Raw genomic sequence first — 57,128 nt, 5'->3', positions numbered from 1 at the left:
TCGACCGGGGTAGGTTTGCTACTCTACGGTATGAAAGACGCCAAGCACTCTCGCGCAGTATCAGCCCAGCCTCAACGGGAAGACTCACTTCCCCGGCGCGGAACCAGGGAAGAGGTTTCGGCGCTGGAGCGACTCAAAGGCTGGTTTAAAGGAAATTTCTGACAGGCCGCAAGCGCGGTCTTGGAGACGGGGCAATGTTCGAACTAGTAGATAATGCACCTTCTAGTAGTGCAGTCATCAAGGTCATCGGTGTCGGCGGCGGCGGCGGTAATGCCGTCAACCACATGGTCGAGAGTAACATCGAAGGCGTCGAGTTCATCTGCGCCAACACCGATGCCCAGGCGCTCAAGCGTGTAGCGGCCAAGACCGTTCTCCAACTGGGTGGCGAGATCACCAAGGGACTGGGAGCGGGGGCGAATCCGGATGTCGGACGTCAGGCGGCGATGGAAGATCGCGATCGCATCGCGGATATGCTCCAAGGTGCGGACATGGTTTTCATCACTGCCGGCATGGGCGGCGGCACCGGCACGGGCGGGGCGCCTGTCGTCGCTCAGGTCGCCAAGGAACTGGGTATTCTGACCGTTGCTGTCGTGACACGTCCTTTCCCGTTCGAGGGGCCGAAGCGCATGCGCGCGGCGGAAGAGGGCATGAAGGAGCTGTCCGAGTACGTCGACTCCCTGATCACCATCCCCAACGAGAAACTGCTGTCCGTACTGGGCAAGAATGCCAGCCTGCTGACGGCGTTCAGTGCCGCCAATGACGTCCTGTTGGGTGCCGTTCAGGGTATCGCCGAGCTGATCACCAGCCCGGGCATCATCAACGTCGACTTTGCCGACGTGCGCACGGTGATGTCGGAAATGGGCATGGCGATGATGGGCACCGGCGCCGCGACTGGCGAAAACCGCGCCCGCGAAGCCGCCGAGAAGGCCATTCGCAGCCCGCTGCTCGAAGACATCGATCTGCACGGTGCACGCGGTATCCTGGTCAACATCACGGCGGGGCCGGATCTGTCCATCGGTGAGTTCAACGACGTCGGCGCCACGGTTCAGGAGTTCGCCTCCCAGGATGCGACCATCGTGGTCGGCACTTCCATCGACATGGAAATGTCCGACGAGTTGAGGGTGACAGTGGTTGCCGCAGGGCTGGATGCGCAGAAAGAGAAGGCGATCCCGCGTGAATCGGTGGCTTCCCGCCCCGAAACGACCGATTATCGCAAGCTTCAGCAGCCGGCGGTCATGCGCCAGCAGGCGGCACGCGCCGAGCAGGAAGCGGCGGCCAAGAAGTCGCAGCAGGAAAAGCGCAAGACGTCCGACATGGATGACTATCTGGACATCCCGGCGTTCCTGCGTCGTCAGGCGGATTGATAGCGATCTAAACTGCCCGTCATCATTCTGTAACGTCGATAAGGTTGGTGAAGCGGTGGTTTGGTGTTATAGTGAACACCGTTTCCAAACCATTTGACTGTCAGGTCGATGCCCATGATCAAACAACGAACGTTGCAGAACACGATCCGCGCGACAGGCGTGGGCCTCCACTCCGGGGAGAAAGTGTATCTGACGCTGCGACCCGCAATGCCCAACACGGGTATCGTGTTCGTGCGTACTGATCTCGATCCGGCGGTACATATTCCGGCGCACGCAGAAAGCGTGACCGATACCAATCTGTGTACGGCGCTGTCCAAGGATGGCGTCAAGGTCGCCACGGTCGAGCATCTGATGTCGGCATTCGCCGGTTTGGGAATCGATAACGCCTACGTCGAGCTGAGTGCAGCCGAAGTGCCGATCATGGATGGCAGCGCAGGCCCGTTCGTGTTTCTGATCCAGTCTGCTGGTATCGCCGAGCAGGCCGCGCCGAAGCAGTTCATTCGCATCAAGCGCGAAGTCACCGTCAACGATGACGGCAAGCAGGCGACGTTTCTGCCGCACGACGGCTTCAAGGTCAGCTTCGCGATCGATTTCGATCACCCCGTCTTCGAGCAGCAGAAGCAGACAGCCAGCGTCGATTTCTCGACCACTTCCTTCGTCAAGGAAGTGTCTCGTGCTCGCACCTTCGGTTTCATGCGCGATCTGGAGTTTCTGCGGTCGCAGAACCTGGCACTGGGCGGCAGCCTCGATAACGCCATCGTCGTCGACGATTATCGCATCGTGAATCAGGACGGCTTGCGCTACGACGATGAGTTCGTCAAGCACAAGATGCTGGACGCCATCGGCGACCTGTATCAGTTGGGTCACAGCTTGATCGGCGAGTTCAAAGGCTACAAATCTGGTCATGGCCTCAACAACCAGCTTTGCCGCGAGCTGCTCGCTCATCCGGAGGCATACGAAATCGTGACCTTCGAAAAAGCGACCCAGGCTGCACCGATCTCCTATGCAGCGCCCGCAATGGCCTGACGCGAACCGGCACCGAGTGCCGTCGTGACGATCTGATGATGTCGACCTGATATTGCCAGAGCCCAAATAGAGAAAACGCCGATCCCAGGATCGGCGTTTTTGTGTCTGATCGATGCCGATAGCGGCATTAGCCAGCCGGGCAATGCTCGCGTCGTCGAGGCTGGACTAGTGTTGTCGTCAGGCGGGATCGTCGCTGGAAGAGGCGTCGCTGAAGGGGGCGTCGCTAGAGGAATCGTCCTTAGAGGAACTGTCGTTGGAGGGGCTGTCGTTAGAGAAATCGTCGCCGGGCTCCACGGCGGCATTGGCATGGGAAGCCAGCCGATTCAGCGAACGCTTGAGCGGTGAGTCCTCCAGACCTTCCGCACAATGGGCGAGCGCCTCGGCACCTGCCGGTGACAGGTGCCGTGTCTGCCGCGGAATCGCCTTGACCGGCCGGATCGGGCGTACCTTCAGCGAGAATTTCATGACTGCCTCGAATCCCGGCAATTGGTGCAGCAATCCGAGCAGGCGCGGCTGCTCGTAGCGCAGCCAGGTCAACCAGGCGGCACGGTCGGTGATCAGCGTCAACACGCCGTTGCGGTAGCCACCGACATAAAGATGTTCGGCCACGTCCGGCGGTAGCTGGCGTCTCAGGTGATTCTGGGCACGTTCGATCAGCGTCGCCATGCGCATGACGTCACCCAACCCGCCGGGTTGTTCCAGGAGTCGGGAAACGGGCTGGGCTCGCAAACGCTTAGCCTTTATACTCATCGGCTTGCACGCAGTGGGGATAGACCCGCTAAACCTATCACGACGCGGAGTTCGTCGACAGCATGACTTCGGCCAAAGCGCAGTCCGGTCAGTGTGGTGCCGTATGGCGCCCCCGGCAGCGAGCCCATTGGTGGCTGGCCAGTGTGCTGGTCGGTTGCCTGCTGCCTGCCGGGTTGATGCATGCCGAAGCCATGCGGCTGGCCGAGCGGCTCACCCAGGTCTACCTGATGGCCCCGGAGGCCATTCGCGCCGAGTCCCGACGCGTCGCTCGTGTTGCTGCCAAGCGTCCCGTATACCCGCAAGCGGCGGCTGTCTTCATACAGTCACCGGGTTATTCCCCGCCTCTCATCGCCGCCAGCGCCGCGCTGGATGTCATTTCCCGTCGTGGTCCTCCCGTCCCTGCCTGATCATCGTCAGACACTTATATTATCGGTGGCCGATGCCGGCCTTTCGTCGCATCGTCGCCTTGGTACTACGCAGGAACAGAGTCAGGCAGGAAACGGATCATGTTGAACGGATTGCTACACAAATTGGTCGGCTCCAAGAACGATCGTGACGTCAAGCGCCTGCGCAAGCAGGTGGCGGCGATCAATGACCTGGAAGCCAGTTTCGAAGCGCTCGATGACGCGTCGCTCCAGGCCAAGACGGTCGAGTTTCGCCAGCGCCTTGCCGATGGCGAGAAACTCGATGCGCTGCTGCCGGAGGCTTTCGCCACGGTTCGCGAGGCGAGCAAGCGCGTTTTGGGCATGCGCCACTTCGACGTCCAGATGGTCGGCGGCATGGCGCTGCATGAAGGCCGGATCGCGGAGATGAAGACCGGCGAGGGCAAGACCCTGGTCGGCACCCTCGCGGTGTACTTCAATGCGTTGCCCGGAAAGGGGGTTCATGTCGTCACGGTCAACGACTATCTGGCCGGCCGCGACGCCAACTGGATGCGCCCGCTCTACGAATTCCTCGGTCTGAGCGTCGGCGTCATCGCCTCCGGGCAGCCCAACGAAGAGAAGCGTCGGGCCTACGCCTGCGACATCACCTACGGCACCAACAACGAGTACGGCTTCGATTACCTGCGCGACAACATGGCGTTCTCGCTGCAGGACAAGGTTCAGCGGCCGCTGCACTACGCGATCATCGATGAGGTCGATTCGATCCTGATCGACGAGGCGCGTACGCCACTGATCATTTCCGGCCCCGTCGAAGAGAACGTCGAACTCTACCGCACGATTCACGCGCTCTCGAAGCAGCTCAAGCAGTGCACCGACGAGGAGGATCCCTCTACCGGCGACTTCCTGATCGACGAGAAGCAGAAGCAGGTCGAACTGACGGAAGAAGGGCACCAGCAGGTCGAGCAACTGATGCGCGAAGCGGGATTGCTGAAGGCGGAGGACTCGCTCTACGCGGTGCAGAATCTGGGCCTGTTGCAGCATATCCATTCCGCGCTGCGCGCTCGCTGCCTCTATCACCGTGACGTCGACTACATCGTCTCCGATGGCAATGTCGTCATCGTCGACGAGCACACCGGCCGTACCATGCCGGGGCGGCGATGGTCGGAGGGCCTGCACCAGGCGGTCGAGGCCAAGGAAGGCGTGCCGATCCAGCGCGAGAGCCAGACGCTGGCTTCCACCACCTTCCAGAACTACTTCCGTCTCTACGAGAAGCTGGCGGGGATGACCGGTACCGCCGACACCGAGGCCTTCGAGTTCAACCACATCTACGGGCTCGATGTGCTGGTCATCCCGACCAATCGGCCGCTGGCGCGTCAGGACCTGAACGATCTGGTCTACCTCAGCGCCAAGGAGAAATTCAACGCGATCATCGAGGACGTCAACACCCAGCGCGAGGCCAACCGCCCGGTGCTGGTCGGTACCGCCTCGATCGAGACCTCGGAATATCTCTCCAAGCTGATGCAGGCGAAGAACATTCCGCACAACGTGCTCAACGCCAAGCAGCACGACAGCGAGGCCGAGATCATCGCTCAGGCCGGCCGCCCCGGCGCCGTGACCCTGGCCACCAACATGGCCGGCCGTGGCACCGACATCATGCTTGGCGGCAACTGGGAAGCCGAGGTCGCCAAGCTCGAAAACCCGAGCGAAGAACAGATCGCGGCCATCAAGGCCGAATGGCAACAGCGCCATGACGCGGTGCTCGAAGCCGGCGGTCTGCACGTGATCGGCTCCGAGCGTCACGAGTCTCGTCGTATCGACAATCAGCTGCGTGGCCGCGCGGGGCGTCAGGGCGATCCCGGTTCGACGCGTTTCTTCCTGTCGCTGGAAGACAGCCTGATGCGTCTGTTCGGTTCGGATCGCGTTCAGCGTCTGATGGGCGCATTGGGGCTCGAAGAGGGCGAGGCGATCGAGCACAAGATGGTTTCGAATGCCGTCGAGCGCGCGCAGAAGAAGGTCGAAGGACGCAACTTCGACATTCGCAAGCAGCTGCTGGAGTACGACGACGTCTCCAACGATCAGCGTCGAGTCATCTACGATCAGCGCGACGACATTCTCGCCGCCGACGAGATTTCCGATAACATCGCCAGCATCCGCGACGAGGTTCTCGAGCAGACGGTTTCCGACTACGTGCCGCCGCAGAGCCTGCCGGAGCAGTGGGAACTGGCCGGGCTGCAGGATCAGCTCAAGCAGGAGTTCAATCTCGATCTGCCGCTGGTGCAGTGGGCGGAAGAAGACGACAACTTCAACGAGGAAGTGCTGCGTCAGCGTCTGCTGGACCAGCATCGTGGGCAGTATGTGGCCAAGGTCGAGGCGATCGGCGCCGACATGATGCGTCGTTTCGAGAAGCAGGTGATGCTCCAGGTGCTGGATACTCGCTGGAAGGAACATCTGCAGTCGATGGATCATCTGCGTCGCGGCATTCACCTGCGGGGTTATGCGCAGAAGAACCCGAAGCAGGAGTACAAGCGCGAAGCCTTCGAGCTGTTCCAGTCGCTGCTTTACAACATCAAGCACGACGTCACGCGTATCCTGAGCCACGTTCAGGTGCGTCGCCAGGAAGAGATCGAAGACCTGGAGCGCCAGCGTCGCGAGGCGCTGGAGCGCGAGAAGGCTGCCAGTCAATCGGTCCATGAAGATGCCGTGGCCGCCGCGCAGCAGACCGCCGAAGGAGAAGAGCCCGCCCCGGAGTCCGGTGAAGACCAGACTCAGCCGGTACGGCGTGAAGGACCCAAGGTCGGGCGCAACGACCCGTGCCCCTGCGGTTCCGGCAAGAAATACAAGCAGTGCCACGGCACGCTGAGTTGAGTTGGCGTCGGACTCGGGCCGGGCTCGAGTCCGCCAAGGAGAATCGAGATGGCGGTAGGTAAGTCAGTATTTCCGGAGATGCCGGCCATTGACGGCGTGCGTCTCGGCACGGCGATGGCTGGGATCAAGAAGCCCGATCGGCGTGATCTGGTGGTGATCGAAGTGCCGGAAGGCGCCACGGTCGCGGCGACGTTCACCCGCAACGCCTTCTGCGCCGCCCCGGTGCATGTCGCTCGGGATCATCTGCAGCACACGGCGCCCCGGTATCTGTTGATCAATACCGGTAACGCCAATGCCGGTACCGGCGCTCGTGGCCGTCAGGATGCCGAGAGCTGCTGCAACTCGCTGGCGGATCTCGCCGGCGTCGATGCGCATCAGGTGCTGCCGTTCTCGACCGGCGTGATCGGCGAGCCATTGCCGGTAGAGCGCATTGCCGCCGGCCTGCCGGCAGCGCTGGAGTCGCTGAGCGAAGCCGGCTGGGCGCTCGCCGCCGAGGGCATCCTGACCACCGATACCCGAATCAAGGGCGCCTCGACGCAGGTCGAACTGAGCGGCGGAACCGTCACCATCAACGGCATCAGCAAGGGCTCGGGCATGATCCAGCCCAACATGGCGACCATGCTCGGCTTCGTCGCCTGTGATGCGGCGATCGACACCACCCGGCTTCAGCAGTGGCTGCGCGACGCCGTGAAGGTATCGTTCAATGCCATCACCGTCGATTCCGACACATCCACCAACGACGCCTGCACCCTGATCGCCACCGGACGCGGGCCGAAGGTCGAGTCGGCCGAGGACGAGCAGCGGTTTCGCGCGGCGCTGACGACGGTGCTGACCGACCTGGCCCAGGCGATCATTCGCGATGGCGAGGGCGCGACCAAGTTCGTCACGCTGCAGGTCGAACAGGCGATGAGTGTCGACGAAGCGCGGGCGGTGGCGTTCACGGTGGCCCATTCGCCGCTGGTCAAGACGGCGCTCTACGCCAGCGATGCCAACTGGGGCCGTATTCTGGCCGCCGTGGGTCGCGCACCGGTCGACGAGCTCGATGTCGAGCGCATCGTCATCGATCTCGGCGACGTGCGCCTGGTCGAGCACGGCGGGCGCGCCGAGAGCTACACGGAAGAGGCTGGCGCCCGGGTGATGGCGCAGGAAGAGATCGTCATCCGCATTCAGCTTGGTCGTGGCGACGCCAACGCCACGGTCTGGACATCGGATCTGTCCCACGATTATGTATCGATCAACGCGGATTACCGTAGTTGAGCGACATTCACATGTTGAACGCTATCCAGACGTCGCGTGCTATCTCGACCTCGCGCGTCAAGGGTAAACACTGCAGTGGTACGAGAGACTTAGCAAGATGATCAAAAGACGGGTCCACGTAGCGGCAGCCGCCGTCATTCGCGGCGACGGACGAGTGCTGATCGCCAGACGCCCGGCGACGGTCGACCAGGGCGGTCTGTGGGAATTCCCGGGGGGCAAGCTGGCGCCCTACGAAACCGGGCTCGAGGCGCTCAAGCGGGAGCTGAACGAGGAGCTCGGTATCCAGATCGTGCGCGCTCAGCCGCTGATCCGCGTTCATCACGAATATGCCGACAAGCACATTCTGCTGGACGTCTGGCAGGTGCGGGAATACGACGGCGATCCATACGGTCGGGAAGGCCAGCCGGTACGTTGGGTCGAGGTCGACGATCTGCCCAATTACCCGTTCCCGGCAGCCAATATGCCGATTCTGCGTGCGGTAGCGCTGCCCCAGGAGTATCTGATCACTGCCGAGGCCGCGGACGACGACGTTTTCCTGGCGCGGCTCGAGCGGGCGTTGAAGGAGGACGGCGTCCGCCTGGTACAGTTGCGTGCCAAGGAGCTGGATGACGCCGCCTACCAGGCGCGGGCGGAGAAGACTCTGGCGTTGTGCCGACGCTATGGCGCCAAGCTGCTGCTCAATGCGGACCCCGAGTGGCTGCAGCGCGTCGATGCCGACGGCATCCATCTGACCAGCGCACGGCTCATGGCGCTCAAGCACCGGCCGATTCCCGCCGACAAGTGGCTGGGAGCGTCGACTCACGGTGATGAGCAGCTTGCTCAGGCCGGCCAGATCGATTGTGATTTCGTCACGCTGTCGCCGCTGGCGCCGACCCCGTCGCATCCGGACGCGGTGACCATCGGCTGGCACGATTTCCAGCAGATGGTGGAAACGGCTGCGATGCCGGTCTTCGCGCTGGGTGGCATGACCCGTCATCACGCCAATCAGGCGCGTGGTGTCGGCGCGCAGGGCATCGCCTCGATCCGGGATTTCTGGCGCGACGACTCCTGAGCTACGAGCTACGAGCTACGAGCTACGAGCTACGAGCTGCGACTAGCGCCGGCTTCGGGGCGCTGTGGACAGTGGCTACGAGCTACGGAAAGGGCCAGCGACTGACGTCGCTGGCCCTTTTCTTCGCTACAAGCACATGCTGACTTTCGCGGCTCGCGGCTCGCGGCTCGCGGCTCGCGGCTCGCGGCTCGCGGCTCGCAGGCGCTATTCGCCGCGCTCAAGCCGGTCGATCAGTTCATCGAGTTCGGTTTCGTCCATGTGGGGCTCGCCGGCAATACGGTGGGAGCCGTCGGCCCAGGCGCCCAGGTCCAGCAGCTTGCAGCGCTTCGAGCAGAAGGGGCGGTAGGGGTTCTCGGGTGTCCAGGCGACGGATTTTCGGCACTGGGGGCAGGGCACGGTCAAGCCGGGTTTGTTCGCATCCTGGCCGGCACCGCTATCGGCACCGGCGTCCGGAGAACGGTTCGGGTCGTTACGTCGAGTCATGGCGAGGGGGTATCGTGTCGGTGATCGTTGCATCAGGCGCGAGGGTCAGAAGACCCGTTGGCGATACCGGGCGTCCAGCCGGGCAACCTGGTCGAGTAGGTGTTGTCGGTCGCGACTATTGTCGATGACGTCGTCGGCGGCTGCAAGGCGACGTTCCCGGGGAAGCTGGGCCGCCAGTATCGACTCCACCTGACGCCGATCGACCCCGTCCCGCGCGAGGGTGCGCTGAATCTGGGTCTCCGGCGGCACATCGACCACCAGAACGCGATCGACCAGCTCGAGCTGCCCCGACTCGATCAACAGCGGTGAGACCAGCAGACAGTAGGGGACGTCGGCGTTGCGCAGTCGCGCCAAGTGCATCAGCAGCCGTTGGCGAATACGCGGGTGCGTCTCTCGTTCCAGCCACCGGCGTTCGGTTTCATCGTCGAAGATCCGCGCCCGGAGCGCGCGTCGGTCGAGTGCCCCGTTGCCGTCGAGTATCGCCGGGCCGTAGCGCCCGACAATGGCTGCCAACGCCGGCTCGCCGGGCATCACGACTTCCCGCGCCACGTGATCGGCATCGACCCAGCCGATACCCAGGGCACCGAATGCATCCGCCACTGCGCTCTTGCCGGAGCCGATCCCGCCGGTGACGCCCACGACCAGGGTGCCGCGCTCGCTTTCGTTTCTGTCCTCGGTGCGTGTGCCGCTCTTGTTCATCCCCAGCCTCCCAGTAACAGCGCCTGATAGCCGGCCAACAGCGGGGCGCCGATCAGCAGGGCGATCCATCCAGCCAGGGCGATATAGGGGCCGAAGGGCATTGCCTGGTTGCGATCCTGCTGGCGCAGGGCGATCAGTATCAGGCCGGCCACGGCGCCCACGCCCGCCGAGAGCAACAGCAGCAGCGGCAGGCTCTGCCAGCCGAGCCAGGTGCCGAGTGCCGCCATCAGCTTGAAATCCCCGTAGCCCATGCCTTCCTTGCCGGTCGCCAGCTTGAAGAGCCAGTAGACCGACCACAGTGACAGATACCCGGCGACGGCGCCCAGCACGGCGCTTTCCAGCATCAATGGTGCGAACAGCCACTGATAGAGCAGGCCGGCCCAGAGTAGCGGCAGAGTCAGCGCATCCGGCAGCAGCTGGGTTCGCCAGTCGATCACCGCCAGCGCCAGCAGGCAGAGGCAGGCGCCGACCAGCCACAGGCTTTGCCAGCTCACGCCATGCAGCGCCATGATCGCCACCGTCAGCAATGCCGAAACCAGCTCGATCAGCGGATACTGGACACTGATCGCCGTACCGCATGCGGCACAGCGGCCGCGACGCTTGAGCCAGCCGACCAGCGGCAGATTGTCATGCCAGGCGATGAAGTGCCCGCAGCCGGGGCAGTGCGAACGTGGCGTCGCCAGATTGTAGGCAGGGCCGGCTTCCACCGGCTGCTCCAGCGCTTCCAGCGCCTCGGCCCGCCAGCGCTGCATCAGCATTACCGGCAGCCGCACGATAACGACGTTCAAGAAACTGCCCAGGGCCGCGCCGAACAGGAACGCCAGCGGCCAGACAAGCAAAGGGAGAAGATCGGACAACGGAAGCTCCACGAAAACTAGATAGACGGATAGCTCCAAGGGTAACGCACCCAAACATACAGGGCCGCCCTTGGGCGTCACATTTCGTTCGATAAGTTAGGCAAACGCTTAGGAACGTGGCGAGCGAAGGTCAGGCTAGGCGAAAGCGCGCGAGCGACCGGAGTTGACCGGGTATCAATGAGGATCGCGAGCGCGCTTTCAACAACGGCTGGCCGAGCGCAGCCCGTTCATACCTATATAGCGGAACCCATCTGGAAGATTGGTAGATACATCGACACCACCAATCCACCGACCATGGTGCCGAGCACCACCAGAATGAACGGCTCCAGCAGAGAGGTCAGCGTGTCGACCTGATTATCGACTTCTTCCTCGTAGAACTCCGCCACCTTGTCCAGCATCGTGTCCAGTTCGCCGGCTTCCTCGCCGATGCTGACCATCTGCACGGCCATTATCGGGAAGACCTTGGTGCGACGCATGGCGAAGTTGAGCTGCTGCCCCGTGGCGACGTCTTCGCGAATCTCGGCAATGGCGCGCTGATGAACCTGGTTGCCGGTGGCGCCAGCGGCGGTATCGAGCGCCTCGACCAGCGGAATGCCGGCGTTGAACGTGGTCGCGAGCGTGCGCGAGAAGCGGGCGATCGAGCCCTTGTCGATGATATTGCCGATCACCGGCAGCTTGAGCGCCAGCTGATGGGCACGATAGGCAAATGCCGGCGAGCGCTTCATGGCCTGGCGCACGCCGAGGATCATCACCACGAGCGCCAGCACGGCCTGCCACCAGTAGGCTTGGGTCAACTGGGACAGATTCACGGTGAACTGGGTGAAGACCGGCAATTCCGCGCCGAATCCCTGAAACAGGCTCTCGAACTGGGGCACGACCTTGACCAGCAGCAGGGCGGTGACGCCGATCCCGACCAGAACCACTGCCGTGGGATAGTAGAGCGCTTTCTTGACGCGCCCCTTCAGGGTGTCGACCTTCTCGCGGTAGCTGGCGACGCGCTCGAGCATCTTGTCCAGCGCACCGGCCTGTTCGCCGGCGGCGACCATGTTGACGAACATGCGGTCGAACCGTGCTGGGTGCCTGGCCAGCGCTTCCGAGAAGCTGGAGCCAGCGCTGATGTCATTGGCCAGTGTCTCGACCAGGTTGCGCATGGCAGGGTTCTTGAGCGTCTCGGCGACGACCTTGCAGCCCTGCAGCAGCGGAACGCCGGCCCGGAGCATGGTGGCCAGCTGACGCGAGAACAGGGTGATGTCCCGCGACTTGACCCGGCCCAGGCCGAAGATGCCGGTCTTGCGCGTGATGCGCTTGACGATGATCTTCTGGCGGGTCAGCTCCTTGCGCACCTCGTCGATCTCGCTGGCGACGAGCTCCCCGGAGACGACTTCGCCACGCAGGTTCTTGCCGCGCCACTGCCAGCGGTGCATGACTACCCGCCGAGGCGGCTTGGATGACTTCAGTGACTTGGCTGACTTCCGGCTGGTCGCCATGATCGCTTTCCTGACAATGACTCGACGAGGCGCCGAGCGTGAGTGAGATCGAAGATTGGCCCGAACCGCGAACCACGGATTGTGCCAGAGTCCGGGCGAAACGAGTGGGTCGCCGTCAGTCGATCGTCACGCGGTTGATCTCCTCGAGGCTGGTCACGCCTTGAAGTACCTTGTCGATACCGCTCTGGCGCAGCCCCGGGAAGCCGGCATCGCGTGCCGCGCGGGCCAGCTCCAGCGCGTGACTGTCGGCCATGATCAGCCGGCTCATGGCATCGTCCACCGGCACCACCTCGTAGATCCCGATGCGCCCCTTGTAGCCCAGCGTGCATCGATCGCAGCCCACGGCGCGGTAGAGAGTGGCGCTTGCCAGTCTCTCCGGCGAGACGCCTTCGTGTAGCATCACGTCCTCGGGAATCTCCGCCGGCGCCTTGCAGCGCGGGCAGAGCATACGCGCCAGCCGCTGGGCAATGATCAGCGATACCGAACTGGCGATATTGAAGCTGGCAACGCCCATGTTGCGCAGGCGCGTCAGGGTTTCGGCGGCGGAGTTGGTATGCAGCGTCGATAGCACCAGGTGGCCGGTCTGGGCTGCCTTGACCGCGATCTCGGCCGTTTCCAGATCCCGGATTTCGCCGACCATCACCACGTCCGGGTCCTGGCGCAGAAAGGCGCGCAGTGCGCTGGCGAAGTCGAGGCCGATGCGCGGCTGCACGTTGACCTGGTTGACACCGGGCACCTTGAGTTCTACCGGATCTTCCGCGGTCGAGATATTGCGTTCCTCGGTATTGAGCAGATTGATGCCGGTGTAGAGCGTTACCGTCTTGCCGCTACCGGTGGGGCCGGTGGCCAGAATCATCCCCTGGGGCTCGGCCAGCGCGGCCTCGAACAGTTGACGCTGCTCCGGGGTGAAGCCCAGCGCATCGATGCCGAAGCTGGCCGTTCGGGCATCCAGCAATCGCAGGACGATTTTCTCGCCGAATACGGTGGGCAGCGTGTTGACGCGGAAATCGATGGCACGCTCACTATCGAGCCGAATCTTCATCGAGCCGTCCTGGGGCAGGCGGCGCTCCGAAATATCCAGTCGCGCCATGACCTTGAGCCGGGCGGCGAGGCGGGTGCGCAAGCTCAGCGGCGGTCGCGCGATCTCGAGCAGCAGCCCGTCGATGCGAAAGCGAATCCGGTAGCTCGACTCGTAGGGCTCGAAGTGGATATCGGAGGCGCCGCGCTGGATCGCGTCGTGCAGGATCTTGTTGACGAAGCGCACCACGGGCTCGTCGTCTTCCCCGATCTGGTCGAGCGCGGCCGCTTCGCTGGCCAGGTCGGCCTCGCTGGTGTCCAGCGTCAGCGCCTCGCTGGCTTCCCCCAGCGCTTCCAGCATGCCGGAGGTTTCATGGCGCTGGTAACGCTTGGTCAGCGCCCGCTCCAGTTGATCGAACGGCACCAGGACACCCTCGATCGCAAGCCCGGTGGTGAACTGCAGCTCGTCCAGCTGTGCCAGCGTGGCCGGGAAGGCGATCGCCACGGTGAGGCGGCGATCGTCGCGGGCCAGCGGCAGCACCTGAAAGCGACGGATGACCTTGTCCGCCACCGGCTCGATGATCGGCAGCTTGTCCCAGTCGACATGCTCCAGGTCCATGAACGGCAGGCCATACTCGCGCGCTGCCAGTACGCCGGCTTCGCGGGCATCGACCCTGCCTTCACGGACCACCAGCTCCAGCAGCGTCAACTGCTTGTTCGCCGCGTCGCGGATCGCCTGCTCGCACGCCTCCGCGCTGATCAGGCCGTGTTCGATGAAGCGCTGGGCAAGACTGCTTTGCGTACGCGATGTGGTGACGTCCGACATGGAGATGAGAGCCCCGGCTAGCTGGCTGGCGAACGGATGGCGGGGGAGCGGCCCCGTGAAGCCCCGCATTCACCGGCACGAATGGTTCGATCGACGAATCCGTTATCGGCTGACGCCTTTTTTTCTTTAAGTATTCTTGGCAATCTGCCGATAAAGCAGTCGAATGTCATCCATGGTAAATTTGTGTATCTTTGCAGGCGCGAGCTTTAGGGAAGCGCTGCATAAATTGACGAGCAAGATGAAGCGCAAGGCGCATGGAACACAGAACACGAGACATAACTTGGGGTTAGGCGAGTGTTCGAGTACCACGCAACGCAGCGATTCGCTTGCGCAGACTTTTATGCAGCGTTTACTTAGAGCGGTTCGACAGGCTTCGGCACCGTCCGAACACCCGACGTAGCGCTCGGGAAGCAAGCGGAAGGAATGCAAGGATAGAACGAATGTAACGATAGCGTGAACGTAAAACCAGCGTGAGCGTAACGATAGCATGAGCATAAAGAGAGAAACGACCGGCGGCACGATGGAAAACATCACGCCAACAGTCTCAACATCGGCAAGGCAGGGAACCACGATGCAACAGCAGCGCAAACCCGTTTCACACCGGCAGGGCGGCTTCACCCTGATCGAACTCATGATCGTCGTCGCGATCATCGGCATCCTCGCCGCCGTCGCGATTCCGCAGTACCAGAATTACACCGCCAGGGCCAAGATGTCCGAAGTCATACTGGCTGCCTCCGGTTGTAAGATTGCAATCAGCGAAGCGGCAATGGTAGGGATGAGCACGCCTACTGCCAATGGCTTTGGTTGCGAAGATGAGACGGGGCCTGTATCTCAGTACGTCAAAACAATTGAAACCAGTGAGGCTGGTGTGATCACAGTTACAGCCCAGAACATTGGCCAGCTAGAGTCCAATACCAAAATTACCTTCGTTCCCTACACCGGTGGTGATGTATCAAGTGGTAGTGAAATGAAAAGCACGAACTTTACAGGCGCCGCACCAATCAGTGCCTGGAAATGCGTGTCCCCAACCAGTAATGGAGTTGAAGAACAATATTTGCCTTCGAGCTGTGAAGTGGAGAGTGGCTCGGAAGAATAACTCACGCTTGAATCGATACTTTTTATGGGCCGGCATTCGCCGGCCCTTTCGGTTTTTCCTTCTTCCCTCTATCTTCTTCTCTCTTCCGTCTTACAGCTTTCTACTTAAAGCTTACAGCTCAATACAACGCCTTCTCCTCCCCCACTACCTCCCTTAACACCTCCAGAAACAGCCGATCCGCTTCCGAGTGCTCGGCCGGGTCTTCCGGAATATGCACGCTGGTAGTATCCGAAATCTCGTTGGCGATGGTCGCCCAGGCCTGGGCGTCGTTGCTGCCGTCGGAGTGACGCTTGGCGATGGCCAGCGAGCTCTCGAGAATGCCGGGCTCCTGCAGCAGTTTCTTGATAAAGGCGCGAAGCTCCTGAATGACGCGGGTCTTCTGCATTTCCGAGGCGGAACTCATGGGGGCTTTCCTCCAGTGACTAGCTTGTAATATTCGGCCTGTCTCGGCGCCGGCTCGTCGTCGAGATGAATGTTCGTCGTAGCTTTCAACGCCGGGCCGGCGCGCCTGCGTTGCGATGGCGCCACCATAGCACATCTCGCTGCGCGGCCAGAGTCGGTGCGGTCGATGAACCATGGTTCATGGGCCGGGCGAGAACCGCGGATGCGAAATGCAGGCCGAGTCGTGTCTTGCACGGCGGGATGGCCTATCATCGCTCCGATTCGTTCGGCGGGGGATGTCGTCGGCCGAATGACAATAGCGAATGCAGTAGGGTTGGACTCGGCCGCAGTGCGGTCGGATAGCGCCAGTCGAGCTCGCGTGACGAAGACCGGGAGGAAGTCTTGCAAGACGCCAAGCCAATTTTCAAGATTCTGGCGCTGCTGTTGATCGTGCTGTCGCTGTTCATGGTGCCACCGGTGGTGCTGCTGGGGCTCGAGAACGATCCGGACCTGTGGGCGTTTCTCGAGTCGATGGCGCTCGCGCTAGTGGTGTCGCTATCGCTGCTGGCGTGGACCTGGCGTACGCCGGTGGAGTTGAAGACGCGCCACATGTTTATCCTGACCACGTCGAGCTGGGCGGCGATCAGCGCCTTCGCCAGCCTGCCGCTGGTGCTGGGTGCGCCGCAGCTGTCGTTCACCGATGCGGTGTTCGAGTCGGTCTCGGCGATCACCACGACGGGTTCCACCGTGCTCGTCGGTATCGAGAATCTGTCCGATGGGCTCAAGTTGTGGCGCGGGCTGATGCAGTGGCTGGGCGGTATCGGCATCATCGTGATGGCGATCGCGATCCTGCCGTTTCTGAAGGTCGGTGGCATGCGGCTGTTCCAGACCGAGTCTTCGGACTGGTCGGACAAGGTGCTGCCTCGGGCTGGGGGTATCGCCAAGGCCTCGACGTTCATCTATCTCGGCTTCACGCTGGCAGCGATCCTGAGCTACCGGCTGGCGGGCATGGGCACGCTGGATGCCATCGTCCATGCGATGAGTTCGGTCTCCACTGGCGGCTTTGCCAACTATGACGCCTCGTTCGGTATCTATCGTGACCAGCCGCTGATCCTGTGGCTGGGCTGTGCGTTCATGCTGGCCGGAGCATTGCCGTTCGTGCTCTACATCCGGCTGCTGCGCGATAGTCGTGGCGCGCTGTGGCAGGACCAGCAGGTGCGAGGGCTGGTCGGGTTGCTGGTCGTCGTGATCATGGCGCTGACGACCTATCGGGTCCTGGCGTTTTCCGAAGCGCCCTTCGAGGCGCTGACGGCAGTCGCTTTCAATGTGATTTCGGTGGTGACGACCACCGGCTACGCCAGCGAGGACTATTCGCTATGGGGGCCGCTGGCGGTCACCACGTTCTTCTTCATCACCTTCATTGGCGGTTGTAGCGGGTCGACCAGCGGTGGCATGAAGATCTTCCGCTTCCAGATCGGCGGCCTGCTGCTGGTCAATCAGCTGCGCTATCTGGTCCATCCGAGCGGCGTGTTCGCCCAGCGCTACAACGGCCGACGGCTCAACGACGAGGTGGTGCGCGCGGTCATCGCCTTTTCGTTCTTCTTCTTTCTCACCGTGGCGGTGCTTTCCCTGGCACTGGCGGCGCTGGGGCTGGACATGGTCACGGCGATCACCGGCGCGGCCACGGCGCTCAACAACGTCGGCCCGGGATTGGGCAATACCATTGGCCCGGCCGGCAATTTCGCCAGCCTGCCGGCTGCCGCCAAATGGTTGCTTTGCCTGGGCATGCTGATGGGGCGTCTGGAAATCCTCACCGTGCTGGTGCTGCTGATGCCGTTCTTCTGGCGCAAGTAGGCAGGAGAGCGTCGAGTATCAACGCAGCGTGAGTTCACCGGGCTTCATCGCGGCGCTGGCTTTGCGAATGGCGCTTGAGCCGGGGTAACAGGCGGCGTTTCCAGGTGTGCTGGAGACCTCTGATCCAGGCCGGTTTGCGACGCAGGCGAGCCTCCTCCGGCGTGAGGGCTTCGCCGGTCAGCCGGGCCTTGAGCTTGAGCCCGCCGGCGAGGTCGCTGCGCCGCAGAGGGCGGAGCAGAAAGCGCAGCAGTCGCCCGCCGGGCAGATAGATCGCCGAGGCAAAATCGATCAGCACCACGCGACCCCGGCTCACGATGATGTTGGAACCTCGTATGTCGTTATGCACGATCGAGCTGCGGTGCAGGGAGGTCAGCACGGTCATCAACTGGGCGAAGTAGATCGGGCTCGTGGGATCTGCCGCTTCGCTCAGCATCTCGCCGGGCACGTACTCCAGCAATAACGCGAGCTTGCCGACCTGACCGACCACCTTGGGCGCGTGAGGCCAGTGGCGCAGGCGTTCCAGAATGCGTGCCTCGTGGCGCAGCAGCAGGCGTGCGGGAATTGCCAGCCAGCTGCCGGCGTAGCGGCCGTAGTCCTTGCAGATCACGGGCTGGCCCGCATGGGTCTTGAGGACGACATCGGCCTTGAGCAGGCCTTCGCCGCGTTGCAGTGTCCTTGGCGTGATCAGCGGCGGCGTCAGGATCGTTGGAAATGGGCCTGGTGACGGTGGTGGCGTTTCCGGTGCTGGATATGGCGTTTGGGTGCCTGAGAGAACGGCATCGACATCGAGCGTTCTGGCCTCGGCCGGGGAAGTGGTGGCGGAATCGAGAGGAGCATTCATGGCTGGAAACGATAAAGATACTAATTAGCTGACTAAGTTTAAGCTCATTTTAAGAAACTTGCTGCGATCACGCCAGTACGGGATCGACGGACAGCGATAAAGTCAGGGCAGGGAAGCTATTTGGCCGAGTCGGGTTCGGCTCGGTTTGGTTTGGTTCGGTTCGGTTCGATTTGGTTCGATTCGATTCGATAGAAAAGGAAGGCTGGGTAGCGGGTGCGGAGAAGGGGGCGAGGCATCAGGAAAACCGCCATTGCAAGGAGCGATGGCGGTTGGGTCAACGGTATGCGGGGATCAGGACTGGGCTTCCCGGCCGTGGGCTCGGCCGGCGCGGTTCAGAATGGGATTGGCGTACTGCATCAGCCACCAGTGACGGAGTTCGTCCGGCACCTGGGATAGCTGCGCCTGGAACCGCTCGCGATCGCCCGCTGTCACGCCGGAAAGGTCGACCAGATCCGGTGCCAGGCCGGTTTCGGCCAGCGCGAGCCGATGGCTGGGGAAGATCGGGTAGTTTTCCAGCACCTGGCGGTCGATCTCTGCGGCAACGTCATCGGCGTTGTCGAAATCCGCCGAGAGCGGCGTGCCGAATACCAGCTTGACGCGCCCCTTGTCGCCGGTAATCCCGGCGACGATGGAGAGGATATCCTCGAACTCCACCTTCTTGTAGGCGCCGTCGGTCTCCTTGGCATGCAGCTCGCGGGCCTTGTTGATGGCGCAGGGGTCGTACTCGTAGCTGATCGAGACCGGCACGATCTTGAGCTCGCGCACGGCGGCGCCGATATCGCTGTCGCCCTCTTCCAGACGCCGTGCCATGGACAGCATCTTGACGATGGCGCTGTCGGTGCGGTCGACGCCATCCTTGGCCCGGCCTTCCCGCTGGGCCAGCCAGACCGAGTGATTGTCGTCGGTGATCGAGTGACGGATATAACCGGAGAGCGACTGATACGCTGCCAGCATCGCCCGTTTGCCCTTGACCGAGCGCGGCACGATGAAGCTCTTGTTGAGCCGCATCAGATCGGTCACGAACGGCTTCTGCAGCAGGTTGTCGCCAATGGCGATACGAACGGTGTCATGCCCTGCCGTATAGAGCGCGTAGTTGACGAAGGCCGGATCGAGGGCGATATCGCGGTGGTTGCCGATGAACAGATAGGCCTGGTCCGGCGACAGCCGATCCAGACCTTCGACTTCGAACCCTCGGGTGGTGCTGCCGATCATGTGCGCCATGTAGTCGGCAATGCGCAACTGGAAGTCGCGTACCGTCGAGACGTTGCGGACCTCGCGCTGGATCCGGAAGCTGGCCAGCTTGCGCGCCAGCGGCGGGGCGAAGCGCGACAGCCGCGGCAGGCGGTAGCGGGTGATCGCATCCAGCAGTTCGCTGTCATGCGCCAGCCGGGCCAGTACCGCCGCTACCTCTTCATCATGATAGGGGCGGATGTCGGCAAAGCGATCGAGATCGATCGCCGCTTCGGCGCTGTGCGGATTGCCATGCGAATTGCCGGTCGCGGTGCCCTGGGAGGGGGCTGCGCCTTTGTCGGTATCGAAACGGAGCGTCATGGTGTCGGGGCTGCCGGGTCGGCTTCGCCACCCAGCCATTCGATCAGTTGGGTGACGAAGGTGGCCAAGGTCTGGGACATCAGGGCGAAATCGGTCTCGAGGCTGACGATCGGGTCGTCGCCGTCGTCGCTCTGGCTGGCTTCGTCCAGCAGGGCGTCGTCGAACTGCAGCGACTTGAGCGCCAGGTCGTCATGCAGCATCACGCGGAGCTGACCTTCGCTGCCCAGGCTGAGCTGGCTAGCCTGGCGTCCGTTTTCGAGCAGCGACTGGATCTCTTCGCTGTCGAGGTCGACCTGGCGCGCGCGCAGCACGCCGTCGTCCTCGGCGGCACGCAGCTCGACCTGATCGCCGAGCATCAGGCTGGCGGGGCGGCTGGCGGGGTCGCTCAGCCACTGGGTCATGCCGCGAGACGGCGGCGTCTTCGTCGCCAATGGCGTCACCTTCAACGAGCCGAGCGTCTGACGCAGCAGATCGAGCACTTCTTCGGCACGCTTGCGGCTGGAGGCGTTGATGCCGATCAGCTGCTTGCGGGTGTCCCACCACAGTTCGACGCGCTGCGTCCGGGTGAAGGCCTGCGGCAGCAGTTCCTCCATCACCTGCTCCTTGAGCAGTTGGCGCTCCCGGCGCGAGAGTGGCTGCCCTTCGGCCTGCTCGCGTGCCTCGCTACGCTCGTTGACTTCGTCATTGACGACCGCGGCCGGCAGCAGACGCTCCTGGCGCAGCATCGACAGCAGTCGATGCCCCTGAATTTCGTGTACGCGTTGTTCGCTGCGGCGGCCGGCCGGTGCGCTCCAGCCAACCCGGCGTGCTTCACGCGGGGAGACGGGGCGAAACGCAAATTCTGCCAGCGCGGTTTCCAGATCCTCGACGGAGAGAACCTCGGTGTCATGGCAGCGATACAGATGACAATGCTTGAACCACATGCGCCCGATCCGTTTGAAAGGAGGCATATTATGGCGAAACGACCCAGGTGTTACCACCAAGGTTGCGCGTCGATATTTGCGCGTCTGTTTCAAACGGGCGTATGTTTTCGAGCTACGAGCTACGAGCTACGAGCTACGAGCTACGAGCTACGAGCTACGAGCTACGACGAGACTTTGCATCAACAGGAGAGATTCCATGGATTCACGCACTACCGTGACTGCCGTGCGCGTTCGCGGCTTTCATCTGGATGGCTACGGCCACGTCAACCACGCCCGGTATCTGGAGTTTCTGGAAGAAGGGCGCTGGGCCTATGTCGACGCGCACCCGGAGTTTGCCGAGGGCTTGGCAAAAGGCGTGGCGCTTGTCGCGGTCAATCTCAATATCGATTACCGTCGCGCGGCCGTCATGAACGATGATCTCGAGGTCGAGACCTGCCTGACCCGTGTTGGCGGACGCAGCGGGGTGGTCGGGCATCGCATTACCCATGTCGGCAGCGGCGAGCTGGTTGCATCGGCGACACTGACCTTCGTGTTGCTGGACCAGCAAAGCGGCCTGGTGATCCCGATGGAAGGGGAATGGGCGGAGCGATTGGGTCCCTTGGTCGTCGATATGGCCGAGACGAAGTAGAAAACCGGGTCCAGGCACGTCAACGCCTGCCTTTGAAGGCCCTGAAATGGTATGATCCCGTGATTGTGTGGCTGAGCCACTTGGCCGCCTAGCCAGGGCTTTATTAACGCTGCCACGGCCGGACTCCGGGCGTGGCAGCGGTGCAAAGGATTTGACGACCCATGGGTGATATCGCCAGAGAAATTCTGCCAGTCAACATCGAGGACGAGCTCAAGCAGTCCTATCTGGACTACGCGATGAGCGTCATCATCGGGCGCGCGCTGCCCGACGTTCGCGATGGCTTGAAGCCGGTCCATCGTCGTGTGCTCTACGCGATGCACGAGCTCGGCAACGACTGGAACAAGCCATACAAGAAGTCGGCGCGCGTGGTCGGCGATGTGATCGGTAAATATCATCCCCACGGTGACAGTGCGGTCTACGACACCATCGTGCGCATGGCGCAGCATTTCTCGATGCGCCACGTATTGATCGACGGTCAGGGCAACTTCGGGTCCATCGACGGCGATAACGCGGCAGCAATGCGTTACACCGAAGTTCGCATGGCGCGCCTGTCGCATGAACTGCTCGCCGATCTCGAGAAGGATACCGTCGACTGGGTCGACAACTACGACGGCACCGAGCGAATCCCCGAAGTGCTGCCGACCAAGGTGCCGAACCTGCTGATCAACGGTGCCTCCGGTATCGCCGTGGGCATGGCGACCAACATTCCGCCGCACAACATGGTGGAGGTGATCAACGGTTGCCTGGCGCTGATCGAGGATTACACGCTGACGGTCGATGACCTGATGGAGTACATCCCCGGGCCCGACTTCCCCACTGCCGGCATCATCAACGGTCGCGCCGGCATTCTCGAAGCCTACCGTACCGGCCGCGGGCGCATCTACGTGCGCGCCAAGCATACCGTCGAGTTCGACAAGAAGAGCGGTCGTGACCACATCGTCATCACCGAGCTTCCCTACCAGGTCAACAAGGCGCGTCTGATCGAGAAGATCGCCGAGCTGGTCAAGGAGAAGCGGATCGAGGGTATCGCCGAGCTGCGCGACGAGTCCGACAAGGAAGGGCTGCGCGTGGTGATCGAGGTCAAGCGTGGCGAATCCGGCGATGTCGTCGTCAACAACCTGTTCGCGCACACGCAGCTCGAGAACGTGTTCGGGATCAATATCGTCGCCCTCGACGACGGTCAGCCCAAGACACTGAACCTCAAGCAACTGCTCGAGGCCTTTGTCCGGCACCGGCGTGAAGTCGTTACTCGCCGCACGCTGTTCGAACTCCGCAAGGCTCGTGAACGCGGGCATCTGCTCGAAGGCCTGACTGTCGCGATCTCCAATATCGACGAGGTGATCGAACTGATCAAGGCCTCGCCGAACGCCGCCGAAGCGAAGGAAAAACTGCTTGCCCGCGACTGGCAGCCGGGGCAGGTTACCGGCATGCTCGAGCGCGCCGGCGCGACTTCCTGCAAGCCGGAAGATCTCGAAGAGGGCTATGGCCTGAGTGACGACAGCGCCATGTATCGGCTCTCTCCGGCACAGGCCCAGGCGATCCTCGAACTGCGTCTGCATCGCCTCACCGGTCTGGAAACGGAGAAGCTGCTCGACGAGTACCTGAGCATTCTCGAGCGCATCGCTGAACTCAATCACATCCTGGCGTCGCCGGATCGCCTGCTCGAGGTGATCCGCGAGGAGCTGGAGGCGATCCGCGACCAGTACGGCGACGCGCGCCGGACCGAGATTCAGACCAGCCGTCTCGACCTGTCCATGGAAGATCTGATCGCCGAGGAAGACATGGTGGTCACGCTGTCCCGCGGCGGTTATGCCAAGACGCAGCCGATCTCCGATTATCAGGCACAGAAGCGCGGCGGACGCGGCAAGTCGGCCACCAGCATGAAGGACGAAGACGTCATCGAGCATCTGGTGGTGGCCTCGACGCACGACACCATGCTGCTGTTCTCCAGTCGCGGCAAGGTGTACTGGCTCAAGACCTACGAAATGCCCAATGCCAGCCGCGGATCGCGTGGCAAGCCGCTGGTCAACCTGCTGCCGCTGGATGCCGGCGAGTCGATCAGCGCGATCCTGCCGGTGCGTGAATACAACCCGGACAGCTACATCTTCTTTGCCACCGCCAGCGGCACGGTCAAGCGCACGTCGCTGGACCAGTTCTCGCGGCCGCGCAGTGTGGGTCTGATTGCCATCGATATCGATGAAGGCGATCGCCTGATTGGCGCCGCCATCACTTCCGGCTCGGATCACGTCATGCTGTTGTCGTCCAACGGCAAGGCGATCCGCTTCGAAGAAGGTAACGTCCGCGCGATGGGCCGAACGGCCCGCGGCGTGCGCGGCATGCGTCTACTGGATGGCGCCGAGGTGATCAGTCTGATCATTCCGCAGAGTCAGACCATCGATGCGGATGCCGACGCCGACAGCGAGGCCGATGCCGGGAATGATGGCGCCAGCAACGGCGGCGACGAGCAGATCTACATTCTGACGGCATCGGAAAATGGCTACGGCAAGCGCACCCGACTCGAGGAGTTCCCGATTCGCGGGCGTGGCGGCCAGGGCGTGATCGCGATGCAGACCACCGCGCGCAATGGCTCACTGGTCGCGGCGATGCAGGTTCGCAGTAGCGATGAAATGATGCTGATCACCGATCGTGGCACGCTGGTGCGTACCCGCGTGGCCGAAGTCTCGGTCAGTTCGCGTAACACCCAGGGCGTCACCCTGATTCGCACCGGCGACGACGAGCGTCTGGTCAAGACGGTTCGTGTGGACGAGCCGAGCGAGGAAGAGATGGCGGAAGGCGGGGCCGCTGTCGATCTGGCGGAAGAGACGCCGCCCGTCGACACTGGCGAGGATGATGCCGAGTCCGGCGAAGGACGCGAGTAGGCAGTGGCGCCCCGGCAACAGCCGGGGCGTGTTTGTGAGCCGTGGCTCTTGTAAGTGGCTTTTAGGCTTTGAATCGGGAAACCTTGACGATGACACGTCTGCATAATTTCTGTGCTGGCCCGGCGGCGATGCCGACCGCCGTTCTGGAACGCGCTCGCGAAGAGTTGCTCGACTACCGGGGCCAGGGGCTGTCGGTGATGGAGATGAGCCATCGCAGCCCGACGTTCGAAGCAATCGCCGCTCAGGCCGAGCAGGACCTGCGCGATCTGCTGGCGATTCCTGACAACTACCGCGTGCTGTTCATGCAGGGCGGCGCCACCATGCAGTTCGCCTGCGTGCCGCTCAATCTGCTGGGGCAGGGCGGTACGCCCAACTATCTGGATACCGGCATCTGGTCGACCAAGGCGATCAAGGAAGCGGATCATCTCGCCGCCTCCCATATCGCCGGATCGACACGCGGCAACGGTTACGTGCATGTGCCGCGCCCCGACGAGATTGCGCTCTCGAACGATGCCGCCTATCTGCACTACTGCCATAACGAGACCATCGGCGGACTGGCGTACGATTACACGCCGGAAGTCTCCGTACCGCTGGTGTGCGACATGTCGTCGTCGATCCTGTCGGCGCCGCTGGACGTGAGTCGCTATGGCGTCATCTATGCCGGGGCGCAGAAGAACATCGGCCCTGCTGGTATCACCGTGGTCATCGTTCGCGACGACCTGCTCGAGCGCGCTCTGCCGCAGACGCCGTCGCTGCTGGGGTGGAAGGTCTACGCCGACAACGACTCGATGATCAATACGCCGCCCACCTACGCCTGGTATCTGGCCGGCCTGGTATTTCAATGGCTCAAGCAGGATATCGGTGGCCTGGCCGAGATGGAGGCGATCAACCGTCGCAAGTGCGAGGCGCTCTATTCGACGATCGATGACAGCGACTTCTATGCCAACCCGATCGACCCGACCAACCGCTCGATCATGAACGTGCCGTTCACGCTGGCGGACGAGTCGCTGAATTCGGTCTTTCTCAGCGAGGCCGAGTCGGAAGGGTTGCTGAATCTCAAGGGGCACCGCAGCGTCGGCGGCATGCGTGCGAGCCTCTACAATGCGGTCAGCGAAGCCGACGTGCAGGCGCTGACCACGTTCATGCGGGATTTCGAGCGCCGCCGCGGTTAAGCGGGGCGTCACCCACCTCCTTCAGGATATGGTCATGAGTGACTCCTCGAATTCGCCGCTGGACCTTGCAGCCCTGCGGCAACGTATCGACACCATCGACAGCGAACTGCTGCGGCTGATCAGCGAGCGCGCCGATTGCGCCCAGCAGGTCGCCCACGTCAAGACGGCGGATGATCCGAACGCCGTGTTCTATCGCCCGGAACGCGAGGCCCAGGTTCTGCGCCGGGTGATGGAAAACAACCCCGGGCCGCTGCACAGCGAGGAAATGGCGCGCCTGTTCCGCGAGATCATGTCGGCCTGTCTGGCGCTGGAAAAGCCGATCAAGGTGGCTTATCTCGGCCCGGAGGGGACCTTTACCCAGCAGGCAGCGCTCAAGCATTTCGGGCACAGTGCGATCAGCCTGCCGATGGCCGCGATCGACGAAGTGTTCCGCGAGGTCGAGGCGGGCGCGGTCAACTACGGCGTGGTGCCGGTGGAGAACTCCACCGAGGGCGTGGTCAACAACACGCTGGATTCGTTCATGGATTCCGGTTTGCATATCAGCGGCGAGGTGGTGCTGCGTATTCATCATCACCTGCTGATGTCGAGCGTCACGCGCCAGGACAAGATCTCCCGGATCTACTCGCATCCGCAATCCTTCGCCCAGTGCCGCAAGTGGCTGGACGCGCACTATCCGCACGCCGAGCGTGTGGCGGTATCCTCCAACGCGGAGGCCGCGCGGCTGGTCAAGACCGAATGGCACAGCGCCGCCATCGCGGGCGATATGGCCGCCCAGCTCTACGGGCTCGACCACGTCGCCGAGAAGATCGAGGATCGGCCGGACAACTCCACGCGGTTTTTGATCATCGGCAATGAGTCGGTCCCGCCGTCCGGCACCGACAAGACTTCCATCGTGGTCGCCATGCGCAATGAGCCGGGCGCGCTGCACGATCTGCTCGAGCCGTTCCATCGCCACCGTGTCGACATGACGCGGCTGGAAACGCGTCCGTCCCGTACCGGGGCCTGGAACTACGTGTTCTTCATCGACTTCAAGGGACATGTCGATCAGCCCGAGATCGCCCGTGTGCTGGATGAAGTGCGCAACTGTGCCCAGGACATGAAAGTGCTGGGCTCCTACCCGGTAGGTGTGCTGTAAGGTGCGGGCCGGAGATACGCCAACAGGAGAGGCGACGCTGCTGATCGTGGGGCTGGGCATGATCGGCGGTTCGCTGGCCGCAGCGCTCAAGGCCAACGGCTATGCCGGGCGCATCCTGGCTTGTGACCGGGATCGGGACGAGATCGCGACCGGACTCGAGCTGGGCGTGATCGACGAGGGCGGTGGCGAACTGGCGCCGCTGGTCGCTCGGAGCGACATCATCGTGCTGGCGGTGCCGGTGCTGGCCATGAAGCAGGTCTTCGCGCAGCTGTCGCCGTTGATCGACGAGCAGATCCTGACCGATGTCGGCAGTACCAAGCGTCGCGTCTGCGATGCCGCACGGGAAGCCTTCGGCCATCTGCCGGCCAATTTCGTTCCCGGCCATCCCATTGCCGGCTCCGAGAAAAGTGGCGTGGCTGCGGCCAATCCGGCGCTCTATCGTCATCACAAGGTCATCCTGACCCCGGAGGCTGACACGGCACCGACCGCTGTCGCTGCGGTGCGTGCGCTATGGCAACGCTGCGGAGCCGACGTGCTGGAAATGCCGGTGGATCGCCACGATCAGGTTCTGGCGAGGACCAGCCACCTGCCGCACCTGCTGGCGTTTTCGCTGGTCGATACGCTGGCACGGCAGGACGAACGTCTGGAGATCTTTCGCTATGCCGCCGGCGGGTTTCGCGACTTTACCCGAATCGCCGGCAGTGACCCGGTCATGTGGCGCGATATCTTCACTGCCAATCGCGGCGCGTTGCTGGCGGCGCTGGATGATTTCGAAGCCGGTCTCGCCCGGCTGCGAACGGCGATAGAGCAGGGTGACAGCGACGCCATGCTGGGTACGTTCGACCGTGCCAGTCACGCCAGACACTATTTTGAAACGCTGTTGAATCAGACGAGTTATCAGACCATGGAAGCACGACAGGTTCAGTACCGGGTGTCGCCCGGCGGTTCGGTCAGTGGCCGGATCCGCGTTCCCGGCGACAAGTCTATCTCTCACCGCTCGATCATGCTCGGCGCACTGGCCAGTGGTGTCACCGAGGTCAAGGGCTTTCTCGAGGGCGAGGATAGCCTGGCAACGCTGCAAGCCTTCCGTGACATGGGGGTCGCCATCGAGGGCCCGCACCAGGGCAGAGTGACGATCCATGGCGTGGGCCTGCACGGACTGAAAAAGCCGGCGGGGCCGATCTACGTGGGCAATTCGGGCACTGCCATGCGTCTGTTTGCCGGTCTGCTGGCGGGCCAGGCCTTCGATACCGAGCTGACCGGCGATGCCTCGTTGACCAAGCGGCCGATGGCGCGGGTGGCCGATCCGCTGCGCCTGATGGGCGCGAAGATCGATACCGCCGAAGGTGGCCGCCCGCCGTTGAAGATCCATGGCGGTCAGCCATTGAAAGGCATTCACTACGACATGCCGATGGCCAGCGCCCAGGTCAAATCCTGCCTGCTGCTGGCGGGTCTCTATGCCGAAGGTGAAACGCGCGTGCGCGAGCCGGCGCCGACGCGTGACCATACCGAACGCATGCTCAACGGCTTCGGCTACAAGGTCGTCCGCGACGGCGATCTGGCGACGCTGCAGGGTGGAGGCGAACTGACCAGTGCGCCCATCGATGTGCCGTCGGACATCTCTTCCGCCACTTTCTTCCTGGTGGCGGCGGCCATCACGCCAGGGTCGGATCTCGTGCTCGAGCATGTCGGGGTCAATCCGACGCGTATCGGCGTCATCAACATTCTCAAGGCGATGGGTGCCGATCTGCGGCTGGAGAATCCGCGCGAGGTCGGTGGCGAGCCGGTCGCCGACCTGCATATCCGCTATGCACCGCTGAAGGGTATCGATATTCCCGTCGATCAGGTGCCGCTGGCGATCGACGAATTTCCGGCGCTATTCGTCGCCGCAGCCAATGCCGAGGGCACGACGCGGCTGCGCGGCGCCGAAGAGCTTCGCGTCAAGGAGTCCGACCGGATCCAGGCGATGGCCGATGGACTTACCATTCTCGGCGTCGAGACGACGGTCTACGAAGACGGCATCGATGTCGTCGGCCGGGCTGGCGATGGTGCCAGCTACGGTGGCGGACAGGTGGATAGCCTGGGCGATCACCGTATCGCCATGGCTTTCACCGTTGCTGCATCGCGTGCCAGCGAGCCGGTAGTGATCGATGATTGTGCCAACGTAGCGACATCCTTCCCGGGTTTCGTCGCGCTGGCCAACAAGGTGGGGCTGGAACTGACGGAGGCATCGACATGACCCAGGTGGCACCGGTTCTGGCCATCGACGGTCCGGGGGGGGCCGGGAAGGGCACGATCAGCCGGATGATCGCCGAGCACATGGGATGGCATCTACTGGACAGCGGGGCGCTCTATCGTTTGACGGCGCTGTCGGCATTGCGCCATGGGATCGCTGTCGATGATGCGCAGGCGCTCTCCGAGCAGGCCCAGAATCTCGATGTGGTGTTCGCGGTCGAGAATGGCGCGATGCAGATCCTGCTGGAAGGTGACGACGTGACCACGGCGATTCGCAGCGAGGGAGTCGGCAACGCCGCCTCCCAGGTCGCGGCGCTACCGCCGGTACGTAATGCGTTGCTGCAGCGTCAGCGCGATTTTCATCAGGCCCCGGGGCTGGTGGCCGATGGCCGCGATATGGGGACGGTGGTCTTTCCCGATGCGCCGCTCAAGATCTATCTCACTGCCTCCGCCGAGGAGCGTGCCAGGCGGCGCCTGCTGCAATTGCAGCAGGCGGGTGAAGATGCTAGACTCTCGACCCTTTTGGAAGAAATCAAAGCGCGCGATGCGCGTGATATGCAGCGCGCCGTGGCCCCGCTCAAACCCGCCGCAGATGCGGTAGAGCTGGACACGACGCAGCTGGATATACCGGAAGTCGTGGAGCGTATCGAGACGCTGCTCGCCGAACGAAACCTGGTCTAGCGCCTTTCCTGGTCTGACTGCCGGTTCGTGGCAAAAGCCGACGACGCACTTCCGCTACCGGGGACCCTGGCAAGATGTCATGACGTGCAATGATCCGACTGACAAGTCGTTGCAGGTCGAACCAGCGCCAACATCCCCAGGGATATGTCGATAAGGCCCGTGCTCGCTGGTGGTACGGAGGAAGACGGTATGACCGTCATCAACGTTGATCACGTAGGAATCACATGAGCGAAAGCTTTGCTGAGTTGTTTGAACAGTCTCTCCAGGACATCAACATGGAACCCGGTGCCATCGTCATGGCAACCGTGGTTGACATCGAAGGCGACTGGATCACCGTCAACGCCGGGTTGAAGTCCGAAGGGCAGATCCCCGTCGCGCAGTTCCGCGACGACAATGGCGAGATGACCATCGCGATCGGTGATGAAGTCAAGGTCGCGCTGGAAGCCGTGGAAGATGGCTTCGGCGAGACCCGCCTGTCACGCGAGAAGGCCAAGCGTGCCGAAGCGTGGAAGGAACTGGAAGCGGCCTTCGAGAAGGACGAGATCGTTAAGGGCGTGATCAACGGTAAGGTCAAAGGCGGTTTCACCGTCGATGTCGCCTCCATCCGTGCCTTCCTGCCGGGCTCGCTGGTCGATGTGCGTCCGGTCCGCGATACCGCGCACCTGGAGCACAAAGAGCTGGACTTCAAGGTCATCAAGCTCGATCCGAAGCGCAACAACGTCGTCGTTTCCCGCCGTGCCGTTCTCGAAGCCGAGAACAGTGCCGAGCGTGAAGCGCTGCTCGCCACCCTGCAGGAAGGCCAGCAGATCAACGGTATCGTCAAGAACCTGACCGACTACGGCGCGTTCGTGGATCTCGGTGGCGTCGACGGCCTGCTGCACATCACCGACATGGCCTGGAAGCGTATCAAGCATCCGAGCGAAATCGTGGCCGTTGGCGACGAGATCAATGTCAAGGTGCTGAAGTTCGACCGCGAGCGCAACCGCGTATCGCTGGGTCTGAAGCAGCTGGGCGAAGATCCGTGGGTCAACATCGTCGACCGCTATCCGGAAGGCATGAAAGTCAACGCCCGCGTCACCAATCTGACCGACTACGGCTGCTTTGCCGAGCTGGAAGAGGGTGTCGAAGGTCTGGTTCACGTTTCCGAAATGGACTGGACCAACAAGAACATCCATCCGTCCAAGGTGGTTCAGGTCGGTGACGAAGTCGAAGTCATGGTTCTGGACATCGACGAAGAGCGTCGCCGTATTTCCCTGGGTATCAAGCAGTGCACCACCAACCCGTGGGAAGACTTCAGCGCTCGTTACAACAAGGGCGACCGCGTTGCCGGTACCATCAAGTCGATCACCGACTTCGGTATCTTCATCGGTCTGGAAGGCGGCATCGACGGCCTGGTTCACCTCTCCGACATCTCCTGGAGCGAGACCGGCGAAGAAGCCGTTCGCCAGTTCAAGAAGGGCGACGAAGCGGAAGCAGTCATCCTCTCGATCGATCCGGAGCGCGAGCGCATCTCGCTGGGCATCAAGCAGCTCGAGTCCGACCCGGTCTCCGAGTTCCTTGCAGTCAACGACAAGGGCTCCATCGTCACGGGCCGTATCGTCGAAGTCGACGCCAAGGAAGCTCATGTCGAGCTGGCGACTGACGTCGTGGCCGTGCTCAAGGCTTCCGAGATCAGCGCTGACCGCGTCGAAGACGCTCGCAACGTGCTGAACGAAGGCGACAGCGTCGAAGCCAAGATCGTCAACGTCGATCGCAAGAGCCGCGTCATCAACCTGTCCATCAAGGCGAAGGATCAGGTCGAGCCGCGTCGCAGCACTGGCGGCAAGCGGGATCAGGAAGCCGAGCCGAACGGCCCGACTACCATCGGTGATCTGATCAAGCAGCAGATGGGTCAGGATTGATTCTCCGAATCCGTTCTCTCCCATGAAAAACAGCGCCTCCGGGCGCTGTTTTTTTATGGGCGCTTTTTGTATAAGGCGCTGTTTTTATGGAGCGCTGCTTTTTATAGTTTTATAGAGAGTCTTCTTATAGAAAGCTTTCTTATAGAAAGCCTTCAGTGCTTCCGATACAGATGCCTACCGAGCACTCGCCGTGAACGAGCCGAAGACCTTTGTCGCCGGGTTTCATTCGGATGGGTTACGGCTCTCCAGGGCATTGAGTACCCCGCGGAGAATCGATAGCTCCTTGCGGCTGGGTTCGGCGCGAGCGAACAGGGCGCGTAGATGCGCTTCGGTCTTGGCGTGAGGCTGCGTCAGAAATCCGGCGCTATCCAGGGCGCGATGAAGGTGATCGTAGAAGTATTCCAGCTGTTCCACCGTCGGGTAGGGGCCATTGGCTCTGGGGGGTTGCTGGGCTGCTTCCTCGGTTCGAGACTGTCGGAACGTTTCGTAGGCGACGATCTGCACAGCCTGGGAGAGATTGAGCACGCCATAGTCCGGGTTGGCAGGAATGTTCAACTGGTGGGTGCAGTGGCTGATTTCCTCGTTGGTCAGTCCGTAGCGCTCGCGGCCGAAAACGATGGCAACCGGCCCTTCCGGCAATCGCTGCCAGAGTTCGGCGGCCATTCGATTCGGGGCGTGATAGCAAGGCAGTGGCAGGCTGCGCAGGCGGGCGCTGGCGCCGATTACCTGAACGCAATCACCGATGGCCTCGGAGAGAGAATCGACGACACGACAGTCGTCGAGGAGGTCGGTGGCGCCAGCAGCGAGACGAGTGGCCTCCTCATCGGGAAACTGGCGTGGTGCGACCAGTACCAGATCGCTCAGACCCATGGTCTTCATGGCGCGCGCGCTGGCACCGATATTGCCAGGATGATAGGTCTGGACGAGAACGATGCGAATGCGATTCAGCATGCGCGAAAAACTCCTACAGGCAAAAGAATAAGGCAAGGCGTGATGACCAAGGCGTAACGACATAGCCCCGAACGCTTGACGCTTGGCTCGAAAACAAAAAAGCCCCGCCAATGGCGGGGCTTTCCATGATACCTGAACCTTTCGATAGTCTGAAAAATCAGGTGATGGCGGAGCGATGATTTACATCATGCCGCCCATGCCACCCATACCGCCCATGTCCGGTGCGCCGCCTGCCGGTGCATCTTCCGGATCTTCGGCCACCATGGCTTCGGTGGTGATCATCAGGCCGGCAACGGAAGCTGCGGACTGCAGTGCGGTACGCGTGACCTTGGCCGGATCGAGAACGCCCATTTCGAACAGGTCGCCGTATTCGCCAGTCTGCGCGTTATAGCCGAAGTTGCCTTCGCCATCCTTGACGCGGTTGACGACGACGGAAGCTTCTTCGCCAGCGTTGGTCACGATCTGGCGCAGCGGCGCTTCCATGGCGCGCAGTGCAATGGCGATACCATGAGTCTGGTCTTCGTTGTCGCCGGTCAGGCCCTGGATCAGCGTCAGGACGCGAACCATGGCGGTACCGCCACCAGGCACGACACCTTCTTCGACAGCGGCGCGAGTCGAGTGCAGCGCGTCTTCGACGCGAGCCTTCTTCTCTTTCATCTCGAATTCGGTCGCCGCACCCACGCGGATGACCGCAACGCCGCCTGCCAGCTTGGCAACACGCTCTTGCAGCTTTTCGCGATCGTAATCGGAAGAGGTTTCTTCGATCTGGGCACGAATCTGGGCGACACGGGCTTCGATGTCGGACTCGACGCCAGCACCATCGATGATGGTGGTGTTTTCCTTGGACATGGTGATGCGCTTGGCGCTGCCCAGGTGGTCGAGGTTGGCCTGCTCGAGGCTCAGACCGACTTCTTCGGAAATCACGGTGCCACCGGTCAGGATGGCGATGTCCTGCAGCATGGCCTTGCGACGATCGCCGAAGCCGGGCGCCTTGGCCGCAGCGACCTTGACGATGCCGCGCATGTTGTTGACGACCAGTGTTGCCAGCGCTTCGCCTTCGATATCTTCAGCGATGATGGCCAGCGGCTTGCCTGCCTTCGCGACGGCTTCCAGAACCGGCAGCAGCTCGCGAATGTTGGAAACCTTCTTGTCGACCAGCAGCAGGTACGGATCTTCGAGCTCGACCGCCATCGTGTCCTGGTTGGTCACGAAGTAGGGAGACAGGTAGCCGCGATCGAACTGCATGCCTTCGACGACTTCCAGCTCGTCTTCGAATCCGCGACCTTCGTCGACGGTGATGACGCCTTCCTTGCCGACTTTTTCCATCGCTTCCGCGATGATCTCGCCGATGCGAGCATCACCGTTGGCGGAGATCGTGCCGACCTGAGCGATAGCCTTGGAGTCGGTGCACGGTACGGAGAGCGACTGGATGTGCTTGACGGCCTCGACGACAGCCTTGTCGATGCCGCGCTTCAGATCCATCGGGTTCATGCCGGCAGCAACGCCCTTCAGGCCTTCGTTGACGATGGCCTGTGCCAGGACGGTTGCGGTGGTGGTGCCATCACCGGCAGCGTCGGAGGTCTTGGAAGCGACTTCCTTGACCATCTGCGCGCCCATGTTCTCGAACTTGTCCTTCAGTTCGATTTCCTTGGCGACAGAAACGCCGTCCTTGGTCACGGTCGGTGAGCCGAAGGATTTTTCCAGGACGACATTGCGGCCTTTCGGGCCCAGCGTGGCCTTGACGGCATCAGCGAGAACGTTGACGCCACGCGCCATGCGCTTGCGAGCATCATCAGAGAACTTGACTTGTTTAGCTGCCATTGTTCGATCTTCCTAATGTAATACGTGAAATCGTAATGAAGCGTCGAGCGATGCGACGATTAGCCTTCGACGACGGCCAGAATGTCGCTTTCGCTCATGATCAGGACTTCTTCACCGTCGACCTTCTGCTTCTCGACGCCGAAACCTTCCTTGAAAATCACGGTATCGCCAACTTTGACGTCCAGTGCGCGGACTTCGCCGCTTTCGAGGATGCGACCGTTGCCCACGGCCAGGACTTCACCGCGGGTCGGCTTTTCCTGGGCACTGCCCGGAAGCACGATGCCGCCAGCAGTTTTCTGCTCTTCTTCTTTGCGACGTACGATGACGCGATCGTGCAAGGGACGGATTTTCATTGCTCACGTTCTCCTGATGGTTGCATGTTGCAAATGCACGTTCCCACATGAGCGAGGCTCAAGGGGGTGAAGGCTCAAGCCTTCCGGTTAATGGGCCTGATGGCCTAAAGCTATCGCTGGTGCCTTGATTGGGTCTCGCTGGTTGGTTTCAAGGGGCAACCCAAAATTTTTCTCGCCTGGTGTCGTCCGGGTGTCAGACGATCGGATCAGCGATCCTTGCCCAGATACTCCCCTTCGATCGGCGTGTTCCCACGTCGAGCTTGGTCATCGTGGGAAGCGCTCTCGGATCTGCGCCGACCAACGTCCCAGTCGCCGGGAATGTCCTGTCCGCTCCCGCCGGCATGTCGCGTGCCGCGTCCGGACCACCGGCGCATCAACTGGCTGCTGCCGGGGAGCAGGCATAGTAGGCCCACGATGTCCGAAAGAAAACCGGGTGCTATCAACAGGATGCCGGCGAGCAGGAACGAGGCGCCGGCCATCAGTTCGTCAGAGGGAATCTGGCCCGCGGCCATGCGCTCACGAGCTCTCTGAAGCGTAAGCAGGCTCTCGCGGCGAATGAGATGAATACCGAAGGCGGCACTCACGATGATCCATGCCAGACTTGCCAGCAGACCGATCTTAGCGCCAAGGGTGAACAGCAAGGCGAAATCCGCAATAGCGAAAAGCGCCAGTAGGAATAGCAGGGGCATGGTGTCTCCGTCGTTGACGCTGCCTGTTCAGCCAAGATGGAGACGATCGACAGGATTACAAGTATTGACGTTCCGGGGCCGTCGGCGACCCCGGAGACGATTACAGCGTCGCTTCTTCGGCCAGGTTGCTGACGGTTGTCTCACCGATGCCGTCGACGCGAGTCAGGTCCTCGAGGCTCTTGTAATCGCCGTTGGCCTCCCGGTCATCCACGATGGCTTGTGCCTTGACTTCGCCGATGCCGGGGAGGGTAGCCAGTTCTTCTGCCGACGCTTCGTTGATATTGATCGGGGTGTCCTGCGCCAGTGCGGGGAGGGCGCTGAAGCTGAGAAGCGAGAAGAGTGCTGCGTGAATCAAAGTCTTCATATCGATTTCCTTGATCGGAACAGGAAGGTGAATGAAGGCCGGTCATGCTCCTGGCCGGTCTTCATTCTGTGTATCGACGGCTGTTCCAAGGAATTAATGGGTAAATATCGCAGATTGTCGTAAGACAATGGCTACATGCCGGCGCCAGGCGACGCTTCGGTTCGCTTCTGCCCCCGCAGATGCCTTCCATTCGGTATACTCCGCTCGAACTCGAATGCCGGAGACGATTCATGCCTTCCCCGAACTCGCCGCTCATCATTGCGCTCGACTATTCCGACCTGTCGCAGGCGTTGCCCTTGGTCGATGCGCTCGACCCGGCCCGTTGCCGCGTCAAGATCGGCAAGGAGCTATTTACTCGGGCGGGGCCGGCAGCCGTCGAGGCCATGCATCAACGGGGGTTCGAGGTCTTTCTCGATCTCAAGTTTCACGATATTCCCAATACTGTGGCCGGTGCCGTCGAGGCGGCGGCGGATCTGGGGGTATGGATGGTCAATGTCCATGCCTCCGGTGGCCGTAGAATGATGGAGGCGAGTGCCGAGCGGCTGGCGCAGCGAGGGCTGAAAACCCATCTCATCGCGGTCACCGTGCTGACCAGCATGTCGGACGACGAGCTGCAGGAGATAGGCGTATCGGGCGACGCGCTGGCCCAGGTCGAACGGCTGGCCAGACTGACACGGGAGAGCGGGCTGGATGGCGTCGTCTGCTCGGCACGTGAAAGCGCGAGGCTGACGGAACTCTGTGGCCAGGCATTTTTCAAGGTGACGCCGGGGATCCGTCCCGCGACGGCCGAGCAGGGGGATCAGCGACGCGTAATGACGCCGGAGGCCGCGATGGCTGCCGGCAGTACGCATCTGGTCATTGGCCGGGCGATCACTCAGGCAGTAGACCCGATGTCGGCGCTGACGGAGATCGAGCGTTCACTCTCTTGGCAGTAGCGTGATCATTCGCCTTCCAGACCGGCGACCGGCTTGGTGGTGCCCCAACTGCGGCAGCGAGGGCACTGCCAATGCAATTGTTCGGTACCGAAACCACAGCGTTGGCAGCGGTGGCGAGGCCGGATGCTCAGCAACTGGCGGGTGTGTTGCTTGAGCAGCTCCAGGCGATCGCGCTCTGCAGGATCGCTGTCGTCGAGATAGAGATCCATCAGATAGTCGATCCCGCGCAGGCTGGGATGCTCGCGCAATTGATCGCTGACGAAGGCGCAGGCGATATCGGCGCCTTGTCGTTGTCTCAGTGTGTCCGCCGCCATCATGACTACCGTGGTCTGCGGATTGTGCTGCAATTGCCTTTCCAGAAACTGCCACCAGCCGTTGTCGTCGTCGAGCAGGCGATACGCATCTCGCAACGGCTCAAGCACGATGGCGGTGAAGCTGGCGTCCTGTTCGGGGACGCGCTGCCAGAACCGCGCTGCATCACGATACTGGCCGATGTCCCATTCGAGCTGGCCCAGCATCCAGTTGGCCCGAACGCAGCGGTCATCGATACCCAGAGCCTGCTTCAACGCCTTGCGTGCCAAGGATGGGCTGCTGTTGTTGCGATGCTGGCTCGCCAGTTCGCAATGCCAGTGCGCGGCGGCTCGACGGATATCGGCATCCTGGCGCACCAGCTGTGGCTGGGCGATCTCCAGAGCTTGTGCCCACTCCTTTTCTCGCTCGAACAGATCGACCAGCAGGCGTTTGGCGGCGAGCTTCTGCGAGTCGTCGACATGGCTTTTCTGCAGGGCCAGCAACAGCCGTTCCGCCCTGTCCAGCAGGCCGAGATTGAGAAAGTCGCGGGAGAGCTCGAGCTGTACCTGCCCGCTCTGAGAGGGCGTCAGGGCAGGGCGGGCGAGAAGATTCTGATGGATGCGCACCGCCCGATCGGCTTCTCCCCGTGAGCGGTAGAGGTTGCCTAGCGCGATGTGCGTTTCGACCGTGTCGCTATTGACTTCCAGGGCCTGCGTGAAAGTCTCTATCGCGCGATCGGGCTGCTCGTTGAGCAGGTAGTTCAGGCCGACGAAGTAGTCCCTCGGCAACGAACCGCGCGGCGGCTGTGGACGAGACCGGAACCGGCCGGACTCCCATCGCCCCAGAAACCAGCCGATGGCGATGGCTGCCACCAGCAACGCCAGTAGCAGAACATCGCTCATTCAGGGGCTTTCCTTGAACTCCTGCGTCCGGAGACGATCGAGTTCCTTGCGTTGTTGCTGATTATGACGTTGCGCCCGGGTCAGCAGGGTTCGCAGCCGCAGATACATGCCGGTCATGGCGAGCATGCCGAGGATGACGCCGCAGGCGAGAGCGACCAGAAGCCACAATGACAGCGAAGCCGGGGGCAGCTGTACCCAGATCAGATCCAGAGGCAGCGGCTGCTGGTTATTGACGGCAAACAGAATGCCCAGCAGCAACACGACGATCAAGATGATGGCGAGAATGACGCCTTTGAGCCAGCGCATAGGTTTTCCTGGTGACGCACCGCCGACGGCTCATGCCGTCGTTACATATTGCGGTGGCAGCCGCCGACTCTGCGCCGGCTGCAGTGACTGGGAAGATCAATAGCCGAGCGCGCGGCTGGCATTGACCTGTTCGCGTAGTTCCTTTCCCGGTTTGAAATGCGGGACGTACTTTCCGTCGAGATCGACGGGGTCGCCGGTCTTCGGGTTGCGTCCGGTGCGGGGCTCGCGAAAATGCAGGGAAAAACTGCCGAATCCGCGAATTTCGACGCGCCCGCCCTCTGCCAGGGCGTTGGTGATGTCGTCAAGGATGACACGCACCGCGGCTTCGACCTCCTTCGCCGACAGTTCCGACCGGCGGGCGGCAATCTGCTCGATCAATTCAGACTTGGTCATCGACATTCTCCGTAAGGCCTCGGCCTGGCGGTGGGAGACCGCACAATGGGCGTCCGACGTCTGTTATTGTCGTCTCAGCATACTTCGCAACTTTCGAGAAAACAACGCATTAGCCGGTCACCGCGCGTTCCCGAATAGTGGTGGGGGATTCCCTTGGGTATAATGCAGCGCGACACATTCATTCAGTACACGGGATCGAGGATAGTCCATGTCAGACAACGAAGATGTCACGCGTCGACGGCTTTACTGGCATTCCCGACGCGGCATGTGGGAGCTGGACCTGCTTCTGATGCCGTTTCTCGAGGCCTGCTATGACGAACTGCCCCCTGGGGACAAGGAGCTCTATCGTGAGCTGCTGGCCCAGGAGGACCAGGATCTCTTTGTCTGGCTGATGCGTCGCGAATGGCCGCAGGACCCGGAGATGCGTCGCCTCGTCCAGATGATCGTCGAACATGCCGAAACCACTGACCGCAGTCGTCATCAGGCGCTCTAGACTATCACTGGGTTTTCAACTCCTGCTGGCAGGAGGAGTGGCGCTCTATGCGAGCTGGTGGATCGATTGGCGGGTGGCTGCCATCATCGCGGTGGTGGCCATTGCAGCGGGGTATCGGCACTATCTCGAGACGCCAGAAAGGCTGTACCTGCGCTGTACATACGAACGGGAACGACCGGTCTGGGAAAGCTCGATCGACGCCCGTACCTGGCAAACGAAGACGTGTCGCCTGATTCGGCTGGGTCCGCTGCTCTCCGCTATCGATCTTTCCGGACGACGAGTGTGGCTCTGGCCTGACAGCAGCGGCGTGGATTCGTTACGTCATTTGCGCGAAACCTTGGCCGAACAGGTCGAACGTGCCGATTTCTCATCCTGAAAGGTATCTTTCATGCCCATTGTGACGATCCAGCAGTTTCCCCGTAGCGTCGAGCAGAAGCGCGAGCTTGCCAAGCGAATCACCGATGCGTTCGTGCAGGCATACGGACAGGCGCCCGAGTCGGTGCAGATATTTTTTCAGGAAACCGAGCAGGAAGATTGGGCGAGAGGCGGTCGTCTGGGTGTGGACCAAGTCTGAGCCTGAGGATCGCGATCCTGCGACTACCAAGCATGCGGTATCGACTACCGAATCAGAAACGGCCCCGTGATGCATGAACTGCATCGCGGGGCCGTTTCATTCAGCCGGCACTCGGCTTCCGATCGCTGTGGGGCCGGCGATGGGAACGCCTAGCGGCGACCGGCCAGGAAGCCGATGGCGAACCCGGCAAGGGCGGCAACACCCATGCTGCTCCAGGCGTTGCGATGAACGTAATCGTCAGTTTCGCGCCACGCCTCTTCTGCGTTTTCCACCAGCTCATGGCTGATATCGTCGGCGCGATGCCGGGCCCGATCGAGGCTCTTGCGGCCGCGGCGCTTGGCATCCCGGTAGTAATGGCGCGTGTCTTCACGGTAATTACGGCTCATGGATCGTCCTTAACCATTCGTCAATGTGTGGATCGGTGCACGTGACCGATCAGGTGGAAAACGGCTGTCAGCGCCGACTCAACAGCAGGGTCATCAGCACGCCGCCCAGCGCGGCGATACCGACACTCTGCCAAGGCTTATGTTGTACGAATTCGTCGCAACTCTCGCAAGTATCGCTGATCTGATCGTTCAGTCGACGACGTGAGCGGCTTGCCCAGCTGTCACGTGTCAGATAAGCCGTGGCGTAGGGTGACGGTTCGTCGATGCTTTCTTCAAGCGGTTCTTCTTCGGATGCCAATGCAGGTTCCTCCCGGATCGGATCATCTCCCAAATGCGGTGCGCGCTCGGCGGCGACTGCCATGTCTTCATCGATTCGGCTAGTCCCGGTGTCCTTGTCGTCACGATGGAACAGGCTCATGTTCATCCCTCCGGTTCGATGGAATAGCCTTCCGACTGGCTCACGCAATGGCTCCATTGCAGCAGCATGGTTGCCTTAGTGTAGTTGCAATTCCGTTCCTTGCTAGGCTCGTGTGGTAGCCAAACTTCATCGACTGATTTCTTGGTCTCGTGTCTCGTGGCCGTGTATTTCGCGTTCGAGACGCCGGCTGACGTCGCCGGGTGAACCGGTACGCCGCGCTAGCATGTCGTAGGCCACCGGTACGATGAATAGCGTCAGCAGGGTCGCGGCGGCAACGCCACAGAAGATGACGGTACCAATGACGATGCGCGATTCGGCGCCAGGGCCGAAGGCCAGAATCAGGGGAACGGCGCCGGCCATGGTGGTGACGGTCGTCATCAGGATCGGCCTGAGACGAGTCACGGAAGCCTCGACCAGCGCGTCGGAGAAAGCCTGACCTTCGTCGCGCAACTGGTTGGCGAATTCGACGATCAGAATGCCGTTCTTGGCGGCCAGACCGACCAGCATGACCAGCCCCACCTGACTGTAGATATTGAGGGACTGCCCGCTGGCCCATAGGCCCAGCAAGGCGCCGCTGATGGCCATCGGTACCGTGAGCATGATGACCAGCGGGTGCACGAAGCTTTCGAACTGGGCAGCCAGCACCAGGAAGACCACGACGATGCCCAGGATGAGCAGGAAGGTCGTCGCACCGCTGGCTTCCTGGTAATCCCGGGAGGGCCCCTTGTAGTCGATGACCGCTTCGCTGGGCAGCTCTTCTTCCGCGATATCCTGCAGGTAGGCCAGCGCGTCGCCGATCGCGACCCCTTCCTGGAGATTGGCCTCGAGCGTGATCGCGCGCATTCGGTTGAAGCGGTTGAGCTCGCTGGCACCGGCAAATTCCGACACCGACACCAGGCTTGCCAGCGGAATCAGCTCGTCACTGACCGCCGAACGTACCTGCACGTTGTCCAGCGAGCTTGGGGCGCGCTGATTGTCACGTTCGCCTTCGAGGATGACGTCGTACTCTTCGCCGCCGTCGACATAGGTGGTGACGTTACGGCCTCCGAACAGTGTCTCCAGGGTATTGCCGATGGTGCTCACGGTAACGCCCAGCGCGGCGGCACGGTTGTAGTCGATCTGGATGCGCAGCTGTGGCTGGGTTTCCTTGTAGTCGCTGTCCACCGCCTCGAGGCCGCTGCTGTCGTCGCTTCGAATGCGGGTCAGCAGCCGATCGCGCCAGTCGGCCAGCTGTTCGTAGGTGCTGCCACCGATGACGAACTGGATCGGCTTCTCGACCCGGCCGCCAAAGCCCTGGCGCATCACCGGCGTGGCAGTGACGCCGGGCAGATCCGACAGTCGGCTGCGGACGTCGGCGAGGATATCCCAGGCCGATCGTCGATCGCCCCAATCATTGAGCGTAACGACGGCCATGCCATCATTGAAGTTCTCGACATTGCCGAAGCCGCGGGGACCGCGAACCGACACCTGATTGATGTCGCCGGCGTCGACCAGCGTCATCAGGCGGGCCTCGATCTCGTCGTAGTAATCCTGCATGTAGTGAAAGGTCGCGCCGGGCGGCCCTTCGATCAGCACGAAAAAGGCGCCGCGATCTTCCTGGGGCGTATATTCGTTGGGCAGCTGTTGAAACAGCCAGGCGGTGAGTGCCAGCACCAGGGCGAACAGTCCGACCACGAGCCAGCGCCAACGCAGCGCCCGTAGCAGTGCCTGTCGGTAGATCGTCTGCGAACGGTCCAGCAGCCAATGCACGCCATGGCTGATACGACTCTCGTGCATGCGCGGGCTGAGCAGTTTCGAGCACAGCATCGGTGCCAGCGACAGCGCCACCAGGCAGGAGAGGCCGACCGACGCGGCAAGCGTCAGGGCGAACTCCGAAAACAGGCGACCGATATCGCCCTGGAGCAGGCTCAACGGGATGAAGACGGTAATCAACACCAGGGTGGTGGCGATGACGGCGAAGCCGATCTGGCGGGTGCCCCGGAAAGCAGCGACCAGAGGCGTCTCGCCGTGGATCACCATGCGCCGGTGAACGTTCTCGATGACCACGATCGCATCATCGACCACGAGCCCGATCGCCAGCACCAGCGCCAGCAGCGTGAGCAAGTTCAGGGTGAAACCGAACAGCGCCAGAAAGATGAAAGTACCGATCAGCGAGATCGGTACCGTTACTGCGGGCACCAGGGTCGTGCGTATGTTGCCGAGAAAGACGAAGATCACCACCACGACCAGCCCCATGGCGATGAACAGCGTCGATACGACCTCATGCAGCGCGCCGGAAACGAACACCGACGAGTCGAAATTGAGCGACAGCTGCATGCCGTCGGGTAGCGTGGGTTGCAGCCGGGCCATCTCCGCTTTGGCCCCGTTGGCCACTTCCAGCACGCTGGCGGTCGACTGCTTGATCATGCCGAGGCCCACCATCGGGACCTCGTTGCCTCGGTACAGTGAACGCTCCTCCACCGAACCGACCTCGACGCGCGCCACGTCAGCCAGTCGTACCAGGTAGCCGTCGTTGCCGCGGGCGACGACCAGATTCTGGAAGTCGGCGGCGGTGGTGAAGCTGCGCGGGATTCTCAGGGTGAACTGTCGATCGCGGGATTCGAGGAAGCCGGCGGGCAGTTCGACGTTCTCGCTCTCCAGCGCATCGGCCACATCGTCGACGGTCAGCTGGCGCGCGGCCAAGGCGTTGCGATCCAGCCAGACGCGCATCGCGTACTCCTTGCCACCGCTGAGCCGCACCCGGGCCACCCCGTTCTGGGTCGAGAAGCGGTCGACGAGATAGCGGTTGGCGTAGTCGGTCAGTTCCGGAATGGTGTAACCCTCTCCGGAAAGCGACAGCCAGATGATGACGTCGTCGCTGCTGTCGCTCTTCTCGATTTCCGGTGGCTCGGCCTGGTCGGGCAGGTTGTCGGCCACCGACGAGATCCGGTCGCGAATGTCGTTGGCGGCGCCGTCGATATCACGATCCAGCGAGAACTCGACGTCGATCTCCGATTCGCCGTCGGCACTACTGGATTCGATCGAGACGATACCTTCGATACCGGCGATGCGGTCTTCGAGCAGTTGGGTGATGCGCGTCTCGACGACGTTGGCGGAGGCGCCGGGGTAGTTGGTCTCGATGCTGACGATGGGCGGGTCGATGGCCGGATACTCCTGCAGGGGCAGGCGCTCCATGGCCAGCAGGCCGAAGGCGATCAGCAGCAGCGAAACGACGGTCGCGAAGACCGGACGACGGATCGACAGGTCGGAAATCCGCATCAGTTCCTGGCTCGCGATTCGTTGACCTGCGATTCGTTGATCTGCGATTCGGTGGCGCGGCGCTGACGCTCGAGGACTTCTTTGATGTCACCGTCGCTGACGTCCTCGGCGATCAGTTCGACGGGGTCGCCTTCGCGTACCTTGAGGGTGCCATGCGTCACGATACGCTGGCCGCTCTCGAGACCATCGGTGATCTCGACCTCACCCTGGCGGCGTTCGCCGATGGCGACTTCCCGACGCGTGACGCTGGCGGGCTGGCCGGGTTCGATCAACCAGACGGTCTGGCGTTCCCCATCGGGCACCAGCGCGCTCTCCGGGATCGTCAGCGCCTCGCGGGCGGGCTGGTTCAATCGCACTTCCATCAGCATGCCCGGCAGCAGGCGCCCGTCGGGATTATCCAGGTTGGCGCGCACCACCAGGCTTCTGGAGACGGGGTCGATTCGGGTGCCGAGGGTGGCAACCTCGGCACGGAACGTGGCGTCGGGATAGCTCGGTGTCGTGGCGCTGAGCGTGAGCCCAGGATGCAGCACCGAGAGCAGCGTTGCCGGTACGGTGAAATCGAGCTTCATGGTATCGAGCTTGTCCAGCGTGACCAGCTCGGTGCCGGGGGTCACCAGCGCACCGACGCTGACGTCGCGCAGCCCGACGGTGCCTGCGAAGGGCGCGCGTAACCGATGATCGGCAAGCCGGGCGCGAATGGCATCGATTTCCGCTTCGCTCTGCCTGACCAGCGCGGCATTGTCCTCGAGCGTGGCACGTACGCCCAAATTGCGATCCTGGAGCTGTTGGGCGCGGTCGAGGGCGCTCCGGCGCTGATCGAGCAGCGCCTGGGCGGCCCGAAGTTCTGCCTGGGCCTGTTCGTCGTCGAGCTGGACCAGCCACTGACGGGCCTCGACGCTGTCGCCGTCCTCGAAGTTGATGGCACTGACGGTGCCGGTGAGCGTCGAGGAAAGGGTAACGCTCTCGTCCGCCTTCAAGGTGCCCAGAGCTTCGACCGGGTCTTGCCAGATCGACGTGCCGACAGTGGCGCCAATCACTGCGATTGGTGCATCACTCTGCGTCTGACCGAATACCGAGCCGGCATAGATCGAGCCGAACAGTAGCGCGGCAGCGGTTGCCAGACTCAATGACATCGATGGCGATGGAGGGCGTTTGCGAAAGAGAGCGGGCCTCGAGAGGGCCATCGATATCATTGTCATAGTGGGCTGATGTCTGCGCTGCGTTACAAAGGTAAGTAAACGACTGTCGATACGTCGTGAAGTCTTGCTACTCGTTAGTACCTCAACCCCTGCCGAATGAAAAGGGCGTGTCGCAAAATGGCTCTGTTAGAATGCCCGCCCAACCAGCAAGGCAAGATCGGTGCGGACATGAAAACCTACGACGTCGTCATTATCGGCGCTGGCGCGGCCGGCTTGATGTGCGCGCTCACGGCGGGCTATCGCGGCCTTCGGGTGCGCGTCGTCGATCATGCCAATAAGGCCGGCAAGAAGATCCTGATGTCCGGTGGCGGACGCTGCAACTTCACCAACCTCGCGACCACGCCGGCGAATTTCTTCTCGGGCAATCCGCACTTTCCGATCTCGGCCTTGAAGCGCTACACGCCACACCATTTCGTCGAGCTGATCGAGCGGCATGGCATCGAGCATGTCGAGAAGGCGCCCGGGCAGCTGTTCTGTGCCCATTCGGCCAAGGATGTCGTCGCCATGCTGTTGACCGAATGCGAGTGGGCGGGCGTAGAGGTTTCTCTTTCCACTGCCGTGAACCACATCGAGCGTCTCGGCGACGGCATGCGGCTGGAGATCGATGGCGCCAGGGTAGAGGCGGGGGCCGTGGTCGTTGCCACTGGCGGTTTGTCGATCCCGACGCTGGGAGCCAGCGGTCTGGGCTACGATCTGGCTCGTCAGTTCGGGCTCGAGGTGACCGAGACGCGAGCGGCACTGGTACCGTTCACTGTGACGTCGCAGTGGAAGACATCGCTGGCGGCGCTAGCCGGCCTTTCCTGTCCGGTGGCGACCAGATGCGGAGATGCTCAGTACCAGGAGCCGCTGCTCTTTACCCATCGTGGCCTGTCGGGGCCGGCGATGCTTCAGGCGTCGAGCCACTGGCGGCCGGGTATGGCGGTCGAGATCGACTGGCTGCCATCGATTCCTGTCGAGGAGACCCTGCGCAAGCTGCGCCAGGAAGCGCCTCGCCGGCATCTGGGAACCTGGCTGGGAGAGGTGTTGCCCAAGCGGCTATCGCAGGCCTTGCTCCAGTGGCAGGGATGGAAGGATCGGCCGATGGCCGAGCTCTCCAATGGCGATATTCAGACGATTGCGCAGGGACTCGGGGCGTGGCAGTTCAAGCCGGCAGGCACGGAGGGATGGCGGACGGCGGAAGTCACCATGGGCGGCGTCGATACCGATGCGATTTCGTCGAAGACATTCGCGGTCAATGCGCTGCCTCAACTCTACTTCATTGGCGAGGTGCTGGACGTGACGGGCCAGTTGGGCGGCTTCAACTTCCAGTGGGCCTGGGCGTCCGGCGTCGCCTGTGGTCAGTCGCTCTAGGCTGAACGAAAAAGCGGCCACTAGGTCATAGTGGCCGCTTCTGAGGCTGAAGAGCGAGTATGGCGTCGCTTAGCGATTGCGCCCGCGAGACGCCCGGTAGAGTGCCTTGCCGCGGTTGTACATCAGCAGTCCGGTCAGGGCGCGACGGAACAGCCGACCTGTCGAACGTGGCTTGCGCGCGCTGCGCATGGCCACCAGACTGCCGATCGCCATTAGCGGCACCTTCCAGCTCACGATCTTTTCCCAGGCATGGTCGATCGGCGCCGTGGCGTCGCGCCATTCACGCATGGCGGACGTCATGTCGAGGCGTTGCTGGAGAATCTCGTCCTCGAGGTCGTCGATCTGCTGCTGCCGAGTCCGTTCAGTCATGGGAAGGCCCCAGTGCCTCTCGATCGCGCTCGAGGTGATGCAAGGTCGCGGCCATCAACTTACGTTGTTTGGCCACTCGCTTGGCCAAGAGAATCAGCGCGCCCGCGATGACGAACAGCACCGCCGAGCAGATCCCGATGGCCTGCAAGCGGTTATCCTCCCAGTACATCACCACGACCAGCAGAAGCAGCATGCCGATGGCGAAGGAGAGCATGATCAGGCCGGCGCCCGCTAGCAGCAGCAGGGTCAACATTCGGTCGCGTTCGGCTTCCCATTCGACAACGGCGAGACGCAGGCGCGTCTCGCCACTGGCGATGAGGTTGGCGATCAGCCGCCGAGCGGCGGTAATGACGTTTTCAGCCGGACCCGCCATCAACGACGCCCCAGCAGCAGCCCCAGAACGACACCAGCGGCGGCGCCGATGCCGATGCTCGTCCAGGGATTCTCGTGCACGTACTGATCTGTGGCGTCCATCTGGCCCTTGGCGCTGGCATAAAGCTTCTCGCCACGGGCTTCGAGACGTCCGCGCGTCTCCTGCAGGCGCTGCTGGGCGCGTTCACGCATTTCGGAGATGTTGCTGCGCGAGTCGTCCGCCGTGGCATGGATCAGCTCTTCGACGGTTTGCGACAGGTTGCGCAGATCTTCCTTGAGTTGCTCGGTAGAAGCTTCGCGTTCGCGTTCGCGCTCGGGGCCGTTGCCGCCGATGGATTGCATGGTCATGGTCGTCTTCCTTTGACAGTCAATTAACGTGGATCAGCATAGACAGGCTATCTGCAGGGATCAACGAGTGCCAGGGATGCCGGCCAAAAAGGTATTGATGCTGAAGCCGAGGCCGAAACGCTGCACGTCATGGTCGTAGTCGATCAAGCTTTCGCCGTAGCCCTGATAGTACTGCAGGAAGCCGCGAACCTTGCCGAACAGCGGAAAGGAGTAGTCGAGCTGACCGCCATAGTGGGCCTTGCCGGGGTTGCCGCGAACCATCAACGAAACTTCCTGGTCGCCGAAGGCGCGGACCACGGTCAGGTCACCATAGCCGATATAGTTTTCTAGATCGGGGTTGTCGTCATCCTCGTCGTTTTCAGGAATGCGCCAGTGAGGGGCGACACTGAACGCCCAGTTGCCACGCTGAAATATCGATTCGGCATAGATTCGATTCCAGCTGCGTGACAGCGGATCCGAACGACCATTGGACTGATGCGCGAAGCCGACCCGGTTGATGGTGTTGGTCCAGCCCAGCACTGTCCATCGGTTATCGAAGCTCACGAAACCCTCGGGTTCGTAATTGGTCTCGCGAAAGGGGGCCGATGCCTCGGAGTTGTAGGCTTGCCACCAGCTGCGCTGGGTATAGGCGAAATAGAGGTCGCCGTTGTCTCCGAACATGTCGTCGAGCAGCTTGATCTTGAAGCTCAACTGGAACTTGATTTCCGAATTGTCGACCTCGCCCTCGGAGGTGATCTGACGGAAATCGGCCTCGTCCGGGTTGGTGTTGTAAGTCCACGGCAGGAAGTAGTTGCGGCGATAGGTCGTGATCGCGAGCGGGTTCTCGGCGGTTTCCGCTTCGAGGTTACGGCGCACTTCCGCCTGCTCGTTCGCTTGTTGAACCGGGTCGCCATCGCTGTCCGGTGCCTGCGCAGTCGCCAACGGAGTGACCAGCACCCCCGCTAGTAGAAGACTGGTATGGCGCAGCGAACGAATGGGCGTCATAAGACTGTCCTGTCAAGATAATCCAGTGGATAGAAGCGCGATCAGGTCGATGACGATCAGGCTTCGTGTAGTCGAGTAGTGACGATTTCTAGCATGTCGCCGGCCTAAGTCAAACTCGGCAGGCACGCTTAACGGACGCCTCGGAATCCGCTCGTCCTGGCGTTAAACTCCGACTTCGATACGAATCGTACCGCGCGAGAGCGACGGTGACCGCATGAACGGAGTTGGCGAGGAGAGGGCATGTCGGATTATCCGGCCGGGAGCGAGTATGTCAGTCAACTAGAGCCTCTTGCTCGGAGATCGTTAAACCCCACGAGGGCCAACGCTCTGATAATGACCGCCCGAGCGCCTGCGCCTGCTGTCTCTGTCGTCAAAGCCGTTTCGGTCGTCAAAAAAGTGGCTCAGCGTATCACGTTCCTCGCGCTGGCATTGTGCATACTGATGACAAGCGCTGTCGCCCTGGCGCAACAGCAGGAAAGCCTGCCGACGCGCGACACGCTCGCTGCCGAACAGCAGAAGCTCGAGCAGATCGAGGCGCCTGATGAACAGCAGCAGGCGGCGCTGGAGGATCTGCGAGTCGCGGTGCAGACGCTGGATTTGCTGGAAGCACTGCGCAAGGAGCTGAAGACGCTCGAGAGCTCGGCGCAGCAGGCACCCCGGCGAATTCGCGAACTCGAGCGCCAGCTTTCCGCGCTGAGCGATAGCGAGGCCCCGGCAGCCGATACCCTCGATGGGCTCACGGTGGAAACATTGAGCCAGAGAACGTCCGATGCCCTGGATCGGCTCGAAACCTTGCAAGGCCAATTGGCGTCGGTCAACGCGCGGCTGATCAGCGCGGAGACGCGGCCGGAACGAGCGCAATCTGCCATCGCCAAGGCGATGGCAGATGCCGAACAGGCACGAACACAGCTTCAGACGACTGATGGTGACGAAACCCAGACCTTCGATCCGGCCCAGGCACGCTATCGACTGGAACTCGCGCTGGCCGAGCTGCAAGCCGAGTATCATCGCCGGGAACTGGCCAACAACACGCAGCTTCGCGAGCTCGATGCCCAGCGCCGCGACTTGCTCCAGCGCCAGGTTGCCATCGAAGAAGCCCGCCTGAATGCATTGCGGGCGGCGCTCGACCGGCAGCGGCGTGCCGAATCGGAGAAAGCCGTTGCCGATATCGGCGAGGAAGATCGGGCGGCGATCGCCGCGCACCCGGTGCTGCGTGATATCCAGGCGACCAATCGCGAGCTCAGCGACCAACTGCTCGAGGTCACCGACCGCACCAACGACCTGATCCGACGGGCCATCGATACTCGCTCGCAGCTCGATCGTGTGCGCCAGATCAAGCGCACGCTCAACGAACAGATCGACGCCATCCGCGGCAGCCCGCTGCTGTCGCGCATCCTCAACGAGCAGCGCCGAGCCCTTCCGGACGTCGACGAATTGGGCGGCATGCAGGAGGAGATCGCCGAAACGCGGCTGAGCCAGTTCGATCTGGTCGAGCAGCGCGATGCCCTTCGTCAACCGAGGGCGTTGGCCGAGAAGAGTCTGGCCGATACCGACATCGATGTGACGCCAGCGTTGATTGATTCGCTGGTGAAGCTGTTCCAGTCGCGAAGCGACATTCTCGAACAGCTCGATCGTGAATACGGCAATTTGTTGACGGTGGCGATCGATCTGCAGCTCAATCAGGAGCAACTGGCCGAGCTCACCACGTCGCTTCGTGGCGTCATCGAGGAGCAGCTGTTCTGGGTCGCCAGTTCGCGCCCGCTGACACTGAGCTGGTGGCAGGATGCGCCCGGTCTTCTCGCCATCCAGGTGGGCGGAGACGTCTGGCCAGAGGCGCTGGCGAGTTTCTGGCAGGTGCCGGATATCCATGCGCTGGCGGTCGTGCCGGTGCTGATCCTGGCCGCCGTGCTGCTGATGTCGAGGCGTCGAATCAAGGTCCGGCTGCTCAATCTTCATGAGCAGATCGGCCGTCTCAAGCGCGACACCCAGATGCATACCCCGCGCGCGATTCTCTACAACGCGTTGCTGGCCGCCCATGGCCCGATGCTGCTGGCCGTGATCGGCGGGCTGCTGAGACTGGGCAGCGATGCGTTCGCCGAGCGTGTGGGTGAGTCGCTATTGCAGCTCGCCCTGGCATGGGGCGTCATTGGCTGGACTCGTCGACTGCTGGTGTCGGACGGGGTGGCGACGCGCCATTTCCACTGGTCGGCCGGCTACGTGGCCCGGCTGCGCCGGCTGTTGTTCTGGCTGGGAATTTCGCTCATTCCCGTCATTCTCATCAGTGTCACCTCGCCCGGCAGCCAGGCCGAGCTATCCAGTCGGCCGCTGTTCCTGCTGTTGCTGCTGGCCGGCCTGCTGGCGATGAGCGTCATCCTGGTGCGGCTGATCCTCGCGCATGTGCCTTATTTCGGTCTCAAGCTGTTCCGATTGCTGCTGGGGCTGGCATTGGCGCTGGTGCCGCTGGTGCTGGCCGGGCTGGTCGCACTGGGCTACGAGTACGCGGCGCTGCGGCTGATCGGTCGGTTCATCAATTCGCTCTATCTCTTCGGATTGTGGATCCTGGTCGAGGCCACGGTGGTCCGCGGACTGGCGGTGGCACAGCGCCGCCTGGCCTATCGCCGGGCGGTGGCGCGTCGGCGGGCCCAGATCCAGGAAGGGGCCGAGGGCGGACTCGAGGTGGTCGAGGAACCACCGCTGGACATGGAGCAGGTCAACCAGCAGTCGCTGCGACTCTCCAAGCTGATCCTGTTCATCGGTTTTACCTTCGCCTTCTACCTGATCTGGTCGGATCTGCTCGAGGTCTTCTCCTATCTCGATCACGTCAGCGTGTGGGAAATCGAGCGGGGGCAGGGCGAGGCGATGACTTTGGATCCGATCACGGTGGCGGATGTCATCGTGGCGCTGGTCATGGTGGCGCTGACCATGATGCTGGCGCGCAACCTGCCCGGCCTGCTGGAGGTCATGGTCCTGTCGCGCCTGACGCTCAAACAGGGCAGTGCCTACGCGATCTCCTCGCTGCTCTCCTACACCATCATCGGCACCGGCGTGGTGGTCTCGCTCGGCACGCTCGGGGTCTCCTGGGACAAACTGCAATGGCTGGTGGCGGCGCTGGGCGTGGGGCTGGGCTTCGGCCTGCAGGAGATCTTCGCCAATTTCATCTCGGGCCTGATCATTCTGTTCGAGCGCCCGATGCGAATCGGCGACACCATCACGCTCGGCCAGCTCCACGGTTCGGTCAGCCGTATCCGCATCCGGGCGACCACGGTGACCGATTTCGACCGCAAGGAGATCATCATTCCCAACAAGACCTTCGTCACCGATCAACTGATCAACTGGTCGCTATCGGACAACGTGACTCGAGTGGTACTGACCTACGGTGTGGCCCACGGCTCGGATCTCGACGAGGTGCACCGGCTGATGCGGCAGGCCGCGGACGAGAACCGCCGGGTATTGCGGGATCCCGAGCCGCAGGTGTTCTGTCTCAGCTACGGGCCGACATCGTTCAACTTCGAGCTGCGGATCTTCGTCAACGATCTGCTGGATCGGCTCTACGCCAGTGACGAGATCAACCGCCGGCTGGATCAGTTGTTCAAGGAACATGGCATTCGCGTGGCTTTCAACCAGATGGACGTCTGGCTGCATGGCGACAACGGCCAGGTGGCGAAGGTCCAGAGCGCCAGCGGAAACGAGGCGGCGCTGGGTTCGGAGCCTGATTCGACCCCCCGGCCGCCAGCGGCACCCCGGAGTTCACGTCAGTCTCGCAGTGGTGACGATGGTCACCTGGGCGATGGAGAAGTCGGTGGCGCCGGACACGATGGCGGCGGCGATGGAGGAGGGGACGGCGGCCGTTGATCGCACCGCCTCGGAAATAGCGCGCCGTTCAACGGCGCAGTGCGTGGAGCAGAAACTCGCGGTTGCCGTCGCCACCCTGGATCGGGCTTTCCTGCCAATGGTCGATTGCCAGGCCGTGGGAATCGCAGGCCCGGCGCAGCGTTTCGGCGACCGCCGCGTAGAGGCTGGCATCGCGGACGATACCCCGCGAGTCGACCTTGCCGGGGCCGACCTCGAACTGCGGCTTGACCAGCGAGTAGAGCTCGCCACCCGGGCGCAGGACGCGGGCAACCTCCGGCAATATCAGCGTCTGCGAGATGAACGAGACGTCCATCACCACGGCGTCGATGCCGTCGGGCGCCAAGGCCTCCAACTGCGTCGTCGGCAACTGGCGGGCGTTGGTGCCTTCCAGGCAGATGACGCTGTCGTCGTCACGCAGGGAGGCATCGAGTTGATCGTGTCCCACCTCGATGCCGATGACCGTTGTCGCGCCGTAGCGTAACGCGCAGTCGGTGAAACCGCCGGTGGACTGGCCAATGTCGAGCACGGTGAGGCCGTCGAGGCGTCGCTCCAGCGTCTCCAGCAGCGCTTCCAGCTTGAGGCCGGCTCGCGAGACGTAGCGCTCTTCCGGCGCTTCGGCGATACGCAGTGCCGTCGTCTCCGGCAGTTTCTCGCCGGGCTTGGTCGCGACCTGCCATTTCCCCCCGGCGTTGATGCTGACGAAGCCTTGGCGAATCAGGCGTTGCGCCCGGGTGCGCGAACGCACGTGGGCGGTGACGAGTTGATCGAGTCGTTTCATGGCGTGCTCATTTCTGCGGTGCTCGGGGGAGCGGAGAGGGGTCGGCCAGTGGCCCGTCGGCGTGGGTCGAGTGGTTCTTGAAGGCCTGTTGCCATTGTTCCAGCAGCGTCTGACGCTTGAGCGTATCCAGCGTCGCCAGCAGTCCGGGGCCGATTTGCACGGGGCGGATCGCCTCTCCCAGTCGCTTGCGCAGGTCCGCAGCGGTGCCGAGTCCGTCGATCGCCGGGTGCACGGCGCCCAGCGTCGTCTGCGTGGCGAGAAGGCGCTGGGCTGGTGCGCTCAGGAGATAATCGATGAAGCGCTGCGCGGCGACGGGATGCGGCGCGTTGCGAGACATCATGACCAGACGTTGCAGCACCAGCGCGTAATCCTTGGGTACGACCATGGCCAGCTCGGGATGTTCGGCCACGTAATCCTGTACGTAGGAGCCGATCAGGTTGTAGCCGATCCAGTAGCGCCCCTCGCTGAGCCCCTCGAGCATCGCTGCCGTCGTGGTCTCCAGCTCGCTGTGCGCTTGCCCGAGTGCCTCGACCAGATCCCAGTAGCGGGCAGAAATCCTGGCATCCTCGATGGCGTAGGTATAGCCGGCGCCGCTGAAACGCGGATCGTAGGTGACTACGCGGTGACTCAGTTCAGCGGATCGCTGGCGCAGCAGGCTCAGGAGTTCGGCGTGGCTTTCCGGCGGGGGCATGCGGGTGGCGAGATCGCGCCGATAGACCATGACGATGGGTTCGAACGTAAAGCCGAACAGCTCCTGACGCCAGCGTGCCCAGCTCGGCCAGGCCTCAGCGGCGGGAGAGTCGACGGGGGTCGAGAGCCCTTCGTTGGCGAGCTGGTATTGCCAGGGCATGGCGGGCGACATGATCACGTCGGCGCGTGGCGCGTCACGTTCCTGAAGTACCCGCGCATGTAGCGCCAGTGTCTCCAGGTTGTGATAGGTGATCGCGATATCCGGGTTCCGTCGATGAAAGTCCGCGAGTAGCGGATACACTTGCGGCGGATCGACGACGCCATAAATGGTCAGTGGCTGGGACGACTCGGCATCAGCGGTGAAATGTAGTGTCCTTGCCTGCGCAGAGGCCGTCACCAGTAGCGTGAGCGCCAGCAAGACGCCGGCGAGATGCCGGATATGGTGTGGCGCCGTCGTCAGGCGTCGGATGAAAAGGTCAGGGCGATACATAGGCCGGGACGCTCGGGGTGGTCGGGATGGACGGCTTGCAGACTCAGGCGGATGTCGTGGGCGCGGGCAATGCTGTCGACGATGGCCAGCCCGAGGCCGCTACCGTCGCCGGTTTCCTGGCCGCGGTGGAAAGGGCGCAGCATCAGCAGGCGCTGGGACTCGGGAATGCCCGGGCCGTCATCGATGACCGCCAGCCGTGGCGGTGTATCGGTGACCTGCACGGTGACCTGGCTGGCGCCATAGAGCGAGGCGTTTTCGATCAGGTTGTTCAGTGCCTCTTCCAGTTGCCAGTCGTTGGTGGAGACCATCACCGCATGCTCCGGCGCTTCCACGCCGAGGTCGACCCCGCGGCGATGGTGGCGGGAAAACGCCTCCCGCACGCAGCGCCGGGCCAACGCGGTGAGATCGACGGCTTGCTTGGCCGGCGTCGCTTCAGGGTTGTTGAGCCGGGTCAGCGACAGCAGCTGGCCGGCCAGTCGCGCGGTCTTGGTGGCGGTGCCGTGCATGGTGGCAAGCGCCTCGCGCCAGGTTGCCGGATCCGATTGGCGCAGGGCCAACTCCGCGCGGGTCGAGAGACCGGCCAGCGGCGTTTTCAACTGATGGGAGGCGTCACCGATGAAGCGCTCCTGGTTGGCGCGAACGCGGCGCATGCGTGCCAGCAGTTCGTTCAGTGTCTGGCGCAGCTCGGCCAGTTCGCGGGGCAGCGGCAGTTCGAGCGGTGCGAGTGTTCGAGGATTGCGCTGGCGGATGGCACGGCGCAGGCGGGTCAGCGGTTCCAGCGCGAAGCGGGCCGAGAGCAGGACGACCACTACGGCCAGGCCGGCGATGATCACGATATTGACGAGGCTCGCCAGAAACAGCTGGTTGGCCAGCGCCCGCCGGCCTTCGCGTGTCTGCGCCACCCTGACCTCGAAGCGATCGCTTCGATCCCAGCCCTCGAGGCGAGCGCGCAGCACCCCGAGCCGCAGCGGCATGCCCCGGGACGTCACGTCTCCGTAGCTCATCTGGCTGCCGTTCTCGGCGGGCAGCGTAGGGAGCGATCGGTTACCGGTGACGAAGTGCCCGTGGGCGTCGTAGAGCGCATAGAACACTCGCTCCTCGGCATCGGTGGCAAGCATCTCCAGCGCCGAGGGGGGCAGGTCCATCCACAGCCGACTCTGCTGCCAGCGAACCTGCTCGGCAATGGAGAGCGATGCCGCGTCCAGCAGCCGGTCGAAGGCGCGATCGGCCGCCTCGCGGGAGGCCAGCCAGGCCTGCAGCAGCATGACGGCGACCAGCAGCGCCAGCGGGCAGAGCAGCCAGACCATCAGGCGTCGGTAAAGACTCAGATGTGACAGGCGCCAGCGTCGCAACGGCGTCACTCGACCTCCAGCAGATAGCCGATACCCCGTACCGTGCGCAGTCTGACATCGGCCGCCGCGAGCCGGCGACGCAGCCGATGTACATAGACTTCGATGGCATTGTCGCCGACCGCTTCGCCGGCAAAGGCCTCGTCGAGCAATCGTGCCTTGTCCACCGGCTCGCCAGCGTAGTGGATCAGGCACGCCAGCAAGCGGTGCTCCCGCGGTGGCAGCGACAAGGCGGTGTCGTTCAACGTGAAATGCTGGCGCTGGCGATCGAAGCTCAGCGAGCCGAGCATCAGCGGTTCGCTCGGATCATTCTGACGACGGCGCAGCAGCGCGCGAACCCGGGCTTCCAGCTCGTCGAGCGCAAAAGGTTTGGCGAGGTAGTCGTCGGCGCCGAGATCGAGTCCCTTGACCCGATCCTCGATCGCTGCCCTGGCAGTGAGGATCAGGACCGGCGTTTGTCGATCACGTGAGCGTAGCGCCTCCAGTACCTCGAGGCCGCTGCGATTCGGCAGGTTGAGATCGAGCAGGATCAGGTCGTAGTCATGCTCGAAGGAAAGGCGGTCCAGAGCTTCGCCGCCATCGGCAATCCGTTCGACGCGCTGATTCTCGACGGTCAATGTTTCGGTCAGGGTGCTGGCGAGCAGAGGATCGTCCTCTATCAGCAGCAACTTCAGGGGCATGGAAAACTCCTGCAGGTGAAAGAGACAGAATACCCCGGTGCGCGTCTATACGCGTCTATGCGCGTTTATCGGATACGCCGGCGCTCGAGGAATCCACTTTCCTTCACCGTTCTTCGTGCGATGAACCAGCGATGGCATCGTCCATCGCGCGTTGGCGGGCGATTGTAAACGAATTGAATATCGGGGCATTGAACTTTAGTCGGCTTTTGCGTTCGCGCCGTTGACCGTTACATGACTTCACCCTAATTTCCGCCCATGGAAACAAAGTTCTACCTTACGAAACTGTAAGGTTGGCGTCAGCGTTAGGGATAACTCCGCTCTATCAGCGAGGAGAATAATCATGTTTGCAAGCAAGACGATCCGTTGGGTGGCCGCTGCAGCGCTGGCCCTGACCGCCAGTGGCGCCATGGCCTTCGAGCCTGCTGGCAAGGTCGAATGTATCGCACCGTCAGATCCGGGTGGCGGCTGGGATTTCACCTGCCGCAGCGTGGGTAACGTGCTCGAGGAGCTGGAGCTCGTACCGGCCAGCGTTCAGACCATCAATATGGCAGGCGCCGGTGGCGGTGTCGCGTTCGCCCACACCGTCAGCAAGCGCAAGGGTGACGACCAGTTGCTGGTGGCGGCCTCGACGGCGACCACGACCCGTCTGGCACAAGGCCAGTTTCCGGGCATGAATGTCGACATGGTCAACTGGATCGGTGCCGTAGGAGCGGATTATGGCGTGATCGCGGTATCCAAGGATTCGCCGTATCACGACCTCAACGAGCTGATGGACGCGATGAAGGAAGATCCGCGTTCGGTCAAGTTCGCTGGGGGTAGCGCCAATGGCGGCTGGGATCATCTCAAGGTGCTGATCGCCGCCAAGGCCGCCGGTGTCGAGAATCTGCCACGCATTCCGTATCTCTCCTACAACAATGGCGGCGAAGCGATGACTCAAGTCATCGGCGGCCACGTCGATGCATTTACCGGCGACATCACCGAAACCCAGGGCTTCCTCGAGTCCGGCGATCTTCGTGTGCTGGCGGTGCTCTCCGACGAGCGTCTCCCGGGCGATCTGTCCAATATTCCTACCGCGAAAGAGCAGGGCATCGATGCGGTCGGCCCCAACTGGCGTGGTTTCTACATGCCGGCCGACATCGACGAAGACGCCAAGCAGTACTGGGTCGATGCCGTCGACAAGCTCTATGCCAG

Annotated in this window: 52 protein-coding genes and 1 pseudogene (1 of these 53 running past the window's edge); 23 read left to right on the top strand and 30 right to left on the bottom strand. The window is 62.4% G+C overall.

The features are described 5' to 3' along the window. The 3 genes from ftsA to lpxC all read left to right on the top strand — a co-directional run. Positions 1-162, top strand: partial view of a cell division protein FtsA gene (gene ftsA / locus BC443_RS16160; RefSeq protein ID WP_071232865.1) — the 3' end only. 1,110 nt of this gene lie to the left of the window's left edge; 162 of the gene's 1,272 nt are visible here — the last part of the coding sequence; its start codon lies off the left edge, out of view; its stop codon occupies positions 160-162. A 32-nt stretch (positions 163-194) separates the two neighbouring features. Then, positions 195-1,364 (top strand): cell division protein FtsZ, encoded by a 1,170-nt coding sequence (gene ftsZ, locus BC443_RS16155; protein WP_071232864.1) that lies wholly within the window; start codon positions 195-197, stop codon positions 1,362-1,364. Between the two features lie 114 nt (positions 1,365-1,478). Further along, on the top strand, positions 1,479-2,390 hold the full coding sequence (lpxC, locus tag BC443_RS16150; protein WP_071232863.1) for a UDP-3-O-acyl-N-acetylglucosamine deacetylase: 912 nt from the start codon (positions 1,479-1,481) through the stop codon (positions 2,388-2,390). A 177-nt stretch (positions 2,391-2,567) separates the two neighbouring features. Here the strand turns inward: lpxC and BC443_RS16145 are convergent, their stop codons facing one another. Next, positions 2,568-3,140 carry a DciA family protein gene (locus BC443_RS16145; protein ID WP_083387475.1) on the bottom strand — a complete coding sequence of 191 codons (573 nt, stop codon included), beginning with the start codon at positions 3,138-3,140 and terminating at the stop codon, positions 2,568-2,570. 62 nt (positions 3,141-3,202) lie between these two features. Between BC443_RS16145 and BC443_RS19165 the strand changes: the two genes are divergently transcribed. The 4 genes from BC443_RS19165 to BC443_RS16125 all read left to right on the top strand — a co-directional run bounded on the left by BC443_RS19165 (position 3,203) and on the right by BC443_RS16125 (position 8,696). Then, a complete protein-coding gene (locus tag BC443_RS19165) occupies positions 3,203-3,547 on the top strand; it encodes a hypothetical protein (RefSeq protein WP_071232861.1) in 345 nt (114 codons plus the stop codon). Positions 3,548-3,646: 99 nt separating this feature from the next. Next, complete coding sequence (gene secA / locus BC443_RS16135; protein WP_071232860.1) at positions 3,647-6,388, top strand: preprotein translocase subunit SecA; 2,742 nt, start codon at positions 3,647-3,649, stop codon at positions 6,386-6,388. Between the two features lie 48 nt (positions 6,389-6,436). Further along, the gene (gene argJ / locus BC443_RS16130; protein WP_071232859.1) at positions 6,437-7,645 is read left to right on the top strand and encodes a bifunctional glutamate N-acetyltransferase/amino-acid acetyltransferase ArgJ; all 1,209 of its coding nucleotides are present in this window, start codon (positions 6,437-6,439) and stop codon (positions 7,643-7,645) included. Positions 7,646-7,742: 97 nt separating this feature from the next. After that, positions 7,743-8,696: a Nudix family hydrolase gene (locus BC443_RS16125; protein WP_071232858.1), complete on the top strand. Its 954-nt coding sequence runs from the start codon at positions 7,743-7,745 to the stop codon at positions 8,694-8,696. Positions 8,697-8,900: 204 nt separating this feature from the next. Here the strand turns inward: BC443_RS16125 and yacG are convergent, their stop codons facing one another. The 5 genes from yacG to pilB form a co-directional block, all read right to left on the bottom strand. Beyond that, positions 8,901-9,179, bottom strand: a complete 279-nt coding sequence (yacG, locus tag BC443_RS16120; RefSeq protein WP_083387474.1) for a DNA gyrase inhibitor YacG — start codon at positions 9,177-9,179, stop codon at positions 8,901-8,903. 45 nt (positions 9,180-9,224) lie between these two features. After that, on the bottom strand, positions 9,225-9,878 hold the full coding sequence (gene coaE / locus BC443_RS16115; RefSeq protein WP_139284356.1) for a dephospho-CoA kinase: 654 nt from the start codon (positions 9,876-9,878) through the stop codon (positions 9,225-9,227). Then, entirely contained in the window at positions 9,875-10,735 is an 861-nt protein-coding gene (locus BC443_RS16110; protein WP_071232857.1) for an A24 family peptidase, read from the bottom strand. Before BC443_RS16110 ends, coaE begins: the two co-directional genes overlap by 4 nt. A gap of 233 nt (positions 10,736-10,968) precedes the next feature. Then, entirely contained in the window at positions 10,969-12,222 is a 1,254-nt protein-coding gene (locus BC443_RS16105; protein ID WP_071232856.1) for a type II secretion system F family protein, read from the bottom strand. A 115-nt stretch (positions 12,223-12,337) separates the two neighbouring features. Further along, complete coding sequence (pilB, locus tag BC443_RS16100; protein ID WP_083387481.1) at positions 12,338-14,065, bottom strand: type IV-A pilus assembly ATPase PilB; 1,728 nt, start codon at positions 14,063-14,065, stop codon at positions 12,338-12,340. Positions 14,066-14,552: 487 nt separating this feature from the next. Between pilB and BC443_RS16095 the strand changes: the two genes are divergently transcribed. Further along, the gene (locus BC443_RS16095) at positions 14,553-15,161 is read left to right on the top strand and encodes a pilin (protein WP_348769682.1); all 609 of its coding nucleotides are present in this window, start codon (positions 14,553-14,555) and stop codon (positions 15,159-15,161) included. Positions 15,162-15,279: 118 nt separating this feature from the next. On the opposite strand, the gene BC443_RS16090 is transcribed toward BC443_RS16095, so the two are convergent. Next, positions 15,280-15,564 (bottom strand): hypothetical protein, encoded by a 285-nt coding sequence (locus BC443_RS16090; protein WP_071232855.1) that lies wholly within the window; start codon positions 15,562-15,564, stop codon positions 15,280-15,282. Between the two features lie 380 nt (positions 15,565-15,944). Here BC443_RS16090 and BC443_RS16085 point away from each other — a divergent pair, with 380 nt between their 5' ends. Next, positions 15,945-17,396, top strand: coding sequence for a TrkH family potassium uptake protein (locus tag BC443_RS16085; protein ID WP_071232854.1), 1,452 nt, complete (start codon positions 15,945-15,947; stop codon positions 17,394-17,396). 34 nt (positions 17,397-17,430) lie between these two features. On the opposite strand, the gene BC443_RS16080 is transcribed toward BC443_RS16085, so the two are convergent. From BC443_RS16080 to BC443_RS16070, 3 genes are all read right to left on the bottom strand, one after another. Further along, a complete protein-coding gene (locus BC443_RS16080) occupies positions 17,431-18,237 on the bottom strand; it encodes an RIO1 family regulatory kinase/ATPase (protein ID WP_083387472.1) in 807 nt (268 codons plus the stop codon). A gap of 291 nt (positions 18,238-18,528) precedes the next feature. Then, positions 18,529-19,788, bottom strand: a complete 1,260-nt coding sequence (locus BC443_RS16075) for a 1-acyl-sn-glycerol-3-phosphate acyltransferase (protein WP_083387471.1) — start codon at positions 19,786-19,788, stop codon at positions 18,529-18,531. Further along, positions 19,785-20,711: a recombination-associated protein RdgC gene (locus BC443_RS16070; protein ID WP_071232853.1), complete on the bottom strand. Its 927-nt coding sequence runs from the start codon at positions 20,709-20,711 to the stop codon at positions 19,785-19,787. Before BC443_RS16070 ends, BC443_RS16075 begins: the two co-directional genes overlap by 4 nt. A 196-nt stretch (positions 20,712-20,907) precedes the next feature. Between BC443_RS16070 and BC443_RS16065 the strand changes: the two genes are divergently transcribed. From BC443_RS16065 to rpsA, 7 genes are all read left to right on the top strand, one after another. After that, positions 20,908-21,339, top strand: coding sequence for a thioesterase family protein (locus BC443_RS16065; protein WP_071232852.1), 432 nt, complete (start codon positions 20,908-20,910; stop codon positions 21,337-21,339). Between the two features lie 161 nt (positions 21,340-21,500). Next, positions 21,501-24,218, top strand: coding sequence for a DNA gyrase subunit A (gene gyrA, locus BC443_RS16060; protein ID WP_071232851.1), 2,718 nt, complete (start codon positions 21,501-21,503; stop codon positions 24,216-24,218). A gap of 89 nt (positions 24,219-24,307) precedes the next feature. Then, the gene (gene serC / locus BC443_RS16055; protein WP_071232850.1) at positions 24,308-25,390 is read left to right on the top strand and encodes a 3-phosphoserine/phosphohydroxythreonine transaminase; all 1,083 of its coding nucleotides are present in this window, start codon (positions 24,308-24,310) and stop codon (positions 25,388-25,390) included. Between the two features lie 34 nt (positions 25,391-25,424). Then, a complete protein-coding gene (gene pheA / locus BC443_RS16050; protein ID WP_071232849.1) occupies positions 25,425-26,525 on the top strand; it encodes a prephenate dehydratase in 1,101 nt (366 codons plus the stop codon). A gap of 1 nt (position 26,526) precedes the next feature. Next, complete coding sequence (locus tag BC443_RS16045; protein WP_282097213.1) at positions 26,527-28,764, top strand: bifunctional prephenate dehydrogenase/3-phosphoshikimate 1-carboxyvinyltransferase; 2,238 nt, start codon at positions 26,527-26,529, stop codon at positions 28,762-28,764. Beyond that, positions 28,761-29,441, top strand: a complete 681-nt coding sequence (gene cmk, locus BC443_RS16040) for a (d)CMP kinase (RefSeq protein WP_071232847.1) — start codon at positions 28,761-28,763, stop codon at positions 29,439-29,441. The genes BC443_RS16045 and cmk overlap by 4 nt, the downstream gene beginning before the upstream one ends. Positions 29,442-29,665: 224 nt before the next feature. After that, positions 29,666-31,342 carry a 30S ribosomal protein S1 gene (gene rpsA / locus BC443_RS16035; protein ID WP_071232846.1) on the top strand — a complete coding sequence of 559 codons (1,677 nt, stop codon included), beginning with the start codon at positions 29,666-29,668 and terminating at the stop codon, positions 31,340-31,342. 222 nt (positions 31,343-31,564) lie between these two features. Here the strand turns inward: rpsA and BC443_RS16030 are convergent, their stop codons facing one another. From BC443_RS16030 to BC443_RS16010, 5 genes are all read right to left on the bottom strand, one after another. After that, positions 31,565-32,293: an RNA methyltransferase gene (locus BC443_RS16030; protein ID WP_071232845.1), complete on the bottom strand. Its 729-nt coding sequence runs from the start codon at positions 32,291-32,293 to the stop codon at positions 31,565-31,567. Positions 32,294-32,473: 180 nt separating this feature from the next. Then, positions 32,474-34,114, bottom strand: coding sequence for a chaperonin GroEL (gene groL / locus BC443_RS16025; protein ID WP_071232844.1), 1,641 nt, complete (start codon positions 34,112-34,114; stop codon positions 32,474-32,476). Between the two features lie 59 nt (positions 34,115-34,173). Further along, entirely contained in the window at positions 34,174-34,467 is a 294-nt protein-coding gene (locus BC443_RS16020; protein WP_071232843.1) for a co-chaperone GroES, read from the bottom strand. 206 nt (positions 34,468-34,673) lie between these two features. Beyond that, complete coding sequence (locus tag BC443_RS16015; protein WP_071232842.1) at positions 34,674-35,156, bottom strand: FxsA family protein; 483 nt, start codon at positions 35,154-35,156, stop codon at positions 34,674-34,676. 100 nt (positions 35,157-35,256) lie between these two features. Next, complete coding sequence (locus BC443_RS16010; RefSeq protein ID WP_071232841.1) at positions 35,257-35,520, bottom strand: ComEA family DNA-binding protein; 264 nt, start codon at positions 35,518-35,520, stop codon at positions 35,257-35,259. 230 nt (positions 35,521-35,750) lie between these two features. Here BC443_RS16010 and pyrF point away from each other — a divergent pair, with 230 nt between their 5' ends. Then, positions 35,751-36,455 (top strand): orotidine-5'-phosphate decarboxylase, encoded by a 705-nt coding sequence (pyrF, locus tag BC443_RS16005; RefSeq protein WP_071232840.1) that lies wholly within the window; start codon positions 35,751-35,753, stop codon positions 36,453-36,455. A 5-nt stretch (positions 36,456-36,460) separates the two neighbouring features. On the opposite strand, the gene lapB is transcribed toward pyrF, so the two are convergent. From lapB to BC443_RS15990, 3 genes and pseudogenes are all read right to left on the bottom strand, one after another. After that, complete coding sequence (gene lapB / locus BC443_RS16000) at positions 36,461-37,648, bottom strand: lipopolysaccharide assembly protein LapB (RefSeq protein ID WP_071232839.1); 1,188 nt, start codon at positions 37,646-37,648, stop codon at positions 36,461-36,463. Next, complete coding sequence (locus BC443_RS15995) at positions 37,649-37,954, bottom strand: LapA family protein (protein ID WP_071232838.1); 306 nt, start codon at positions 37,952-37,954, stop codon at positions 37,649-37,651. Positions 37,955-38,050: 96 nt separating this feature from the next. After that, positions 38,051-38,362, bottom strand: a pseudogene (locus BC443_RS15990) (integration host factor subunit beta); the annotation flags it as partial. A 193-nt stretch (positions 38,363-38,555) separates the two neighbouring features. Between BC443_RS15990 and BC443_RS15985 the strand changes: the two are divergent. From BC443_RS15985 to BC443_RS15975, 3 genes are read left to right on the top strand one after another with little or no spacing between them, the layout of a single operon-like run. Beyond that, positions 38,556-38,840 carry a succinate dehydrogenase assembly factor 2 gene (locus BC443_RS15985; protein WP_071232836.1) on the top strand — a complete coding sequence of 95 codons (285 nt, stop codon included), beginning with the start codon at positions 38,556-38,558 and terminating at the stop codon, positions 38,838-38,840. Next, a complete protein-coding gene (locus BC443_RS15980; RefSeq protein ID WP_170835894.1) occupies positions 38,800-39,216 on the top strand; it encodes a hypothetical protein in 417 nt (138 codons plus the stop codon). Before BC443_RS15985 ends, BC443_RS15980 begins: the two co-directional genes overlap by 41 nt. Before the next feature lie 12 nt (positions 39,217-39,228). Next, the gene (locus BC443_RS15975) at positions 39,229-39,414 is read left to right on the top strand and encodes a 4-oxalocrotonate tautomerase family protein (protein ID WP_071232834.1); all 186 of its coding nucleotides are present in this window, start codon (positions 39,229-39,231) and stop codon (positions 39,412-39,414) included. A gap of 149 nt (positions 39,415-39,563) precedes the next feature. Here the strand turns inward: BC443_RS15975 and BC443_RS15970 are convergent, their stop codons facing one another. The 4 genes from BC443_RS15970 to BC443_RS15955 all read right to left on the bottom strand — a co-directional run bounded on the left by BC443_RS15970 (position 39,564) and on the right by BC443_RS15955 (position 44,609). Beyond that, positions 39,564-39,800 (bottom strand): DUF883 family protein, encoded by a 237-nt coding sequence (locus BC443_RS15970; protein ID WP_071232833.1) that lies wholly within the window; start codon positions 39,798-39,800, stop codon positions 39,564-39,566. A 67-nt stretch (positions 39,801-39,867) separates the two neighbouring features. Then, the gene (locus BC443_RS15965; RefSeq protein WP_139284355.1) at positions 39,868-40,218 is read right to left on the bottom strand and encodes a hypothetical protein; all 351 of its coding nucleotides are present in this window, start codon (positions 40,216-40,218) and stop codon (positions 39,868-39,870) included. A 126-nt stretch (positions 40,219-40,344) separates the two neighbouring features. Then, entirely contained in the window at positions 40,345-43,476 is a 3,132-nt protein-coding gene (locus tag BC443_RS15960) for an efflux RND transporter permease subunit (protein ID WP_071232831.1), read from the bottom strand. Beyond that, positions 43,476-44,609: an efflux RND transporter periplasmic adaptor subunit gene (locus tag BC443_RS15955; protein ID WP_071232830.1), complete on the bottom strand. Its 1,134-nt coding sequence runs from the start codon at positions 44,607-44,609 to the stop codon at positions 43,476-43,478. The genes BC443_RS15960 and BC443_RS15955 overlap by 1 nt, the downstream gene beginning before the upstream one ends. 183 nt (positions 44,610-44,792) lie before the next feature. On the opposite strand from BC443_RS15955, the gene BC443_RS15950 reads away from it, so the two are divergent. Then, complete coding sequence (locus BC443_RS15950) at positions 44,793-46,025, top strand: NAD(P)/FAD-dependent oxidoreductase (protein ID WP_247643310.1); 1,233 nt, start codon at positions 44,793-44,795, stop codon at positions 46,023-46,025. 69 nt (positions 46,026-46,094) lie between these two features. Here the strand turns inward: BC443_RS15950 and BC443_RS15945 are convergent, their stop codons facing one another. From BC443_RS15945 to BC443_RS15930, 4 genes are all read right to left on the bottom strand, one after another. Then, complete coding sequence (locus BC443_RS15945; protein WP_071232829.1) at positions 46,095-46,394, bottom strand: YqjK-like family protein; 300 nt, start codon at positions 46,392-46,394, stop codon at positions 46,095-46,097. Continuing rightward, a complete protein-coding gene (locus tag BC443_RS15940) occupies positions 46,387-46,767 on the bottom strand; it encodes a phage holin family protein (RefSeq protein WP_071232828.1) in 381 nt (126 codons plus the stop codon). The genes BC443_RS15945 and BC443_RS15940 overlap by 8 nt, the downstream gene beginning before the upstream one ends. Beyond that, positions 46,767-47,108 (bottom strand): DUF883 family protein, encoded by a 342-nt coding sequence (locus BC443_RS15935; protein ID WP_071232960.1) that lies wholly within the window; start codon positions 47,106-47,108, stop codon positions 46,767-46,769. Before BC443_RS15935 ends, BC443_RS15940 begins: the two co-directional genes overlap by 1 nt. Before the next feature lie 66 nt (positions 47,109-47,174). Beyond that, on the bottom strand, positions 47,175-48,098 hold the full coding sequence (locus BC443_RS15930; RefSeq protein ID WP_083387469.1) for a phospholipase A: 924 nt from the start codon (positions 48,096-48,098) through the stop codon (positions 47,175-47,177). Between the two features lie 240 nt (positions 48,099-48,338). Here BC443_RS15930 and mscK point away from each other — a divergent pair, with 240 nt between their 5' ends. Next, positions 48,339-51,950: a mechanosensitive channel MscK gene (gene mscK, locus BC443_RS15925; protein WP_348769681.1), complete on the top strand. Its 3,612-nt coding sequence runs from the start codon at positions 48,339-48,341 to the stop codon at positions 51,948-51,950. Between the two features lie 28 nt (positions 51,951-51,978). Here the strand turns inward: mscK and BC443_RS15920 are convergent, their stop codons facing one another. Genes BC443_RS15920 through BC443_RS15905 form a run of 4 tightly spaced genes read right to left on the bottom strand, consistent with a single transcriptional unit; the run spans position 51,979 to position 55,937 of the window. Beyond that, positions 51,979-52,728, bottom strand: a complete 750-nt coding sequence (locus BC443_RS15920; protein ID WP_071232826.1) for a TlyA family RNA methyltransferase — start codon at positions 52,726-52,728, stop codon at positions 51,979-51,981. A 7-nt stretch (positions 52,729-52,735) separates the two neighbouring features. Continuing rightward, the gene (locus BC443_RS15915) at positions 52,736-53,908 is read right to left on the bottom strand and encodes an ABC transporter substrate-binding protein (RefSeq protein WP_083387468.1); all 1,173 of its coding nucleotides are present in this window, start codon (positions 53,906-53,908) and stop codon (positions 52,736-52,738) included. Beyond that, positions 53,875-55,269, bottom strand: coding sequence for a sensor histidine kinase (locus BC443_RS15910; RefSeq protein WP_247643308.1), 1,395 nt, complete (start codon positions 55,267-55,269; stop codon positions 53,875-53,877). Before BC443_RS15910 ends, BC443_RS15915 begins: the two co-directional genes overlap by 34 nt. Then, complete coding sequence (locus tag BC443_RS15905; protein ID WP_338095129.1) at positions 55,266-55,937, bottom strand: response regulator transcription factor; 672 nt, start codon at positions 55,935-55,937, stop codon at positions 55,266-55,268. Before BC443_RS15905 ends, BC443_RS15910 begins: the two co-directional genes overlap by 4 nt. 340 nt (positions 55,938-56,277) lie before the next feature. Between BC443_RS15905 and BC443_RS15900 the strand changes: the two genes are divergently transcribed. Then, positions 56,278-57,128, top strand: an 851-nt coding sequence (locus BC443_RS15900; protein ID WP_071232825.1) for a tripartite tricarboxylate transporter substrate-binding protein, incomplete at its 3' end; no start/stop codon positions are given.

It is taken from the genome of Salinicola sp. MIT1003, from assembly GCF_001858555.1.
In the GTDB taxonomy this organism is placed as follows: domain Bacteria; phylum Pseudomonadota; class Gammaproteobacteria; order Pseudomonadales; family Halomonadaceae; genus Salinicola; species Salinicola salarius.
This window is presented reverse-complemented; position numbering and strand designations above follow the sequence as displayed.

Bases quoted from the DNA above. Each gene is read 5' to 3' on its own strand.
- ftsZ (WP_071232864.1), top strand. From the start codon at position 195: ATGTTCGAACTAGTAGATAATGCACCTTCTAGTAGTGCAGTCATCAAG.
- lpxC (WP_071232863.1), top strand. From the start codon at position 1,479: ATGATCAAACAACGAACGTTGCAGAACACGATCCGCGCGACAGGCGTG.
- BC443_RS16145 (WP_083387475.1), bottom strand. From the start codon at position 3,140: ATGAGTATAAAGGCTAAGCGTTTGCGAGCCCAGCCCGTTTCCCGACTC.
- BC443_RS19165 (WP_071232861.1), top strand. From the start codon at position 3,203: ATGACTTCGGCCAAAGCGCAGTCCGGTCAGTGTGGTGCCGTATGGCGC.
- secA (WP_071232860.1), top strand. From the start codon at position 3,647: ATGTTGAACGGATTGCTACACAAATTGGTCGGCTCCAAGAACGATCGT.
- argJ (WP_071232859.1), top strand. From the start codon at position 6,437: ATGGCGGTAGGTAAGTCAGTATTTCCGGAGATGCCGGCCATTGACGGC.
- BC443_RS16125 (WP_071232858.1), top strand. From the start codon at position 7,743: ATGATCAAAAGACGGGTCCACGTAGCGGCAGCCGCCGTCATTCGCGGC.
- yacG (WP_083387474.1), bottom strand. From the start codon at position 9,179: ATGACTCGACGTAACGACCCGAACCGTTCTCCGGACGCCGGTGCCGAT.
- coaE (WP_139284356.1), bottom strand. From the start codon at position 9,878: ATGAACAAGAGCGGCACACGCACCGAGGACAGAAACGAAAGCGAGCGC.
- BC443_RS16105 (WP_071232856.1), bottom strand. From the start codon at position 12,222: ATGGCGACCAGCCGGAAGTCAGCCAAGTCACTGAAGTCATCCAAGCCG.
- pilB (WP_083387481.1), bottom strand. From the start codon at position 14,065: ATGTCGGACGTCACCACATCGCGTACGCAAAGCAGTCTTGCCCAGCGC.
- BC443_RS16095 (WP_348769682.1), top strand. From the start codon at position 14,553: ATGAGCATAAAGAGAGAAACGACCGGCGGCACGATGGAAAACATCACG.
- BC443_RS16090 (WP_071232855.1), bottom strand. From the start codon at position 15,564: ATGAGTTCCGCCTCGGAAATGCAGAAGACCCGCGTCATTCAGGAGCTT.
- BC443_RS16080 (WP_083387472.1), bottom strand. From the start codon at position 18,237: ATGAATGCTCCTCTCGATTCCGCCACCACTTCCCCGGCCGAGGCCAGA.
- BC443_RS16075 (WP_083387471.1), bottom strand. From the start codon at position 19,788: ATGACGCTCCGTTTCGATACCGACAAAGGCGCAGCCCCCTCCCAGGGC.
- BC443_RS16070 (WP_071232853.1), bottom strand. From the start codon at position 20,711: ATGTGGTTCAAGCATTGTCATCTGTATCGCTGCCATGACACCGAGGTT.
- BC443_RS16065 (WP_071232852.1), top strand. From the start codon at position 20,908: ATGGATTCACGCACTACCGTGACTGCCGTGCGCGTTCGCGGCTTTCAT.
- gyrA (WP_071232851.1), top strand. From the start codon at position 21,501: ATGGGTGATATCGCCAGAGAAATTCTGCCAGTCAACATCGAGGACGAG.
- serC (WP_071232850.1), top strand. From the start codon at position 24,308: ATGACACGTCTGCATAATTTCTGTGCTGGCCCGGCGGCGATGCCGACC.
- pheA (WP_071232849.1), top strand. From the start codon at position 25,425: ATGAGTGACTCCTCGAATTCGCCGCTGGACCTTGCAGCCCTGCGGCAA.
- cmk (WP_071232847.1), top strand. From the start codon at position 28,761: ATGACCCAGGTGGCACCGGTTCTGGCCATCGACGGTCCGGGGGGGGCC.
- rpsA (WP_071232846.1), top strand. From the start codon at position 29,666: ATGAGCGAAAGCTTTGCTGAGTTGTTTGAACAGTCTCTCCAGGACATC.
- BC443_RS16030 (WP_071232845.1), bottom strand. From the start codon at position 32,293: ATGCTGAATCGCATTCGCATCGTTCTCGTCCAGACCTATCATCCTGGC.
- groL (WP_071232844.1), bottom strand. From the start codon at position 34,114: ATGGCAGCTAAACAAGTCAAGTTCTCTGATGATGCTCGCAAGCGCATG.
- BC443_RS16020 (WP_071232843.1), bottom strand. From the start codon at position 34,467: ATGAAAATCCGTCCCTTGCACGATCGCGTCATCGTACGTCGCAAAGAA.
- BC443_RS16015 (WP_071232842.1), bottom strand. From the start codon at position 35,156: ATGCCCCTGCTATTCCTACTGGCGCTTTTCGCTATTGCGGATTTCGCC.
- BC443_RS16010 (WP_071232841.1), bottom strand. From the start codon at position 35,520: ATGAAGACTTTGATTCACGCAGCACTCTTCTCGCTTCTCAGCTTCAGC.
- pyrF (WP_071232840.1), top strand. From the start codon at position 35,751: ATGCCTTCCCCGAACTCGCCGCTCATCATTGCGCTCGACTATTCCGAC.
- lapB (WP_071232839.1), bottom strand. From the start codon at position 37,648: ATGAGCGATGTTCTGCTACTGGCGTTGCTGGTGGCAGCCATCGCCATC.
- BC443_RS15995 (WP_071232838.1), bottom strand. From the start codon at position 37,954: ATGCGCTGGCTCAAAGGCGTCATTCTCGCCATCATCTTGATCGTCGTG.
- BC443_RS15985 (WP_071232836.1), top strand. From the start codon at position 38,556: ATGTCAGACAACGAAGATGTCACGCGTCGACGGCTTTACTGGCATTCC.
- BC443_RS15980 (WP_170835894.1), top strand. From the start codon at position 38,800: ATGCCGAAACCACTGACCGCAGTCGTCATCAGGCGCTCTAGACTATCA.
- BC443_RS15975 (WP_071232834.1), top strand. From the start codon at position 39,229: ATGCCCATTGTGACGATCCAGCAGTTTCCCCGTAGCGTCGAGCAGAAG.
- BC443_RS15970 (WP_071232833.1), bottom strand. From the start codon at position 39,800: ATGAGCCGTAATTACCGTGAAGACACGCGCCATTACTACCGGGATGCC.
- BC443_RS15965 (WP_139284355.1), bottom strand. From the start codon at position 40,218: ATGAGCCTGTTCCATCGTGACGACAAGGACACCGGGACTAGCCGAATC.
- BC443_RS15960 (WP_071232831.1), bottom strand. From the start codon at position 43,476: ATGCGGATTTCCGACCTGTCGATCCGTCGTCCGGTCTTCGCGACCGTC.
- BC443_RS15955 (WP_071232830.1), bottom strand. From the start codon at position 44,609: ATGTCATTGAGTCTGGCAACCGCTGCCGCGCTACTGTTCGGCTCGATC.
- BC443_RS15950 (WP_247643310.1), top strand. From the start codon at position 44,793: ATGGCTCTGTTAGAATGCCCGCCCAACCAGCAAGGCAAGATCGGTGCG.
- BC443_RS15945 (WP_071232829.1), bottom strand. From the start codon at position 46,394: ATGACTGAACGGACTCGGCAGCAGCAGATCGACGACCTCGAGGACGAG.
- BC443_RS15940 (WP_071232828.1), bottom strand. From the start codon at position 46,767: ATGGCGGGTCCGGCTGAAAACGTCATTACCGCCGCTCGGCGGCTGATC.
- BC443_RS15935 (WP_071232960.1), bottom strand. From the start codon at position 47,108: ATGCAATCCATCGGCGGCAACGGCCCCGAGCGCGAACGCGAACGCGAA.
- BC443_RS15930 (WP_083387469.1), bottom strand. From the start codon at position 48,098: ATGACGCCCATTCGTTCGCTGCGCCATACCAGTCTTCTACTAGCGGGG.
- mscK (WP_348769681.1), top strand. From the start codon at position 48,339: ATGTCGGATTATCCGGCCGGGAGCGAGTATGTCAGTCAACTAGAGCCT.
- BC443_RS15920 (WP_071232826.1), bottom strand. From the start codon at position 52,728: ATGAAACGACTCGATCAACTCGTCACCGCCCACGTGCGTTCGCGCACC.
- BC443_RS15915 (WP_083387468.1), bottom strand. From the start codon at position 53,908: ATGTATCGCCCTGACCTTTTCATCCGACGCCTGACGACGGCGCCACAC.
- BC443_RS15905 (WP_338095129.1), bottom strand. From the start codon at position 55,937: ATGCCCCTGAAGTTGCTGCTGATAGAGGACGATCCTCTGCTCGCCAGC.